42 protein-coding genes and 2 pseudogenes (2 of these 44 running past the window's edge) are annotated in these 57,671 nt (G+C 40.7%); 19 read left to right on the top strand and 25 right to left on the bottom strand.

All coding sequences use genetic code 11. The features are described 5' to 3' along the window. Positions 1-285, top strand: partial view of a type II toxin-antitoxin system VapC family toxin gene (locus V7K60_RS16120; RefSeq protein ID WP_334926851.1) — the 3' portion only. Its footprint begins 165 nt before the window's first position; the window shows 285 of its 450 coding nt (coding positions 166-450); its start codon lies beyond the left edge, outside the window; the stop codon is at positions 283-285. 524 nt (positions 286-809) lie between these two features. Here the strand turns inward: V7K60_RS16120 and V7K60_RS16115 are convergent. From V7K60_RS16115 to pilM, 4 genes are all read right to left on the bottom strand, one after another. Then, the gene (locus tag V7K60_RS16115; protein ID WP_334926850.1) at positions 810-2,969 is read right to left on the bottom strand and encodes an AMIN domain-containing protein; all 2,160 of its coding nucleotides are present in this window, start codon (positions 2,967-2,969) and stop codon (positions 810-812) included. 280 nt (positions 2,970-3,249) lie between these two features. Next, positions 3,250-4,011, bottom strand: a complete 762-nt coding sequence (locus tag V7K60_RS16110; protein WP_334926849.1) for a pilus assembly protein PilO — start codon at positions 4,009-4,011, stop codon at positions 3,250-3,252. Continuing rightward, positions 4,008-4,784 (bottom strand): PilN domain-containing protein, encoded by a 777-nt coding sequence (locus tag V7K60_RS16105; protein ID WP_334926848.1) that lies wholly within the window; start codon positions 4,782-4,784, stop codon positions 4,008-4,010. Before V7K60_RS16105 ends, V7K60_RS16110 begins: the two co-directional genes overlap by 4 nt. Positions 4,785-4,788: 4 nt before the next feature. Continuing rightward, the gene (gene pilM, locus V7K60_RS16100) at positions 4,789-5,895 is read right to left on the bottom strand and encodes a type IV pilus biogenesis protein PilM (RefSeq protein ID WP_334926847.1); all 1,107 of its coding nucleotides are present in this window, start codon (positions 5,893-5,895) and stop codon (positions 4,789-4,791) included. Between the two features lie 152 nt (positions 5,896-6,047). On the opposite strand from pilM, the gene V7K60_RS16095 reads away from it, so the two are divergent. Continuing rightward, positions 6,048-7,352, top strand: a complete 1,305-nt coding sequence (locus tag V7K60_RS16095; RefSeq protein WP_334926846.1) for an ABC transporter substrate-binding protein — start codon at positions 6,048-6,050, stop codon at positions 7,350-7,352. Positions 7,353-7,483: 131 nt separating this feature from the next. On the opposite strand, the gene V7K60_RS16090 is transcribed toward V7K60_RS16095, so the two are convergent. Together V7K60_RS16090 and V7K60_RS16080 are read right to left on the bottom strand one after the other, a co-directional pair. After that, positions 7,484-8,722 (bottom strand): hypothetical protein, encoded by a 1,239-nt coding sequence (locus tag V7K60_RS16090; protein ID WP_334926868.1) that lies wholly within the window; start codon positions 8,720-8,722, stop codon positions 7,484-7,486. A 45-nt stretch (positions 8,723-8,767) separates the two neighbouring features. Then, a pseudogene (locus tag V7K60_RS16080) lies at positions 8,768-9,427 on the bottom strand (integrin alpha); the annotation flags it as partial. On the opposite strand from V7K60_RS16080, the gene V7K60_RS16075 reads away from it, so the two are divergent. After that, positions 9,426-9,602, top strand: coding sequence for a hypothetical protein (locus tag V7K60_RS16075; RefSeq protein ID WP_334926869.1), 177 nt, complete (start codon positions 9,426-9,428; stop codon positions 9,600-9,602). The pseudogene V7K60_RS16080 and the gene V7K60_RS16075 overlap by 2 nt on opposite strands. A 660-nt stretch (positions 9,603-10,262) precedes the next feature. Here the strand turns inward: V7K60_RS16075 and V7K60_RS16070 are convergent. The 3 genes from V7K60_RS16070 to V7K60_RS16060 form a co-directional block, all read right to left on the bottom strand. After that, entirely contained in the window at positions 10,263-11,564 is a 1,302-nt protein-coding gene (locus V7K60_RS16070) for a bifunctional folylpolyglutamate synthase/dihydrofolate synthase (protein WP_334926867.1), read from the bottom strand. A gap of 81 nt (positions 11,565-11,645) precedes the next feature. Next, positions 11,646-11,771, bottom strand: coding sequence for a photosystem II protein Y (locus tag V7K60_RS16065; RefSeq protein ID WP_334815914.1), 126 nt, complete (start codon positions 11,769-11,771; stop codon positions 11,646-11,648). Between the two features lie 201 nt (positions 11,772-11,972). Next, complete coding sequence (locus tag V7K60_RS16060) at positions 11,973-12,500, bottom strand: gamma carbonic anhydrase family protein (RefSeq protein ID WP_334926845.1); 528 nt, start codon at positions 12,498-12,500, stop codon at positions 11,973-11,975. 242 nt (positions 12,501-12,742) lie between these two features. Between V7K60_RS16060 and V7K60_RS16055 the strand changes: the two genes are divergently transcribed. From V7K60_RS16055 to map, 5 genes are all read left to right on the top strand, one after another. After that, positions 12,743-13,252, top strand: a complete 510-nt coding sequence (locus V7K60_RS16055) for a TIGR02652 family protein (protein WP_442939936.1) — start codon at positions 12,743-12,745, stop codon at positions 13,250-13,252. 73 nt (positions 13,253-13,325) lie between these two features. Beyond that, positions 13,326-13,769 (top strand): VOC family protein, encoded by a 444-nt coding sequence (locus tag V7K60_RS16050; protein ID WP_334926866.1) that lies wholly within the window; start codon positions 13,326-13,328, stop codon positions 13,767-13,769. Between the two features lie 142 nt (positions 13,770-13,911). Beyond that, entirely contained in the window at positions 13,912-16,791 is a 2,880-nt protein-coding gene (locus tag V7K60_RS16045) for a M16 family metallopeptidase (RefSeq protein ID WP_334926844.1), read from the top strand. Positions 16,792-16,990: 199 nt separating this feature from the next. After that, positions 16,991-17,395 carry a copper-binding protein gene (locus tag V7K60_RS16040; RefSeq protein ID WP_334926843.1) on the top strand — a complete coding sequence of 135 codons (405 nt, stop codon included), beginning with the start codon at positions 16,991-16,993 and terminating at the stop codon, positions 17,393-17,395. Positions 17,396-17,766: 371 nt separating this feature from the next. Beyond that, positions 17,767-18,594: a type I methionyl aminopeptidase gene (gene map / locus V7K60_RS16035; protein ID WP_334926842.1), complete on the top strand. Its 828-nt coding sequence runs from the start codon at positions 17,767-17,769 to the stop codon at positions 18,592-18,594. Between the two features lie 192 nt (positions 18,595-18,786). Here the strand turns inward: map and V7K60_RS16030 are convergent, their stop codons facing one another. Next, positions 18,787-20,241, bottom strand: a complete 1,455-nt coding sequence (locus V7K60_RS16030; protein WP_334926841.1) for a hypothetical protein — start codon at positions 20,239-20,241, stop codon at positions 18,787-18,789. Between the two features lie 208 nt (positions 20,242-20,449). On the opposite strand from V7K60_RS16030, the gene V7K60_RS16025 reads away from it, so the two are divergent. Next, entirely contained in the window at positions 20,450-21,853 is a 1,404-nt protein-coding gene (locus V7K60_RS16025) for an amidase (protein ID WP_334926840.1), read from the top strand. 2 nt (positions 21,854-21,855) lie between these two features. After that, positions 21,856-22,554, top strand: a complete 699-nt coding sequence (locus tag V7K60_RS16020) for a Crp/Fnr family transcriptional regulator (protein ID WP_334926839.1) — start codon at positions 21,856-21,858, stop codon at positions 22,552-22,554. A gap of 44 nt (positions 22,555-22,598) precedes the next feature. On the opposite strand, the gene V7K60_RS16015 is transcribed toward V7K60_RS16020, so the two are convergent. The 5 genes and pseudogenes from V7K60_RS16015 to V7K60_RS15995 all read right to left on the bottom strand — a co-directional run bounded on the left by V7K60_RS16015 (position 22,599) and on the right by V7K60_RS15995 (position 26,579). After that, positions 22,599-23,090, bottom strand: a complete 492-nt coding sequence (locus V7K60_RS16015) for a hypothetical protein (RefSeq protein ID WP_334926865.1) — start codon at positions 23,088-23,090, stop codon at positions 22,599-22,601. A 537-nt stretch (positions 23,091-23,627) separates the two neighbouring features. Continuing rightward, positions 23,628-23,983: pseudogene (locus V7K60_RS16010) on the bottom strand (GNAT family N-acetyltransferase). A 466-nt stretch (positions 23,984-24,449) separates the two neighbouring features. After that, positions 24,450-25,316 (bottom strand): aldo/keto reductase, encoded by an 867-nt coding sequence (locus V7K60_RS16005; RefSeq protein ID WP_334926838.1) that lies wholly within the window; start codon positions 25,314-25,316, stop codon positions 24,450-24,452. A gap of 423 nt (positions 25,317-25,739) precedes the next feature. Continuing rightward, positions 25,740-25,940 (bottom strand): heavy-metal-associated domain-containing protein, encoded by a 201-nt coding sequence (locus tag V7K60_RS16000; protein WP_104908368.1) that lies wholly within the window; start codon positions 25,938-25,940, stop codon positions 25,740-25,742. 420 nt (positions 25,941-26,360) lie between these two features. After that, complete coding sequence (locus V7K60_RS15995) at positions 26,361-26,579, bottom strand: hypothetical protein (RefSeq protein ID WP_334926837.1); 219 nt, start codon at positions 26,577-26,579, stop codon at positions 26,361-26,363. Positions 26,580-26,856: 277 nt separating this feature from the next. Here V7K60_RS15995 and V7K60_RS15990 point away from each other — a divergent pair, with 277 nt between their 5' ends. After that, a complete protein-coding gene (locus tag V7K60_RS15990; protein WP_069070640.1) occupies positions 26,857-27,120 on the top strand; it encodes a DUF3146 family protein in 264 nt (87 codons plus the stop codon). A gap of 59 nt (positions 27,121-27,179) precedes the next feature. Here the strand turns inward: V7K60_RS15990 and V7K60_RS15985 are convergent, their stop codons facing one another. From V7K60_RS15985 to ntcA, 3 genes are all read right to left on the bottom strand, one after another. After that, positions 27,180-27,632 carry a resolvase gene (locus tag V7K60_RS15985; protein WP_334926836.1) on the bottom strand — a complete coding sequence of 151 codons (453 nt, stop codon included), beginning with the start codon at positions 27,630-27,632 and terminating at the stop codon, positions 27,180-27,182. Between the two features lie 130 nt (positions 27,633-27,762). After that, a complete protein-coding gene (locus tag V7K60_RS15980) occupies positions 27,763-29,253 on the bottom strand; it encodes a DUF3084 domain-containing protein (protein ID WP_334926835.1) in 1,491 nt (496 codons plus the stop codon). A 168-nt stretch (positions 29,254-29,421) separates the two neighbouring features. Continuing rightward, positions 29,422-30,093 carry a global nitrogen regulator NtcA gene (ntcA, locus tag V7K60_RS15975; protein ID WP_094347373.1) on the bottom strand — a complete coding sequence of 224 codons (672 nt, stop codon included), beginning with the start codon at positions 30,091-30,093 and terminating at the stop codon, positions 29,422-29,424. Positions 30,094-30,472: 379 nt separating this feature from the next. Between ntcA and fabI the strand changes: the two genes are divergently transcribed. From fabI to V7K60_RS15950, 5 genes are all read left to right on the top strand, one after another. After that, a complete protein-coding gene (gene fabI / locus V7K60_RS15970) occupies positions 30,473-31,249 on the top strand; it encodes an enoyl-ACP reductase FabI (RefSeq protein ID WP_334926834.1) in 777 nt (258 codons plus the stop codon). A 119-nt stretch (positions 31,250-31,368) separates the two neighbouring features. Beyond that, the gene (gene hisB / locus V7K60_RS15965; RefSeq protein ID WP_334926833.1) at positions 31,369-32,004 is read left to right on the top strand and encodes an imidazoleglycerol-phosphate dehydratase HisB; all 636 of its coding nucleotides are present in this window, start codon (positions 31,369-31,371) and stop codon (positions 32,002-32,004) included. A 208-nt stretch (positions 32,005-32,212) separates the two neighbouring features. Further along, on the top strand, positions 32,213-33,196 hold the full coding sequence (locus tag V7K60_RS15960; protein ID WP_334926832.1) for an ABC transporter ATP-binding protein: 984 nt from the start codon (positions 32,213-32,215) through the stop codon (positions 33,194-33,196). 497 nt (positions 33,197-33,693) lie between these two features. Beyond that, positions 33,694-35,163, top strand: a complete 1,470-nt coding sequence (locus V7K60_RS15955) for an SLBB domain-containing protein (RefSeq protein WP_334926831.1) — start codon at positions 33,694-33,696, stop codon at positions 35,161-35,163. Between the two features lie 830 nt (positions 35,164-35,993). After that, positions 35,994-37,376, top strand: coding sequence for a right-handed parallel beta-helix repeat-containing protein (locus tag V7K60_RS15950; protein WP_334926830.1), 1,383 nt, complete (start codon positions 35,994-35,996; stop codon positions 37,374-37,376). A gap of 503 nt (positions 37,377-37,879) precedes the next feature. Here the strand turns inward: V7K60_RS15950 and V7K60_RS15945 are convergent. The 6 genes from V7K60_RS15945 to V7K60_RS15920 form a co-directional block, all read right to left on the bottom strand. Continuing rightward, entirely contained in the window at positions 37,880-40,108 is a 2,229-nt protein-coding gene (locus tag V7K60_RS15945) for a GumC family protein (RefSeq protein WP_334926829.1), read from the bottom strand. A 647-nt stretch (positions 40,109-40,755) separates the two neighbouring features. Further along, a complete protein-coding gene (locus V7K60_RS15940) occupies positions 40,756-41,952 on the bottom strand; it encodes a glycosyltransferase family 4 protein (RefSeq protein WP_334926828.1) in 1,197 nt (398 codons plus the stop codon). A gap of 288 nt (positions 41,953-42,240) precedes the next feature. Beyond that, positions 42,241-43,269, bottom strand: a complete 1,029-nt coding sequence (locus tag V7K60_RS15935; protein WP_334926827.1) for an O-antigen ligase family protein — start codon at positions 43,267-43,269, stop codon at positions 42,241-42,243. A 196-nt stretch (positions 43,270-43,465) separates the two neighbouring features. Further along, on the bottom strand, positions 43,466-44,569 hold the full coding sequence (locus V7K60_RS15930) for a glycosyltransferase family 4 protein (RefSeq protein ID WP_334926826.1): 1,104 nt from the start codon (positions 44,567-44,569) through the stop codon (positions 43,466-43,468). A gap of 79 nt (positions 44,570-44,648) precedes the next feature. Beyond that, on the bottom strand, positions 44,649-46,082 hold the full coding sequence (locus V7K60_RS15925; protein ID WP_334926825.1) for an oligosaccharide flippase family protein: 1,434 nt from the start codon (positions 46,080-46,082) through the stop codon (positions 44,649-44,651). 241 nt (positions 46,083-46,323) lie between these two features. Then, on the bottom strand, positions 46,324-47,766 hold the full coding sequence (locus V7K60_RS15920) for a sugar transferase (RefSeq protein WP_334926824.1): 1,443 nt from the start codon (positions 47,764-47,766) through the stop codon (positions 46,324-46,326). Positions 47,767-48,783: 1,017 nt separating this feature from the next. On the opposite strand from V7K60_RS15920, the gene V7K60_RS15915 reads away from it, so the two are divergent. From V7K60_RS15915 to V7K60_RS15905, 3 genes are all read left to right on the top strand, one after another. Continuing rightward, positions 48,784-49,686: a methyltransferase domain-containing protein gene (locus V7K60_RS15915; protein ID WP_334926823.1), complete on the top strand. Its 903-nt coding sequence runs from the start codon at positions 48,784-48,786 to the stop codon at positions 49,684-49,686. Between the two features lie 273 nt (positions 49,687-49,959). Beyond that, positions 49,960-55,911, top strand: coding sequence for an amino acid adenylation domain-containing protein (locus tag V7K60_RS15910; RefSeq protein WP_334926822.1), 5,952 nt, complete (start codon positions 49,960-49,962; stop codon positions 55,909-55,911). A 306-nt stretch (positions 55,912-56,217) separates the two neighbouring features. Next, a complete protein-coding gene (locus V7K60_RS15905) occupies positions 56,218-57,399 on the top strand; it encodes an aldo/keto reductase (RefSeq protein WP_334926821.1) in 1,182 nt (393 codons plus the stop codon). 134 nt (positions 57,400-57,533) lie between these two features. Here the strand turns inward: V7K60_RS15905 and V7K60_RS15900 are convergent, their stop codons facing one another. Then, positions 57,534-57,671 carry the 3' end of a hemolysin family protein gene (locus tag V7K60_RS15900; RefSeq protein ID WP_334926820.1) on the bottom strand. It continues 1,191 nt past the right edge of the window, so 138 of the gene's 1,329 nt are visible here — the last part of the coding sequence; the start codon falls outside the window, past its right edge; its stop codon occupies positions 57,534-57,536.

Below are 57,671 nucleotides of genomic sequence, written 5' to 3'. Positions count from 1 at the left end.
GCATTAGTACAAAATTTGATTAGAGGTATTTATATTTACAATATTGATCAGCAAACTGCTAATATTTATGGTCAACTCAAAGCTGCTTTATTCAATCAATTTGCACCAAAAGAAAAAAGTAAACGCAGAAAAACTAAAATAACTGATTTAGGTTTTGGTGAAAATGACTTGTGGATTGCTGCTATTGCTCTGCAACAAAATCTCATTATTGTCTCAGCCAATAGCGACTTTCAGCGTATTAAACAAGTCAGAACATTATCTGTTGAATCTTGGCTGACAATCTGAAAACTCAATAGACAGCAGATTTCAAGTTGGTGAGGTACATAAGCTAAGTCTGTTATCCAGGTATAAAGCGTGTTTTACTCCTGAATTCTGTATTCTGTATTCTGCTATAAGTTATTTTCATTCTTGTCTACCCTGTAGCCCACCTCTGCGACTGGCAAGTTCTTTTTCAATTTCATCTTCATCTAATAAATGTTTACCAGAAGCAACAATGCTTAGTACGAATTTGCTGCAAACGTTCGCCCAAAGGGATTTTATTTGCAGAGTTTTTCAAACCAATAAATTCAACAAAATCTAAAACTTATTTTTGTTTTTCTTGTGGAAGAGAACGCCACTTTGTTAATAACTTTTGTTCTGAACTCATTAGTATTTACCCACTACTGTTACCTTTATTATGATTGAGTATTTTTATTCTAGAATGACATTTAAACTTAATCCTACTTGTGAACAAGAAAATCCCCGACTTTTTTAAGAAGTCAGGGATCTGAGCCTTTAGCAGAAATGACTCACTTATTCGTTATCTTTAATTACCTGCCAGGAACCTTCAACCCCCGACGCTCAAGAATTTGCCGCACTTCGGGGCTGGGGGCGTAGTTATAGCCGTAGGAGGAGTTCTCAGAGTCATCCATAATCTGAGGTGTGAGTAACACAATCACCTCTTGACGCTGGTTCTGTCTATTTGTACTTCTAAATAACGAACCAATCAGTGGAAGATCGCCTAAGATAGGAATTTTGGAGACAGCTGTTCGGTCTTGGTCTTGAATTATACCACTCAGGATTAGTGTCTGACCATCTCGTAAGCGAATTAAGCCAGAAGTAAGAGAGCGCTCAGACACTAAAACAATTTGTCCATTTCCTGTATCTTGTGAGGCGGAAGGAGCGCTGACAGTAGGAGCAACCGATAGAGAAACGAACCCATTATCATCAATCCGCTCAATTTTTAAACTCAAGGTTAAGCCAACTTTTTGTTTCTCAATTGTTCTTTCTGTCCTAGAACCACCAGAAGTATCTGTTGTTTCGAGGGTTATATTTCCCACTACTTCTTGAGTCAGATTGACCAGAGCCTGCTGACCTTCTTGGACAATTAAGGTTGGGTCAGTCAAAATCTTGGCATTGCCATTTGTAATCTGAGCCTGCAAACTAGTAAGAAGACTTTTGGTAAGTCGTATCGGCGCTGCAATAGTGCTAGCGATATTATTGACGATTGGTGTACTAGTCAAGCTAGTTCTCGCTTCATCACCAGTAGCTGGTCTAGCACCACCAAAATTTAGAGTTGCGACACCACCATCATTGCTAAAGTAGTTGTTACCAACCCCAAAAGAAAAGCTAGTGTTGTAGTCCTGAATGTTCGAAAGGTTGACATCAATAATCTTGACGTTGACTACCACTTGACGACGGCGGATATCAAGCTGAGTTAGTTGAGCCATCGCAATCTCAATCAGTCTAGGAGGACCAATTAAGGTCAGCGAATTGGTGCGCTCGTCTCCTAATGCTTGTAAACCTCTTAGTAATGGACTAGAGTCTTGAAAATTAGCGCGTTGGGTTTCTAGTCTGGTTTCCGTAGTCGTCTGAGTTTGGGTGATGGGAGCAGCCGTATTACCCACGGCTACGGCACTAACACTGGTAACTTGTCGTTCGCGGCTGACGGCACTTTCTGCTCCTAAGCCAACCAAAAAATTCAGAGCGGTTCCCACCGTTACCTGATTGAGTCGCATACTACGCATAACCATATCACGGGTCGCATTAGGTAGTTTAGCCCCGACAAAAACTGTACGACCACTGCGATTAGCTTCTAAACCACTCAGGCGCAAAACGTAGTTAAACACATCTTGCACTGGCTCATTTTCTATATCTAGCGAGATTGTTTGAGAAACTGCTGGTGCATTAGCAGCGGCACCTTGCTCACCTCCTACGTAAGCCAAGTTCAAACCAGCAGCACGAGCAAGCAATGATAAAACCTCACGTACTGGGGCATCTCGCAGTACTAAACGAGGTACACGTTCCTGAGTTGCTAAGTCAACGGTGCTAGGAGAAGCATCGGTAGCGGAAATAGCAATATCTCCCACTGGTGGAGCGACGGCTCGAGGTAAGAATGGTGGAGCCTGACTCAGAGGTTGACCTGGACCAGCAGCTTGTGTAGGTTGTCCGTCAATGGTGACTTGCGGGTTAGGAACGAGAACACCTGGATTTTGACCAGGTTGGGCTGGAGTAGTAACAGGTGGTGCTGTGGATATTGGGGCTGTTGGGGTTGTTGGCGTTGGCGCTGATGCTATAGTGCCAGCAGATGGGCTAAAGCTAAGTGTAATTCCATTTGGCGATCGCATCACGGGTTGACTGCTAGGTGCATTGTTGCTCCCAGTTACCGTTACCCGAATACTATTAGCATCAAGCTGACTAACCTCAACAGACGCAATTCCTGGTGCTGGGTTATCTTGACGAAAACGATTACCTTGTGGTAATCGTAATTGAGTGTTGATAACATCTGCAACTAAAGCCTTGCCTCTTTTTGTAGTGAAAACTTGGGGGCGCGACCCGGAAGAAGTTTTCAAGGCGACGTTAATTCCACCATTAACTGGATTTAACTGGACATTAGTAACTTGACTAATTTGTGCCCAAACTGGTTGAGCTGCCAAAAATACAAAAGCGGCAGTACCTAAAATAAAACTATTACCGTGAAGCTGTTTCACAGTTCATTCCTCACCTTATAAAACTTTGTTTACAAACAATTTTGAGTAGGCGGTTAGAAACCACACGCCAATTGCTTATGAGGGAAACCCTATTGGCGTTAGCCTCTCCTTTTTGGAGAAGATTGCACTGGCTTGACTACACGAGACTTTACCCACCAACCTTGTGAGAACGCCAAGGGCAAACGTGAGTTTCAAAACCCTCAATATTTCCTTAGTCTGCAAGAAGGCTTTGTCTACGCTTGTGTAGCCGCTAATTCTATTCGTCCTAGCTCTAATTTGACTACTTTTTCGGGGCAGCTTTAGCTGCTGCTATTTCTTCTGGACTAAGTGGCATCAATACCTGTAACTGGAATGATGTATTAATCGCTGCAGGACCTACTTGCATCGGCGTTTTATCTAATGGGGATCTTGTTTCTGCTGGAGCTAAAGTTGCTTGATAATCTTTAACCATTAACAAAGGCTGTAACCGCTCAATGTTACGAATTATCGATTGTGTTTGTTCATAAGTTGCTGTAATCTCAGCGCTGATAGTACTGCGTTGCAGCTTGCCGTTAACCTGTTCTCCCAGACTTCCATCGGTAATCGGTTCTGGTTTTTGGGAAATCGGCACATATTTCTTCAGTTTGGCTTTTACTGCATTAATAGAAGTTGCAGTATTGCCAGACTCAATTAAGCGGTTCAAATCCAATAGCAATGTATCTAAGGTTTTTTCGTTAGCAAATAAACTTAAAACCTGAACTTTTTGCTGCTTTGCCTGTGCTAGTTCGTCTTTAACTTTATCAATCTGTTTGATATTGGCTTTTTTTTGCTCAATTTGCGCTTGCAGTTCAGAGCTTTTGGCTTGCTGCTGCTGATAGCTTTCCCAAGCTGGCATCAGCAGGTTTAAAAATATATAAGCTGCTCCCGCTAAACCAACTACCCCCACCAAGATCCCAATAATTTTTGGTGTAAAGGCAATACCAAATACCACAGGTGCGGCTGGCGTTGCCGGATCGAATTCCCCACCTTGTTCGGCAAAATTTAAATCATCACTCAGCGTCATTTTGAAATGACTCCTGTTTGTTGCATATTACGAATTCGAGTTACTAACCCCACTGTGCCTTTTTTTTCCAACTCTCGAATTAATTCCGATGCTGGAACGTTGTTCATACTTGATTGAATAGTGTATTTAACTACTTGAGGTGGCTTAATTATTACATCATTAGAAGATTGACTCGCACTTGATGTTAAGGGAGCCTCTACTAACGTTGCTGTCAGAATTCTGGTTTCTGTGGGCTTTAAAAACTGAGACTGTTGTAAACTCAATAAGAAATCATTGACATCATTAAAGGAACGAGCCAATCCGTTAATTTCTAATCCCCCTGCGGGATTATTTGGTGGCTGACCTGCTGCTACCGCTATAGGTGGGATTTGCTTAATGTTCTCGATTTGTACTGCCATTGGGATGCGATCGCGCAAATCTTGCAACATTGCTGACCAAGGACGAATCTGGTCAAATACAGTTACTAAAGCTTGGGTTTCCCCTTTAACTGCGTTCGTCTCGGCTTTGATATTGTTAAGATTTCCTATTTCTGTATCTAATCTCTTGCTTTCTTGGTCTAGTTGTGCGATCTGACCATCTAATTCAACAATCTTCCCTTGCAGGAACCACCAACCAACTCCTAATAAAGCTGGAAGACCTACACCTACTGCAACTCCCACATACAGTAGTGTCAAATCTCCCGTAGGAAACTTTAGGGCTATTCCTCCCTTTCTCTCTGGCTTTTTCTGGTATGCTGGACGGTCTTTAAGAAAGTTAACATCTAGGCTGTACATTTTATTACACCTCCCGCATTCCTAGACCGAGTACAATCGCCAAGCCAGAGCGTTGTACCTGTGGATATTTATCTGTGTCCACTTCCAAAGACAAAGATCCGATTGGATCTATTTGGGTAGTTGGCAAGCTCAATCGTTGGGTAAAAAATTCATCTAGCTGTTGAAGTCCACCTCCTGGCCCAGCTAATAAAATCTGCGCTACCTCCAAATTTTCACTTTGATTCAGGTAAAAATCGATGGAACGGCGCAGTTCATCCGTTAGTTCTCCCAAGACTCTCAATATGGCAGCCATGCCAGGATTGAGTTCGGTAACGCCAGTTTTACCGCCGTCTATGGGAGTTGCAGGAATAACCATTCCGTGTAACAGTTCCATATCTCGTGATGTAGGTAAGCTCATTGCCCTTGCTAAGGCAGTTTGCATTTGATAAGTCCCGATTGGGACTGTGCGCGAAAATTGTGGCACTCCGTTAACGATGATGGCGATTTCTGTACTGTCAAACTCGATATCAACTAGTACTGCTGCTTCTTGCGGGCCAAATTGTCGCAGTTGTTCGCGAATAGTCCGAATCAGAGCAAAACTGTTAATTTCTAAAACATCAATTTGTAATCCGGCCTGCTCGAATGTACTTATATAGGTATCTGTGATCTCCTTGCGGGTGGCAACTAGGAGTACATGTACTTTTTCAATGCCATCTTCATCTACAAAGTACCCAAGTTTCTGATAATCTACATCAGCCTCTTCACGAGGATAGGGTAAATACAAACCTGCTTCATGGTTCAGCACCATTTCTCGCAGTTCTTTATCATCTAACTCTGCTGGCACTGGTATAATCCGAACGATAGAATCTCGTCCTGGTACACCAGTAGCAACGCGAGAGGTTTTGATTTTGCTCTCAGCTAGCGCTTGCTGGATTAATTGCGCCATTGCTGGAGGGTCGCTGATTTGACCATCGATAACTATCCCTTCTGGAACTGCTACCGATGCATAGATTTCTAGTTTCAAGCCTTGACCCTGCTTGCGTAGCTGAACAACATTTACCCGTTCGGGAGCAAGTTCAATGCCTACCCCTTTTTTCGATTTGCCAAACAGACTATTGAAGCTTTTTACCACAGTTGTGCCCGCTGGACTGCTAAATTGAAAATTTAAATTTGTTGCAGTAAAGGCGTTATATATTACGTCTTTACGGGTAATTTATTTAGCCTATAATCTCAACAATTCTGTCTAAGCTTTTCACACCGATCAAGCGTATAAATACTGGGAAAATGATTCAATTGCGAAAATCTAAACAACTTATTGCCTTGGTACTGCTTGGCTTATTAACCAGTTGGATTGTAAGTTGCAGTACAGGTAATGTTAATACAAATACAAAACAAGCTACTTCAGGAGTGGGAACTGTTGAGTTTTGGACAATGCAACTCCAACCTCAATTTACCGACTACTTCAAAAGCTTGATTGCGAATTTTGAATCGCAAAATCCAAGTATAAAGATTAACTGGGTCGATGTACCTTGGGCGGCAATGGAGAACAAAATATTAACAGCTGTCTCCGCAAAAACGCCACCTGATGTAGTTAACTTGAATCCGGGTTTTGCTTCTCAGCTTGCCGGACGAAATGCCTGGTTAGATTTAGATGCGAAAGTCCCAAACGATGTACGTTCCTCCTATCTGCCGAATATCTGGGAATCTTCTACGCTTAATGGCAAGAGTTTTGGGATTCCTTGGTATCTCACCACACGGCTAACCATTTATAACACTGATTTATTAAAACAGGCAGGTATCAATAAATCACCTGCAACCTACGCAGAATTGGCACAAGCAGCGCAACAAATTAAAGATAAGACGGGGAAATATGCCTTTTTTGTGACTTTCGTACCGCAAGATTCTGGTGAAGTGCTGGAATCTTTTGTGCAAATGGGAGTCACTCTAATAGATGCTGAGGGTAAAGCGGCGTTTAATTCAGCACCAGGGAAAGCTGCGTTTCAGTATTGGGTAGACTTGTATAAAAAAGGGTTGCTTCCTAAAGAGGCTTTAACCCAAGGACATCGCCACGCGATCGATTTATATCAATCTGGAGAAACGGCGTTTCTCGCTTCTGGGCCAGAGTTTCTGAAAACGATCGCTAATAATGCCCCGAAAATTGCTGAAGCTACGGCAATAGCCCCTCAACTGACTGGTGACACAGGCAAGAAAAATGTCGCGGTGATGAATATGGTTATTCCCCGTAACACTAAACAACCAGACGCCTCTGTAAAGTTTGCTTTATTTGTCACCAATGACGAAAATCAGTTAGCCTTTGCTAAAGCTGCAAATGTTCTACCTTCTACAATCAAAGCATTGTCTGATAGTTACTTTAAAGATATTCCAGCCAATGCTTCAACAATAGAAAAAGCGCGAGTTATGAGCGCTCAAGAACTGCCAAAGGCAGAAATATTGACCCCTACCTTGAAGGATTTCAACAAACTGCAAAAGGCAGTTTACGAAAACTTGCAAGCAGCAATGTTAGGGCAGAAGACTGTAGATAAAGCTGTAGAAGATGCGGCGCAAGAGTGGAACAGTACTAGGAGTTAGGAAACAAACGAAAAATAAATAGCTAAATATAAGAATTCCGGGGCGGAAAATGGATGTAAGACTTACGCTTACATTGTCAGAACTTAGGCAAGTTGCGTAAGTCCTGTTTGAAAAAGGGTGTCTTGGACAAACTACGCTTGCACCACAAAATCTAATGCCATAAGAGTTGGCGCACCTGTTAGAGTCGCAAATAGACCACCGCTACCAAAACCAGCCGCGCTGCCATTTTGATTGTAGAACAACTGCCCACTCACAGGATCGTAGACAATTTTTGCCGTGCTAGTCCCTGCTGAAGAAGTGATTTCAAAATCAGTGCTGTTACTAAAACTTGCTCCCGCAGTTGAAGCGATCGCACTAAAAGTAGTTTTATCTAGGATAATTTGATCGCCTTGGGACCTCTTAAAGTCAGCGATCGCATCTACACCAATACCACTCAGGGCAAAAGCAGCATCGGTGTTGTAAAGGAATTTGTCAGCACTTGTACCACCTGTGAGTACGTCATTGCCAGCACCGCCAACGAGAGTATCATTGCCGAATCCACCAGTGAGAGTATCATCGCCGAATCCACCCCGCAACAGGTCATTACCACCGAAGCCATTAATAATGTCGTTCCCAGCATTGCCGTCGATGATGTTGTTGCTGTCTGTGCCGACAAGAGTATCTTTACCAGCAGTTCCCGTTAGGTTAATGGTGCTGCTCTTGCCTATATTCTTCCCACCAAATACCACGTAGGCCTGCCCTCCTGAATTGGTGTCGTTGGGGGAGGCTTTTGGTGCCCCGATAATCAGGTCAGCGATGCCATCTGAGTTGACATCTCCGGCACTGCTGACAGAATTGCCTGACCAGTCCAATAAACTGATGCCATTGATAATGAAGCCGTTAGCACCGTTAAGGTCAGAGAGGTTGAGAGTGGCGCTCCATCCTGTGCTCTTGCCAAATACCACGTAGCTTTGCCCAGATAAGTAGCCATTGGGGTCGGCTCCAGATGCCCCGATAATCAGGTCGTCGATGCCGTCGGAGTTGACATCTCCGGCACTGCTGACAGAAAAGCCTGATTCGTCATATTCATTGATGCCGTTGATCGCAAAACCGTTAGCGCCGTTAAGGTCGGAGAGGTTGAAAGTGGCGCTCCATCCTGTGCTCTTGCCAAATACCACGTAGCTCTGCCCTGACCCGAGGCCGTTAGCGCCGGCAAATCTTGCCCCAATAATCAAGTCGTCGATACCGTCGGAGTTAATATCTCCAGCACTGCTGACAGAAATGCCTGATTCGTCATATTCATTGATGCCGTTGATGGCGAAGCCGTTAGCGCCGTTGAGGTCAGAGAGGTTGAGAGTGGCGTTCCATCCTGTGCTCTTGCCAAATACCACGTAGCTCTGCCCTAACGCGATGCCGTTGGGGTCGGCACGCTGTGCCCCGATAATCAGGTCAGCGATGCCGTCGGAGTTGACATCTCCGGCACTGCTGACAGAAAAGCCTGAGGAGTCATCCTGATTGATGCCGTTGATCGCGAAGCCGTTAGTGCCGTTGAGGTCAGAGAGGTTGAGAGTGGCGCTCCATCCTGTCCTCTTACCAAATACCACGTAGCTTTGCCCTGAATTGGAGCCGTTGGGGTCGGCATGGTATGCTCCGATAATCAAGTCAGCGATGCCGTCAGAGTTAACATCTCCGGCACTGCTGACAGAACGACCTAAAATGTCATATTTATTGATGCCGTTGATGGCGAAGCCGTTAGCGCCGTTGAGGTCAGAGAGGTTGAGAGTGGCGCTCCATCCTGTGCTCTTGCCAAATACCACGTAGCTCTGCCCTGACGAGTAGCCATTGGGGTTGGCTCCAAATGCCCCGATAATCAGGTCAGCGATGCCGTCGGAGTTGACATCTCCGGCACTACTGACAGAAATGCCTGAGGCGTCACCTTTATTGATGCCGTTGATCGCGAAGCCATTAGCGCCGTTGAGGTCAGAGAGGTTGAGTTGGGGGCTAAAGCCTGTGCTCTTGCCAAACACCACGTAGCTCTGCCCTGAAAGGGAGCCGTTAGGGTTTGCAAAATATGCCCCGATAATTAGGTCAGCGATGCCGTCGGAGTTGACATCTCCAGCACTACTGACAGAAACGCCTGATTCGTCACCTCTATTGATACCGTTGATCGCGAAGCCGTTAGCACCGTTGAGGTCAGAGAGATTCAATGATGAATTAACCATGATTTTCTCATGTATTGGTAGTGATTTAGGAAGTCGAGAGCCTTGGTAAATGGAATTGGCGGCTACACAAAGTCTTTTTGCCTGTGCGGACTCACAAAAAATTCCAGTTTTGAAACCTGCTTTCGTGCAGCGTCCCCTTTGTAATTCGTAATACTCGTATGCAGGCAACAAGCAAGCTACGTAATTCGTAATTAGGAAGTTTAATCACGAATTACAAGGCTTACAATTACCAGTTGTGTAGATGTGCGTAGGCATCACCCTTACGAGGTGACAAATTCAAGCTAAGAAAAATTGTACCTCAACAGCGATGCCTGCAGCGGGCGTAGATACAGCATTCATCCTCAGCAGCTAGTAGAATTACCCGCAGCTTCATTCCAAGAATGAGCATTTTTCTTCTATGAAACTTAAATTACTTGTGTGAGTGATGATACACCAACACCTGCCTTAAGCCGCTTCTCTACGAGACGCTTTGTGAATGGATCTAGATGAATTGCCGCTACAGCTTGTAGTTTTGCCTAAATTCTATAGGCGTATCTTCAAAAATAAATGCTATTAGTGTCTTAACTTTGAACATTTGCAGCAAATGTTATTACATATATAAGAAAGGCTTAAGTATTTGCAAGAAATGTATAATCATTTGCTGCAATCACTTTAACCTTTGTAACAACTACTCTTACATATATAAGAAAGGCTTAAGTATTTGCAACAATTATTGTAGTGAATTTATAGATATAGCTGTTGCTAAAAAATCGCCTACTAAATAAAGTGAACCACACACAATTATTAAATCGTCTGTGGTAGTGGTTGAGGTTGCGGTTTCGAGTGCTGTGAATAAATCTGGATGGATTTGGCGATCGCTTAATTCGGGACAGAGGCTGTAAGCTAGGTTTGATAAGTAGTCTAGATTAGCGGAAGTTCTACCAGGCCAAGGTTCTACTGGTATTGGCACTAAAAAAAGGCGATCGCTTGGTCGCAGTAAGGCGGTAAAAATATCAGTATGATCCTTATCGGCAAACATTCCCATAACCCAATTGACGGGCTTAGGGTTAACTGCGTCTAAGCTATCGACATACTGGCGAAGAACTTCGGCGGCGGCGGTATTATGAGCGCCATCAAGTAATAATGTATGGTTTTTCCAAGTAGTCCATTGCATCCGCCCTGGCCATTTAGTTTTTGCCATACCGTTAATTATGGCTTCTTCTGAAATCTGCCAACCCTGTTGTTGGAGAATTTCTAAAGCAGCTAAAGCCAAAGCTGAATTAGTTAACTGAATCTGTCCCGCTAACGGCAACGGATATTTAATTAAATTAGAATTTTGAATATTTTGATATTCTGCCCATCCTGTAGCGATTTGACGGGCGGGTTGAGGTGTAAAAATTGGACATTGTAATTCTAAGGCACGCGATCGCACCACTTGGTCTGCCTCTGGTGGTAATGGCCCAACCACAACGGGACATCCAGATTTGAGAATACCTGCTTTTTCTCTAGCAATATCAGCAAGGGTAGGGCCAAGTTGCTGCCAGTGTTCCCGGCTAATGGAAGTAATCAGCGTAACCAGAGGTTCCAAGCAGGCATTGGTAGCATCTAAGCGCCCTCCTAGTCCGACTTCTACCACAGCCACATCAACTTGCTGCTGGGCAAAATATAACCAAGCGGCAGCCGTAATTACTTCAAACTGAGTTGCCGATTCGTCATCAGGGCGAATAGCCGCTTGGACTTTTTCTAATAATTGACTCAATTCCTCAGAGGAAATTTGCTGTTCATTCAGACAAATACGTTCCGTCCAATCAACTAAATGAGGGGAAGTGTAGCGTCCTGTACGATAACCAGCCTCAGTGAGTACGGAGGAAAGATAGGCACAAACTGAACCTTTGCCATTAGTGCCAGCAATATGAATTACTGGGACTTGGTGATGAGGATAGCCAAGATTTGCCAATAGATTGACAATGCGATCAAGTCCCAGATGGACACCAAAGCGTTGCAGCAGTTGTATTACAGAATCGATATCCAAAGAAGGGGAGTGGGGAGTAGGGAGATGGGTGAGTAGAGGAGCAGGGGGAAATGCCCAATGCCCCATGCCCGATTAATCAATTTAGGCTTCCCGATCAAAAAAGCCTTGAATTTGTCTTAAAGCCGCAGCGCCAATATTAAACACTGCCCAGCTAGCGGCAATAACAACTGGTGCTAAAACGATCGCTATACGAAAATCGATATCCATATCTAGAATCCCTCTCTTAAGTAGAAATTAAAGTTTTGTCAACAGCTCTCATTTTTATTTTTAGCTGAAGTGGGCAATTTTTCCAAATACAAATGTAAAGAATATTTAATTTATGGGGCACTTGTACTGAGCGACTTGTGCCGAGCGAAGCCGAGGTAAGCCGAAGTATTGGGCATTGGTTATTCCCCTTGTCCTTACTCCTTAAGACTTCTTAAAACCAATATCAGTACCTTTACCAGCATGAACTAAAGCTAACTTTTGGTAACGTTTAGCGTGTTCAATCAGTTCTGCGGCTTCAACATCTGTTACTTGGCGTAACACTTTACCTGGAATACCGACAACTAAGGACAAAGGCGGTACATTTTTAGTTACCACTGCGCCAGCACCAATAATGCTACCAGCGCCCACTCGTACCCCATCTAAAATCACTGCGCCAATACCAATCAAACTTCCACGCTCAATGTAAGCAGAATGTACTACAGCGCGATGCCCTACGGTAACATGATTTTCTAAAATTGTTGGAAAACCAGCGTCACCATGTAGAATTGCACCATCTTGAATATTGGTGCATTCGCCAATTTCAATTTGTTCTACATCTCCCCTCACCACTGCTCCATACCAAATGCTCACTCCTGTTGCTATATTTACCGAACCCATAACAACAGCATTGTCCGCAATGAAGGCAGCTTGAGAAAAATCAGGAGATGTCCAGTAAGAAGCGGTAGACACGATAGAATATGAATATGGTACCCAGGAACACTGGAGAAACTCCAACCTTTGAGGCTGGTTGCACAACCAGGATATCACAGCGTCAAGCCTCTACGCTGAGGAAAACACTAGTGAACAATGTTCCTGCTGCAACACCGTGTCTATGCAGCAGTGAGCAAGTAACCCAAAGTGGTTGAGCCGAAGTGTATAATCCAACCCACTAGTGCTGGTGAAGACAAAATTATGTTTGTACGCACTTCATGATGAATCCAGGTTTGCAGTACCCGATGTTTGGGCCGGAAATACAGTGTCCCCATTGTCGCCAGACTATTCCGGCGCTGACACTAACAGATACCTATTTGTGTCCGCGTCATGGCGCGTTTGAAGCTAATCCTAAAAATGGAGAGTTAATCCATTTGCAATCAGGGCGTCATTGGCGGAGGTGGAATAATGAATGGTATAGACAACATACTCATCCTGATGGTATCCGCTTTGAAATTCACGAAGCATTAGACAAGCTCTATACCCAAGGCTTTCGAGCAACACGAGTGATTATTGCTCGACGCTATCAGGAATTGATGAGTGGCTACTTAGAACGCAGCACACCTTGGCGTTCTGGACAACCAGAAGCTACTGCTGCGCGTTTGTACGGTTTACCCGTGGAGTTTAGCCCCGATACCTCAGATGATGCCTGTTGGGAAGTGATTAATTTTGACTTGGAAAAAGAGCCTGGTGTCCCTGTACGCTACCCTTATTTCAGGTTATTTGAATAATGGTCATTGGTCATTGGTCATTGGTCATTGGTCATTTGACAAATGACTAATGACAACTGACAAAGGACAAATTATGCACCACGCTTCTATTCGGACTGCGAATATTCATCGAGCGATCGCTTTTTACGAACATTTAGGGTTTACAATCTCAGAACGCTTTACCACAGGCTGCACCCTAGCTTGCTGGATGGAAGGATTGGGCGGCAGAATTGAACTAATCCAAATTCCCGAACCAAAACCAGCCCCAGATGCCTTTGCTGACGAACATTATGTGGGATATTATCATCTCTCGTTTGATTTAACTGAGATTACACCAGATTTACCTAGCTGGTTGACCAGTTTACAAGAACGTGTATCTATAGCTGCTGATAGTCAAACCGAAGGATTAGAACCGGTGAAGGTGCTTTTAGAGCCGACACAACAGCAAATAGGCGATCGCATTTACGAAGTAGCTTTCATCGCCGATACCGATGGCTTACCTCTGGAATTCATTCGGGTTTTAGCAAAACTCCCGTAATTTAGCTTTTTTATTACCTTTGTTGCTAATATATTGTTTTTCTGCATTGTTACTGAAGTCACAGATTTTTTTGCCAGATTAAACTATATTCACTCACCCAAATAACTATGTAACTTAATTTACAGATATATCTACTAAATACATGTATGGATTTTCCAAATTTTATAAATATCCCTTGCCGTTATTACTTTTAAGTTTATGGCTAGTAGCAGTTTTTTTGTTGAGCGAACGACCTGCTCATAGCCAACATCCAGTTATATCTAATAAAGAAAAATATCAGTCAACCTTGCTAGCAAAAAGAATAATGCCCTCAACACTGACAGAAAATGTCCGCAAGACAGTGCTAGAGAATGGTCTAACTGTCCTGACAAAGGAAGTGCATACTGCGCCAGTGGTGACGGTGCAGGTGTGGTACAAGGTTGGCTCACGCAACGAAGAACCGGGTGTGAATGGCATTGCCCACCAGTTGGAACACATGATGTTTAAAGGCACTCGCAATCGTCCAATTCAATTTGGACGTTTGTTTAGTGCTTTAGGTAGTGATTCCAATGCTTTCACCAGCTACGATCAAACTGCATATTACGGTACTGTGGAACGAAACAAGCTGAAAGCGCTTTTGGTGCTGGAAGCAGACAGAATGCGAAATTCCCAGATTGAGCCGGAGCAATTAGCGAGTGAAAAGCGGGTAGTAATTTCGGAGTTACAGGGTTACGAAAATAGTCCAGAATATCGCCTCAACCGCGCCCTCATGCAAGCGGTGTTTCCCAATCATGCTTACGGGTTGCCTGTAGGTGGTACTAAAGCTGATGTCGAGAAATTTGAAGTTGAGCAGGTAGAAAAATATTACCGCAATTTTTACACTCCCGATAATGCCGTCTTAGTGATTGTTGGAGATTTTCAAACTGCAAACACCCTCGAAACAATTAAAGAAGTATTTGGCAAATTACCAAAGAGGCAGGAGGCAGGAGTTATTTCTCCCTCATCTCCATCACTCAGCACTCAGCACGGGCTAAACCTTAGCTATCCGCTAACAGTACGGGCTAAACGCCCCGCTACCGCTAACAGCACTCCCATAGTATTGCGAGAACCGGGAGCAGGGCGGCTGTTACAAGTTGTGTATCCGCTACCGGATGCAAATCAACCGGATGTTCCAGCGCTGGATGTGATGGATTACATCTTGACAGAGGGACGGAATTCTAGACTTTATCAGGTATTGGTGGAATCAGGTTTAGCTAGTGAAGTTACAGCATCCGTCACCAGTTTGCGAGAATCTGGCTGGTATGAGGTGTTGGTAACGGCTGGAGCTAAACAAGATTTGAAAAAAATTGACTCAATGTTGAGTAGTGCGATCGCTAATGTAGCAGAAAAAGGTGTGACATCTGAGGAAGTAGAACGAGCTAAAACTCAACTAACAGCAGATGTAATTTTGAGTAACCGTGATATAACCTCTCAAGCAATGCGATTGGGCACTGATGAGACAACTGTTGGTGATTATCGCTACACAGATCGCTATTTAGCAGCTGTTGCTCTGGTGAAGCCGACAGATGTTGTTGCTGTCATTAACAAATACTTGACAAAAGAAGCGCGGACAGTAGGCTTTTTTGAACCAACCCAGAAGCGGATAACAGAAGTTGCTGATAAACCAGACTCAGCCCAAACTATAGAAAATTTCTCTCCTGGGGCACCTGTGCTTTTTTCTGAGGTGATGAAGTACTTACCGCCTGTGGATTTGGCTACAGATGCGATTCCCCAAGTCTTACCAGATGAATTTAAATTTACCAACGGATTGCGGATATTATTGTTACCCGATCGGAGTACTCCCACAGTTACCTTGAGCGGCTATATTCAAGCTGGGACAGAATTTGATCCAGATAATAAAGCTGGGTTGGCTGCTTTTGTGGCAGATAATTTGCTAAATGGCACGAAGAACAAGGATGTTTTAACTATTGCTAAAGTCTTAGGAGAACGAGGGGCAAGTCTAGACTTTCAAACCTACCGCGAAGGTGTGCATATCGAAGGTGATAGTTTAGCAGATGATTTGCCGATACTCCTAGAGATATTGGCAGATGTTGTTAAAAATAGTACCTTTCCAACCAAAGAGTTGGAACTGCATCGCCAACAAACCTTAACTGATTTGCAACAGGAATTAGATGAGCCATCAGAAGTAGCTAGAAGAGTATTTGTTCAGTCAATTTATCCGAAAAAACATCCCTTACATACTTTTCCCACAGAGGAGAGTTTACAGCAGATTCAGCGCCAGGATGTGATTGATTTCAAAACTAAACATTATCGTCCAGATACAACAGTGCTAGCGCTGGTGGGAGATTTTGATCTAGACAAAGTGCGATCGCTCATTCACAATAAGTTTGGAGACTGGGAAGTTAGCGGTCAAGCACCCACATTAAAATATCCCTCGGTGGCAATGCCGGAGAAAATAGTCAGTGTCAACCCAGTTTTACCAGATAAAGTCCAAGCTGTAACTTATATGGGTTACACAGGCATTAACCGTTATGATCCTCGGTTTCAGGCAGCCTTAGTATTGAACCAGATTTTGGGAGGCGATACCTTATCTAGTAGACTGGGTGCAGAAGTGCGCGATCGCCAAGGTTTGAGCTATGGAATTTATAGCTCCTTTGAAGCTGGAAAAAATGCGGGCACATTTTTGATAGAAATGCAAACTAGTCCTGAAGATAGCAGTAAAGCGATCGCTAGTACCCGCCAGATGCTACAGCAAATCCATCAACAAGGTGTAACTGCACTAGAAGTAGAAACAGCTAAACGCACCCTCATCAGCAACTACAACGTTTCCCTGGCAAATCCAGAGGAATTAACAGATAGAATTCTGATGAATGAGGTATACGGATTAGATAAAGTAGAATTGCACTCCTTCACTGATAAAATCCAGAAAGTCACCCTTACCCAAGTTAACCAGGCGGCTCATGAGTTACTCCATCCAGATCAAATCGTAGTCGTTACTGCTGGACCATCTGTGTTAGCAGAGAAAAGTATTAGGCAGAAATAGGCACTGGGCATGGATAATATAAAGAATAGGTAAAGTGATTTTTCCCGCTACCTATTAATTGTTCTTGCTCATTAGCATTGCCTTTTGAGAATTAATGATGAAAATTTATAACTATTTTTACGAAATTGTAATTAAATCCCTTACTTTCACACTTGCTGATTAGATACAAATATTACAGTGTAACTACGTTATATTAACGATGCTTTTAGCTCTAAATTTCATCGCTGCTACTCCAGCAATGGCGGCGAATTTGTCTGGCGATTTGCTCAAGCAACCAGCTACAGAAATTACAGTTAGCTTGGGTAATTCAGCTAACAAACTCAAGTTTGAGCCAAATCATTTGGAATTTGAGGTTGGCAAACGCTATCAACTACGGCTTACTAATCCCAGCCAACTGAAGCACTATTTTACCGCTAAAGATTTTGCCGATGGCATCTGGACACAAAAAGTTGAAGCAGGCAAAGTAGAAATCAAAGGAGCCATTCACGAACTGGAACTCAAGCCCAGTCCTGAAGCCGAATCGGTATTTGTCCCTCTGAAATCTGGTACTTATGGCTTACGTTGTACAATACCAGAATATACAGAAGCAGGTATGACTGGATAAATTGCCATCAAGAATTAAAAATTAAAGATAATGGAGCTAAATACAACAACATTTTATTAAATTCTCTGCGCACCTTTGCGCTTACCTTTGTGCCGCTCTGCGTTTAAATTTCAACCCTCAATTCATCACAAGTTTAGACAAAACTGTACCAACTTCCATAGTGCGTTGTGAAAAATAACTTAGGGCGTTTTTGATTCAAATCCAACACATTAGGAGTATGCAAATATGTTATTCTATATACATTAGCGCCCAAAATAGAAGAATCCCTATCAAAGATTAAAATAACTTAAATTATAGATATTATTTCTCAATTAACCTAGAGAAAGCATTGATACTTCAGCGTCAGAGCCACTAGTAATTATTAATTTCCCATGAACATTTTCAGTAACTTACTTTCTCAAGCGACTCAACCTGCACCTGCGAAAAAACAGCGCCGAGGAATTGAAATTAAATCGCCGCGTGAAATTGAAATCATGCGGCAATCATCGACAATTGTAGCAACTGTCCTAAAAGAAATTTCCGAGCTAGTAAAGCCAGGAATGACTACGGGTGATTTGGATACTTATGCAGAAAAGCGCATCCGCGAAATGGGTGCAACACCGAGTTTTAAAGGATATCACGGTTTTCCCGGTTCTATTTGCTCCAGCATTAATAATGAAGCAGTACATGGCATTCCTAGCCCCAAGAAAGTGATTCGTGTCGGGGATGTATTAAAAGTAGATACGGGCGCTTATTACCAAGGCTTTCATGGTGATTCTTGCATTTCAATTGCTGTCGGTGAAGTGACGCAAGAAGCTGCTAAATTAATTCGCGTAGCAGAAGAAGCTTTATATAAAGGCATTGAGCAAGTTAAGGCTGGTGTATATCTGCTTGACTTAGCTGGAGCAATTGAAGATCATGTGAAATCTAACGGCTTTAGTATAGTTGAAGAGTTCACTGGACACGGCGTCGGTCGTAACCTGCATGAAGAACCTTCAGTATTTAACTATCGTACTCGTGAGATGCCGAATGTTAAACTCCGGGCAGGGATGACACTGGCAATTGAGCCAATTTTAAATGCAGGTTCTAGACACACGCGGACATTATCTGACCGTTGGACAGCAGTCACGATGGATAATTCTTTGTCGGCTCAATTTGAGCATACAGTTTTGGTAACAGAGACTGGTTATGAGATTTTGACTGACCGTTCTAAGGTATAATTGTTAGTTGTAATTATCTATTGTTGAGAGGTGAAGCGTCAAAAGAAGACGATTTACCTCTTTATTTTTTAACGTATAGGTTATACCAATTTGAAAAAAGAATGCGACAGATGGTAAATGTATGAAAGGTAGTAATTTAGGGTATGTAATGGCAGGGGCAATACCAATCCTATCTAATTTTTCACAAATGATTTAGGACTGCTGACTAGTCGCCGCATAATTAGTTTTATAAATAGAAAGCATCTCTTTAGCTTGTACAGAAACAGACGTACTTTCTGGAATAGCTTCTAATAAATTAATTGCTTGCTGCCATTTATCTTGTGCTTGCTGCCGACTTAGTTGTGAATGAGGTGAATTTTGAATAGATAAATTAGCTTCTATTGCTAGCTTTTGGGCTGATTCTAAGTTTGCTAAGGCTTTCTTTTCAATTAACACTCTTTGACTGATAGATTTATAATTAATTTGATAGTAAGCTAATTTCTTCTTTGCCCGGTAATAAACTGATGTTTTAGCAGGAATTTTATCTAACAAAATTATTGCCTGATACCATTTAGTTTCTGCTTGCTGCCAGACTTTTAGAGGATGTGGTGGCTTTTGAACCAGAGAAGCAGCCTCCATACCAAATTTTTGAACAGATTTAAAGTTGGCGATGGCACTTCCTTCTTGAGTTAAACTTAGATTTTGCTCTCTAATTTTCAAAGCACCAAAAGTTAAGATTAATAAACTTGAGGCGATAATCAAAACTGAACGTACTATTTTTGGTGTCGAAAACTTTGGTAATATTTCTACTTTCTGGCTACTAATTGCTTCTTTACTACTTTCCTCTTCAATCTTTTTCAAGGCTTGTTCTGCCTGTAGATTTAAAGCATCACCCTGAATAATTAAAGCAGCAATTTGTTCTTGGAAAAAATCACAATCATTGAGAATATCGGTCAATTCTTTAAATTTCCCTTGACTCGATATAATTAATTCGTGGTCATCATCTAACCACTCTAAAGCGAAACCAGATTTACCGTAAAAAGCTGATACACCTAATAAAATATTTAATAAACTGCGACTATTTTTAATAGTATCAAAAATATAATTTAATTTTTGTTTTAACTGTAATAATTGGTTTTGATAATCGCTAATTTTTTCAATTTGATATTGCAAAATATTAGCTTTGCCCAAGTCTAAGTCAATTTGTAAGCTCTGATTCAATAATTTAAATTTATTGGATATACTTAAATTAATAATGTCAGAATTTAGTTGATTTACTAATTTAATATCACTAAGAATATCAGTCGCTATTGCTTGTAAAAAATAACCCCATTCAATCCAAGCATCAATTTTTAATTGTAAATCAGTCAAGGAAATTTTAGTTTCTGAATTCCTAAATCTTTCTGCGATAGCTGGATCTACTAATCCCAGACTAGGTATAAATAAAGTAGCTTCTGTGATTATTCGAGGAAGTGTAGCGATCGCAGAATTTTTGACGTTCTCAAATCTCAATTGTTGAGCAATTAATTTGTTAATATTTCGTAGCTGTTCCTGAGCATTATTAATTAGGATAATTTGCTCCATGATTTTATTAGAATCGCCAATAGTCAGTTTTAAACTCTGAATCAGTGTTGGCAATTCACTAACAAGTATTTCTAGGTTAGCCATAAATACCCCTTAGAGATTTGTCGAAAGTTTATACAAAACAATTAAAATGGCTTGAGTAAGAATATAACCACGCCTATTGCATCTGAGCATCCTAAATGAGTCACAAATCCCAGAAGCTATAAAATGTATAGTTCCCGGAAATCCTGCTAAAGTAACAATTTCAGTTTCCAAATCCCAGATAAAGACAAAATTATCCATTCACTAACCTATGAATGAAGTTGATTTAGCATTTACCCCAGCACTAGAGTTGGCGCAGTTAATTCGTCGCCGGGAAATATCACCGCTAGAGTTGGTAGAAATATATTTAGAACGGATTGGGCAATTAAATCCCCAATTAGGAAGTTATTTTACGGTGACGGCAGAATTAGCGATCGCAGATGCCAAAGCCAAAACAGAATTATTGACAACTACCTCAGAACTACCGCCATTTTTTGGTGTACCGATTTCCATTAAAGACCTCAATGCTGTAGCAAGTGTTACCTGTACCTATGGAAATCCAGCATTACTGAACAGTATCCCTAACTATGATGATGGTGTTGTAACGCGGATTAAGCAAGCTGGATTTACTATTCTCGGTAAAACAGCCACTTCAGAATTAGGTTCATTACCATACAGCGAACCTGCGGGTTTTCCCCCAGCGCGAAATCCGTGGAATTTAGAATACACCCCTGGTGGTTCCAGTGGTGGCGCAGCGGCGGCAGTAGCAGCGGGATTGTGCGCGATCGCTCAAGGTTCTGATGGCGGTGGTTCAATTCGGGGGCCTGCGGCTTGTTGTGGTTTGGTAGGAATTAAGCCATCCAGAGGTAGGGTGAGTAAAGCACCCGTAGGCGAACGCCTCGCTGGAATTGCCGTCAACGGCCCGATCGCCCGGACTGTGGCTGATGCTGCTGCCCTTTTGGATACCATATCTGGCTATATGACAGGCGATCCTTACTGGTTGCCCGATCCTGAACCATCATTTCTTGCTGCAACTGGGACAAAACTTGGTGCTTTGCGAATTGCCTTTGACACTAGCATTTCTCCTTTGGGAGAAGCTGACGCGAACTGTCAGCAAGGTGTCTGGCAAACAGTCCAGTTATTAGAACAACTCGGCCATCACATTGAACAAAAATCCCCAGATTTTAGTGGTTTAGTTGAACCATTTCAAATCGTTTGGCAAGCTGGGGTAGCTGCATCAGGACTTCCTGTTGAAGCTTTACAGCCATTAAATCGCTGGCTATTTGCACGCACAGGTTCTGTTGCCCAGTACCTGCAAGCAGTTTCCCAAATGCAGGTAGTAGCACGGCAGATTGTCGCGTTTTTCGATACTGTGGATGTGCTGGTATTGCCAGTTTATCTACATTCACCTATCCGCATAGGGGAATGGGCTTCGCTGAGTCCAGAAGAGACATTCCAAAATATTATTGAGTGGGTTGCCCCTTGTCCGCCTGCAAATGCAACTGGACAACCTGCGATCGCAATTCCTGTAGGCTTTGATAGTAAGGGTTTACCCATGAGTGTGCAGCTAATTGGTAAACCTGCCGCTGAAGCCACACTCATCAGCCTAGCAGCACAATTAGAAGCGGCTAACCCTTGGATTAATCATCGTCCAGCCTTTGCAATATCGGGCTAATCATGCAGGCATCCCTGGAACAACTTTCGCAAATTATCGTGTTTGCAGGTTTAGAAACAGCAGAGAAGATCAGTTTGCAACCTTACACTCAGGTGCAAGGCTATCGGAAAGGAGAGATTATTCTCCATGAAGGCGATGTCTTACCAGCAAAACTCTACGCTGTTGTCAGTGGATTAATTCAAGTTACCAAAACAGCAAAAACGGGGAAAGAAACAATTCTCCGCGCCATAGCTGCTGGAGAAATTTTTGCGGCTCCGGCTTTGTTGGGAAATGGAATTTCTCCGGCAACTGTCACTGCTGAATCTGATTGTGAAATTCTCACTGTAGAGCGAGATGCTTTATTAAAAGCTATTGGTCAAAATCCTGAAATCGCTTTACGAATGCTGATGGTTTTTAACAGTCGGATTCAGCAATTACATGAAACAGTCCACGGATTAGTTTCTGAAAGAGCTATTGTTCGCCTTGCAAGATTAATTCAATATTTTGCTGCCGCATCAGGAACTGAATCTACTTACCAAGGTGAATGTTTAAAAGTCAAATTATCTTATTATCGGATGGCTCGAAGTAGTGGCATTACTTACGAAGAATGCGTGCGGTTAATTAAAAGTCTCAAGTCAGTAATTGCTTATCGCCGGGGTGGGACGATTATGATCCTTGATGTTGAGAAATTAGATGCGATCGCTTCTGGAGATATAGATTAGTAGTGGCGCACATCTGTGCGCCCTTACACGCGGGAGACAGCAATTCAGACTGCTACAGCGACTCTATCCTGTTCGCGTGCAGCAACAACTAAAACTAGACATAGAGCTGCGATCGCTTTTTGCCATTCCTGCCGAACTTGGACATCTTGGACACCTTCAAATATCTTTACCAAGCAGGGAATAGAAGCTTCTAAAGCCAGACGAGGTACTGGACGGTGTAACTCAACTAAATGAGTTAAACTTTCTTGATTATGGACGAAACCAATTACCCATGTTGTTGTGTGATCGGGACTATCAGGAACCCGCTTGACTCCCAACTCATTTTTTAGCCAGTTATAAAAAGGTGGTAATTCCTTAGCTAAAACTCCTCCTGCGGTGGGTAAAGTTTCCTTAAGTAAATTGGTATCTAAGCTGTTTAATTCTTGCTGTAATTCAGATGAATTGAGAACTTTAGTTAGAGGCTGTGATAGTATTTCTTCCAACTGAGTTTCAGATAAATTTAAATTTTGAGCAAAAGTTAAAAGTAGCGATCGCATTTTTTTAGACTCCATGATTAACTAATTTTTATCTGCGACTTTCTCAGATAGGGTGAGTAAAAATGTCAGGTTTTCTTCAGCTTTTAAGGCATGAGGTGCATTAGCAAATATAGAGACAAAAACACCAGGTTCAAGTGCAATATCTTCTCCAAATAAAGTGAGTAGACCTCTGCCTTTAATTACACTGAAATAATTTATCGGTGGCTATTCATCCACCAGAACGGAGATATTTTTTACCAGCTACTACTAATACTTCGTGTCCCGTAGCTGTTTGGAAATTGAGGATAGTGTTGGTCATTTGTGCGACCCTCTGAACTTGTCTTATCCTCAATTTCTCAGTAATTTACGATATTGTCTCTGAGGTAGCTCATAGAAGCAATATTAGTTCGCTTTCCACTCATGCTCAAGGATAGCGTAAAGAAAGTTGTCGTACCATCTGCCTTTGATTAACTCTTTTTCCTGCAGATGACCTTCACGACGCATACGAATTTTTTCTAATACCTTTACAGAAGCAACATTCTCTGAAACACACCAAGACTAGATACGATGCATTCCCAGTTCTTCAAAGCCAAACTTTAAAATTGCCTGTGCAGCTTCTGTTGCATAACCTTGTCCCCAATATTGAGTATTTAGTTCATAGCCGATATTTGCTTCCGCATTTCTGGGTCATTTACACGGATACCACAATTGCCAATCAGCTGATTTTCTTCTTTGAGGACAACAGCTAACTGAAACTTAGTCCGAGGTTGCTCTTTTTGCCAATCGATAAATATCTGGATAAACTCGCAAACATCGCTTTGTGTGCGTTGTGTCCAGTAGTTATAACGCAAATACAAAGAATCGGATTGATATGTCAAAACCGCCTGCCAGTCTGTCTCTACAAAATCACGCATTAGCAAACGGTGTGTTTCTAATATCATGTCTTTTTTATAGGCAAGTTCTACCACATCTACGTTAGCCAGTGGAATAATATCAAGTTCGGTTAAACACTTATAGTATCTGTAGGTTGGGTTGAGGAACGAAACCCAACGTTTGATCCTTGTTCATGTTGGGTTTCACTGCCGTTCAAACGCCACTTGCTTCTCCCTTGGCGTTAGCCTCTCCCTTTGGGAGAAGGGGAGACGCTGCGCGTAGCTTGCTTCCCCGGATGGGTATAAGCCGGGAAACCCGTCCAACGCAGTGGCTCCCCAACCTACATTGATAGATTTTATTACAAGTAATTACCCAAACTTGATATAATTGGCGTTGCTAAATTCAGATATAAAAATGATTTTGCGTGATTTCAAAATTTTTATAAAAACGTTATATTGCAACGTCTTTACACTCAGATTCATACATTGAATTAGCAATGCCGAATAATTAAGTTGCCCGATCAATTTTTTGCACTTCTTCGTCAGATAGTTTCACGTTGATACCACGTGTTGAGTCTTCAATGCTGGAAACCTTGCTAGCACCGGGAATAGGCAAAATAGCAGGCGACTTGGAACGCAACCACGCTAGAACGATATTATACACCGACACGCCTTTTTCTTTAGCTAACTTAGCGATCGCAGAAATATCCTGCAAATCCTGATGGCGACGCCTACCACCAAAGGGACTCCAAGGTAAAAAGGTCAATCCTTGCTGTTCGCAATACTTCAATACGCCGTCATTTTCTGGCTGTCGTTGCCAAGGGCTGTATTGATTCTGCACCGAGACAATATCCACCACATCCCGCGCCCGCTTAATTTGTTCAACAGAAAAGTTAGAAACTCCCACAAACCGAATCAAACCTGCCTCCACTGCTTCTTTAACTGGTGCAAGGGATTCTTCAATGGTGTACTTTGTATCGGGCGAGTGGTATTGCCAAACACCGATAGGTTTAGCACCACCCAACGCCTCAAAACTGACTCGAATTGTTTGGCGCAAATGTTCTGGGTTACCGTTGCTTGTCCAGCTGCCATTAGGACGCATCAACCCGCCCTTAGTTGCTACAATCACTTGGCTAACATCGCCTTTGTAACTACTAAGTGCCTCGTGAATTAACTGCTCATTGTGGTGCTTATCTGACTCATCTTTGCAGTAAGCATCGGCAGTGTCAATAAATGTAATACCCAGATCCAAAGCCCGATGAATAACTTGGATTGATTGCGATTCAGGAGGGCGATTAGAAATTGACATGGGCATACCACCCAAACCGATCGAACTCACAAAGATACCACTTTTTCCTAGCTGTTTGGTTTCCATGCTTCTAGCTATAGCTTTCTGCCCCAATTATCTATCAGTTAGTTATTCATCATAAATCCTCCCTAGTACTTAGAATTGAGGATAAGTGAATGTAATTCTTCTTTCTGCTAGGTATGAGAATACCACGTTATTTGACAGACAACCCTCGTTGCCTCTAACTTCTACCTAATAATGATTACTAATATGAGATTTAACATTTAATTTTTTGAAAGTCATGTTTGATTATGGTCTTGGTGAATTTAATTATTATTGATGTTTACCAATATTTATATCCGTTTGCCATGCTGCCAGAGGAGGAATAGTTGCGATTAATTAGAGTAATTTATTAACATTTACGCCCGTGAAACGGACGTAAATACCATTAAACAATTGTGCTGGCTAAATTATTTCCTCTAAATTCATTAAAAAATTTAGAGGAAATAATTAATAGCCCTCTATAGTATAACCAGCAGATTGAACCATCTGTTTAATTGACTCTTCAGAAGCTGCAGCATCTACAGTTACAGTTTTAGTATCAACGTTCACGTCTACTTTGGCATCAGATTCCATAGTCAGAATAGATTTAGTTATCTTTTTGGCGCACTCATCACCTTTAATATCCGGAACTTTCAATTTAATTGCCATTACTTACCTCGTTACGTAAACTGAAATTTACTTACATTTTATAAATATAATATCGATTTGAATAGTAAGCGCACATCTTACTTGAGTTAGGGAATTGAGCATTACACAAATAGTAATAAATAATAGTTATACCTAAATCATTATTGACAAATTATTTAGGCAGTAAAAACGAAAAAAATACCAAAATCTATAAAGTTGTTTCGGAAAATGCACTTAGTACTACTAACTTATAAAAAGCAGCTTATTTAGTTTCTTCTGAAGACTCCACTAGACATTGCCGCTGTTTTTCTAAGCGTTGCTGTTCAACATAGTTGTTCTTGCAGCACTGCCCGATCGTACAAGCGTCTATACGTAAGTCACGAAACCTTTTTATCTGTAGTTTTTAATTTATTGTATACTTCAGATACTTTTGCCCAACTTTTAGAGTACATATAGATTCAAAAAACAGCTATCTTGCGGTATAGATATACTGTGGGCTTCGCAACAAAGACCTTCAGTGACGCAATTGTGACAGGAGGGTTGGACGCTGCTAATTTGGGTATTTACCCTAGAGACTGCTTCACATTGCCAATGGGAACGATTGCTCAAATGTACCAGTAGTTGAAATGCGATCGCTAAAAGCAACGGAAAAATTAGCATTTTTCATTTGATTTATTTTCTAATCTGTACGATGAACTGTGATGCTCTAAGACTGAAGAATGCTTCTGTACAAGACGCTATGCGTAGTTTGCTTTCCCATAGGGGTAAGCTATAGGTGACGTGCAACTTCAGGATACTGAAGTCATCTTGCTTATAAACACAACTTAGTCAACTACAAAATACCCACTTTGTCAGTTTGTCTAATTAAGATATGTTTGATAAATAAAATAAGTAGCCTACATTATCGGCTGTTATTCCACACTTGACATAAAGCATTGTGAGTGCAAAACGTCTGCCAGAAACCATTGCCCATGTCAGAATTACCCGCCAATCCTGGCAACACGGCTTTCTTGAGGGTGAAGTGAGTGCGGGTGAGTTTGAGTGGCATTTCCAGTGGCATTTTCGCCGGGGAGAACTTGCCGTCAAGCCTTCCCAAGGTCGCGCCTTAATCAAAGAACCCCTCGGTCGATTCTTGGAGCAACAAGATTACCAGCTAGAGCCTGGAGGAGACTATGCTTTTACAATTCGGGCGGAACTTTAAAACTTAGGAGTTATTTAATTTTGGATTTTGGATTTTAGATTTTGGATTGAAGAAAAAATCTAAAATTGGTTGGTTGCTGATTCAGTGAGGCGACTTAGGTATCTTTCGATTAAGAGGATGGCAACAATGTCATCTATGGGTCTTGGTGGCTGTCGTAGACCCTGTGGTAATAGCTTGATTAGCCCTTTGGGCGGGAACATTTGCCAATAGCGATCGCGTGCTTCTAAGGTTGTGTAGCGTTCATCCACTAAAATAATACTCAACGGTTCTGTCAATTCTTGATATAATTTCTGTCTCCACTGTTTGGCTGTAGTTTGGTCGCCCATGACCATCAAAGAAATCGGAAACCTTTGACGCAGTGTCCCAATGGTAGCGATTGCCTCTTTTGCTAGCACGACTTGATGATAATACAGTTGCCGATCCAGTCCCATCACCGCTAAACCACACTTATCTCGACCTGGATCAAACCCCAAGATGACTGGTTGCCTTGGTGAAAATTCACGGAAATTCATAATAAATTAAAAATTAAAAATTAGAAATATTGACGTAGCATCTCGTAGAGAATAAATGTAATTACAGCAACTATTTTGACTGCTGTTCAATATGTTTAAATTTTACTAATAACAGTGTGCAAATAATTTTTTAAGTACTAAAAATAATTTTTCCGTTAACTATTGCCACTAATTTTACTCTCAATGGCCCGGCTGTATAAGTATCCTCTGCTGCGATCGCTTTGATCTCCAAGGGTTGATTATACTGTCTTAATTGGCTGACAAAGCGCAGAAAAGTCCCCTCTACTTGCACATTTTCAACAATTCCGGCATTACGAGCCCGAAATTGGGAAGCAGAAATCAATATTTCTAGCCGCTGCTGTAACTGATAAGATGTCATGGTTTTGGAATCAGCAGTGGTCGTGGCTAGCACCGCGCCTCCCGAAAAAACCAGTTGATTCTGGGCTGTATCCGCGAAAAATTCTATTTGCTTTTCTCCCCTGACGTAATTACCAGCAGAGAAGATTCGCATGACGTATTCTTTACCATCCTCAATCTGCTTGCTTAATTGATCGACCCTATCCTGGGTCACGCGCAGCAGTTCTACATTTGCCGGATTTGCACCAGGCTCGCTTAATTCAAGGTTGGCGTTGCGATTGGCTTCTTGTAAAAGTTGTACCACTGCCTGACGAGCAGCAGCAGGTTGAGTAACACGAACTACAGCAGCAGACAGAACTTGACCACGAACTAAGGCCAGCTTACCCAAACGCAAGTCCCGGTAGGACTGATAATATTTTTCTAGCCTAGCAACTTCCTGTTCTAGTTCCTCCTGTTGTGCTTCCAATTCCTTGAGGCGCGATTCCCGTTTGGCAATCACTTGCTCTCGCGCTGTAATTTCTAGATTACGCTTTTGAATTAGTTGATCCAGTTGGGAAATTTTTTGATCGCGTTGTTCTATAGCTTCTTGACGGTTAGCAAGTTCGCGATCGCGTTTTTCAATTGCTGTTTTGGCTTCATCAATGGCTTTTTTCGCTTCCGCATAAAGCCGTTGACGTTCTGTCTTCAGTAGTTCAACTGCCGCCTGGAGTTCCTTTCTCTGGTTGTAAACACTTTGCAATTCAGCTATGGCTTTTTGATATTGAGTTACAACCCGATCTAGCTGACCTTGAGTGCGTTGGAGTTGAGTTTGGGTTTGGGCTTGTTGACTAATGGTGCGGTTTAACTGGGCTTGCGTTTGCCTCTGTTTGGCATTTGCCGCCTGCAAGGATTGATTAATTGCCTGCAAGTCTTGTTGTGCCTTTGCTTGGGCAATTCTTGCTTGGTTTAGCTCACCCTCTACCTGACTTTTCTGAGTTTCTGCGGTTTTTAGCTGTTCCCGCTTCTGTCTGAGGTCTGTTTGAATATCTTCTAACTCAAAGACTCCTTTTCGCAAGCCTTCGTCAGCAGCGAATAAAATCCCTAATGTTGATGCTGAAATTAAACCACCAGTAAAAATTGTTACTAGTACGGCGGTGTTTTTCGGACGAAGGTTAAAAAGTGAGAGGCGGGCTTTGCCAACTCGTGTGCCGATGCGATCGCCCACGGTTGCAATTACGCCTCCCAGAATTAAAATTGCTGCGATGAGGATGTATCCGGTGGTCATCTTTAGCTACCGAAATCCTTCCAGATACAGCCTACTACTTTTAACCATTGTCTGTGGATAAGTGGAGATTGGCAATAGCTGAAATTGCTCAATTTTAGATTTCCCTCTAGCCATTAGTGTCATTTTTCAAAACACAACACGTGCCAACTCCCCTTTCTCCAATTGCTTTTATGTGAACTGCCTACTTAAGGTAACAGGTTTATGCACAGTAATCTTTTTTTTGTGGATAGAAATCATCTTTTTTTCACGCAAATCCCCCAGTAGCCTAGTAACGGTAACACGAGTTGAACCAATTGCCTCTGCGATCGCTTGATGAGATAACTTCAGATCAATAGTGATCCCATCCGCACAAGGAACGCCAAAATCTCGACAAAGAATTAACAAAAAACTCACTAACCTAGAACCCATATCTCGGTGAGCAAGAGTTTCAATCATCATCTCTGTTTGTAAAATTCGCGAAGACAGACCTCGCAGCATTAACATTGATAATTCTGGATTTTCCTTGAGTGCTAGCTCCACCTGTTCAATTGGTGCTGACAGTAATTCCACAGGAGTAAATGCAACCGCATGGTAAAACCGATCTGACTTATTTCCTGTCAGCAATGACAATACACCAAAAACACTATTTTCCCGCAGTAACGCTACCGTTATTTCCTCTCCTGCCTCGTACACCCTGGAAAGTTTAACAGCACCTTTCAAAAGAAAATAAACTCGTTCGGCAGGATCGCCAGGAAAAAAGATCGTTTTATTGCGTTCAAACGTTTCCACAACTGGCGGAAACGCCCCGGTCGCCATCTGACGAAAAACATTTGCTAGGGCTTTATCTTGTGTCACAATCATCTCCCTTCCCCTACCCAATGCCGGAAAAACAAAAACTGATTACCTAAGAATACACCTGAAAAATGAATAAAGCACCGTCAACCTTTCTGTACTTTCCTATACTCAAACTAATCTCTTCATAACTCTTTGTTTATAATGATACATAATTGTTGATCCTTTCAGCTACTAATTGTTGATAAGTAGTTCCAATAGCTGTATTCAAAAGGTTTTTTGAAGAACAAATAAAGATATCTTGAGAATATCTTTATAAAAAATCAAGATTTTTCTCACAGCAAACACCCTTAGCAATATTCATTTTTGTCAATCCTGTATAAAACAAAGACTAAACGTGCCTTAGATTCTAGTATGCTCCTAATGATCGATCGCATTAACAATTTCTATGCTAAATCTGACTGGAAAAAATGCCCTTGTTACAGGTATTGCAAATAACCGCTCGATCGCCTGGGGCATTGCCCAACAGTTGCACAAAGCCGGAGCAAACCTGGGTATAACCTACCTGCCGGATGAACGCGGCAAGATGGAGAAAAAAGTCGCGGAATTGGTAGAACCTCTTAACCCCAGCTTATTTCTTCCCTGTAATGTCCAAGATGACGAACAAATTAAATCTACCTTTGAGACAATCCGCGAACAGTGGGGAAAGCTAGATATTCTGATCCATTGTCTGGCCTTTGCTAGCAAAGACGATTTGAGTGGAGATTTTAGCCAAACCTCTCGTTCTGGCTTCAACACCGCCTTAGAAATCAGCACCTACTCACTAGTGCAGTTAAGTGGTGCAGCTAAATCTTTGATGACAGAGGGAGGTAGCATCGTCACCCTGACATATTTAGGTGGTGTTAGGGCAATCCCCAACTACAACGTTATGGGAATTGCCAAGGCGGGGTTAGAAATGAGTGTGCGTTACCTGGCTGCTGAACTAGGACCACAAAATATCCGCGTGAATGCCATCTCCGCAGGCCCCATCCGTACTTTGGCATCTTCAGCGGTGGGTGGGATTTTGGATATGATTCATCATGTAGAAAAAGTAGCTCCTCTACGACGCACCGTCACTCAGATAGAAGTGGGCAACGCTGCGACTTTCTTGTCTAGTGATTTGTCCAGTGGGATTACCGGACAAATTCTATATGTAGATGCAGGATATGAAATTATGGGAATGTAAGATAATTTGGGCATGGGGCATTGGGGATTGGGCATTGGGAATTAAGTATTAGTAAATAAAATTCTTGTCCATTTTTCATTCCCCATGCCCCATGCCCTATTCCCCATACCCAATTTCCTATGCAAATCAGCAAAATTAATTCAAACTACGATCGCTTAACTCAAACCCCTCGGATTGCCACTGTTCACCGCACCACTGGCGAAACTAATGTGCAAGTTACCATCAACCTGGATGGTAGAGGAACTTGCACCGCAGCAACAGGTATTCCGTTTTTGGATCACATGTTGCATCAAATTGCCTCTCACGGTCTGATTGATATCAATGTCCAAGCCAAGGGAGACTGGGAAATTGATGACCATCACACCAACGAAGATGTAGGCATTACTTTAGGGCAAGCTTTTAACCAAGCACTAGGCGACAGAAAAGGCATTGTCCGCTTTGGTAATTTTCTTGCACCACTGGATGAAGCCTTAGTTCAGGTAGCGCTAGACTTTTCTGGACGGCCTCACCTCAGCTATGGCTTGCAAATTCCTACTCAGCGGGTAGGAACCTATGACACCCAACTGGTGCGAGAGTTTTTTGTGGCTTTGGTAAACCATAGCCAGATGACACTGCATATTCGGCAACTGGATGGCATTAATTCCCATCACATCATTGAAGCGACATTTAAAGCTTTTGCAAGAGCAACACGGCTGGCAGTGGAAACTGATCCCCGACGTGCTGGCTTAATTCCCAGTTCTAAGGGAGTTCTATGAAAGGAGTCAAATTGGATATTGGGCATTGGGCATCGGGAAAACTCTACCCTTGTCTTCCTAGTCCCCATTACCCCTTATCCCCAGAGGGGGCCCCATCTTCCCCAGTCCTCAGTTGACGATAATTGACACACAGCTTGGTGATGGTTATTATCAGCCTACCGGGTAATTTTTAATTAATACCAAGCTGATAAATAGTAATTTAACCGAGATGAAGTCTGTTGCAGATGACCCTAATTCTCAACTTAATACGACAGACACTCCGCCAGTAGTCCTAACTTCTGAGTTGCGAAAAGTCTATCGCACTGGTTTTTGGCTAAATCAAAAAGTCGTATCTCTCAAAAACTGTTCTTTAACGGTTTACAAAGGCGAAACCTTTGGGTTGCTGGGGCCTAACGGTGCTGGTAAAACTACCCTTTTAAAATTGTTGCTGGGAATTATTCATCCCACCTCTGGACGAGGATTATTGTTGGGTAAACCCATAGGCGATCGCAATGTTAAGCAACATATCGGCTATCTACCAGAAAATCCCTATTTGTATGACTATCTTACTGGCTGGGAATTTTTGCAGCTAGCTGCTGGGCTATTCCAAATTCCCCAAAGCGTCCAACGCCAACGTATTCCCCAACTGCTGGAATTAGTGGGTTTATCGCAAGCCGATGCTCGTAAAAAGCAGCTGCGTCGCTATTCCAAAGGAATGCTACAGCGTGTTGGTATGGCACAGGCACTAATTAACGAGCCAGATTTAGTTTTTCTGGATGAACCGATGTCTGGTCTTGATCCGGTGGGGCGTTACCAAATGCGGGAAATTATCTTGGCATTAAAAGCAGCTGGTAAGACGATTTTTTTCAATAGCCACGTTCTTAGTGAAGTAGAACAGATTTGCGATCGCATTGCCATCCTCGCTCAAGGTAAACTAATTTGCTCTGGTTCCCTCAATGAACTCTTAGGTGGAAATAACACATATCACATCAAAGGTCAAGGTGGTGACTGGGAAATTCTCAAAAAATGGATACCCACTCTCATATTTGAGACTGATGGTTCCTGGCACGGTACACTACAAGATGATTACTATGATTTTCTTGCCAGTCTTCGTCTCATGGAAGGTAAAATTATCGCCATGAACTTGTCACGTCACTCCTTAGAAGAATTTTTTATTCAACAGATCCAAAGAAAAAGCAACTCATTGAATTAATCTTGTTGCCAAATAGTAAATTTTTGACTGGCTTAAAGAACAAAACCCAAAATTCTATCTTTTTGACTTTTCTTTGCCCAACACAATCACAAAAAATAAAATTCTGACATTTTTTGAGGTTATTTGTATTTATTTAAAGAACTTGTTCCTAACTTTAGTAATCCCTTACTACTCATCGAAGATTTTAAATGTCATCAAATTAACTTTGACAAGAAAACTTTATTCGTAACTACTTGATTGTTGGCTAACAGACAATTTCTTGTAGAAACTGGGTTTAGTTGCGTAAATCCTATATTTTTTGATATTGCTCTATTCAAGCAACATTAACTTTAAGCTAACTTCACTAAAAATTTAAGTTCTATAAACAAATTTCCTCCGGAAAATCACACTTTTCTAGGAAAATAAGAGTGTCGGGGAACTTGAATATTTAGGTATAGTCAAAATAAAAATGTTTAGACAGTACTTTATTGATTGTAGTTTCAGAGTCTCAGGTAAATATGCTTAACAAAAGTTTGTCTAAATTCCTAATTCAGCCAGCTGTAGGTATGGCTTTGTTAACTGCTGTCAATGCTGCTGTGTCATCTGCCAGTCTAGCTCAGGGACAACCATTACCACCAACTACACAACCACCAATCATACAAACACAATTAGATACTAATTATTCATTAGGAGGCGGCGATCTCATCCGTGTAAATGTATTTGAAGTACCTGAATATACAGGTGAATACCAAATTCCTCCAGGTGGAGCAATCAACCTACCTTTAATTGGCAGTGTGTCAGTACTAGGGCTAACAACTGAACAAGCTTCTGACGAAATAGCTAGAAGATATGCTCGCTTCCTCAAACGTCCCTTGATCTCAGTTAATCTGTTATCGCCTCGTCCCATCAATATTTTTGTTGCTGGAGAGGTGACACGTCCTGGAGCTTACACTCTAAGCTTGAGCGGTGGCGCCGGGAACAATCCAGGCGTACAATACCCCACTGTATTAGCCGCATTAACAACAGCGCAGGGGGTGACTTTAGCTGCGGATGTAACTCAAGTTCAATTACGGCGTAAGATAGGACGTTCTTCAGAGCAAGCTGTCACTCTCAATTTGAAGGAACTCATTCAAACAGGCAACTTATCGCAGGATATTACCTTGCGGGATGGAGACACTATAGTTGTGCCAACAGCAACCAACTTTAACGTAGCAGAATCCCGCAATATATTTGCAGCTAACTTTGCCGCCAGTCAAACCACACCCCGCACAGTAACAATTATTGGTGAAGTAAACCGTCCTGGTTCGTATCTTGTCACCCCAGGTAATACAGATAGCCAAGTGGGCGTAACCCCTAACAGTGGCACTGCCAGCCCCACTGGTTTACCAAATGTGACACGGGTAATTCAATTAGCTGGCGGAATTACAGCACAAGCTGATGTTCGTAATCTCAAGCTACGCCGACCTACAAGAACTGGCTCAGAACAATCTATAGATATTAATCTTTGGCAACTGTTACAGAGTGGTGATGCCAATCAAGACATCATTGTGCAAGACGGAGATACGATTGTTATTCCGACGGCAACTGAAATTAACCCCGCAGAAGCTACTCAATTAGCTACCACTACTTTGTCTCCTACACGGATTCAGGTTGGTGTGGTCGGCGAAGTTAAAAGACCAGGGTTAACAGACGTTCAGCCGAATAGCTCTTTAAATCAAGCTATACTGGCTGCTGGCGGATTTAATGATGCCAGAGCTAGTAGTAAGGCTGTTGATTTAATTCGCCTCAACCCTAATGGTTCTGTCACTAAGCGGATAGTAAAAGTGGATTTCTCCGCTGGGATTAATGAGCAAACTAATCCTATACTCCGTAATAATGATGTTGTGCTAGTCAACCGATCTGGTTCAGCTAAGACTGGCGATACCATAAACACTATAACTGGACCTCTAGGTATTATCCTTAATCTTCTGAACATTTTCGGACTCTAGTTTAAGAGATAGATGCAAATTGGGGGCGTTGGCCAACCCTCTTCGTCCCTAAAATTGCACTATCCTTTAATCAAAAGCAAGTTATACATAACAAACCCTCCACAAGGCATTGCTTCTTCCAAATTGCGTTTTATAGGGGCTGTCATACTGGTTAGGACAAGTCTGCTATAAATACTCCGACAGCTGCTCTCTTTTGATTTGCCAATGTTCTAAGCTATCTGACCACTTCTATATATCTGTCATTATAATAATTTTAAGTAATATTACCCATACAGAAATACTGTAAACTTTATAACTCTCACTGTAAATTCTTAATGTGCATTGATCGGCTTTTGCAATCTTTATTGTAGGTACTCGAATTTCTTATGATAATGAGAATATTTTAGAAAGCAGATTCCGTAAGTACTAGTCTATAACTTATTTTTAGTCATTTAGTGATTCTTATTATCATAAGAATTATTTAAGTAAATTAACTAATTGATGACAGATATACTATTTTAACCACAGATACCGCGTATACACAGTAGAATGATGTCGAATTGGAAATGACGCCATTTGTACGGTTGCTTGGTGTTCATGAATAGGGTAACTCTGGATACTGATATTTTTTATTCAGTGATTTTATCAGATGTTTGCAATTTTTTGGAACACAAGCTCAAAAGGTGGTTCAGCCATATTTACGCGAAAATGCGCAGGTTTAAACCTATAAAACCGTGTATAAACTTACAAGTGGCAGTGATACGACCGTGTCCAATTTTGGGTTATTAACTAAGGCTAGAGTTACTGACCGTTAACGATTGAGTTTTTGCAACATACCCTATTTTTTCCCTATGATGATTCATGGTTTCGGTTTTCTCAGTTTGAGCGCATCTTTTGTACTTCCCTGGGCATTAACAGGTCTGGTTCAAGGACAGAGAATAACAGAGTCTTTATTTAAAGATGTTCCGCAGTCATCCACTGTTCAAAAAATACCACTACCTAACCGCAAGCTGATCAGTCGTATTTCAACTGCGACAACATACTATGTTAGTAGTAACGGAAACGACAGAAATAGCGGGCTTTCTACCTCATCTGCTTTTAGGACACTTCAAAGGGCAGCAAACCTTACCAATCCTGGCGACACGGTACTTATTATGAACGGGGAATACAAGAATAGACCCAAAGATGGGGCTGTACTAAATATTAAACGTTCTGGAACTGCAAATGCATGGATTAAATATAAAGCATATCCTGGGCATTTTCCAAAAATTAAGCACAATACATGGAATGGTATTTCGATTTCAAATAGAGCTTCATATATCGAGATTAACGGGCTGGAGGTCATAGGGAACAATGCTAATATCACCCTTGATTATGCGTCAAGTCAGAAGAAGAAAAAATCAAATCCGCTTACTAACGGAAATTGCATAAGCATAGGAGAAGACAAAAGTCATCCTCATCACATAAATATTCTGAACAACAAAGTGCATGATTGTGGAGGAGCAGGTATCTCAGCAATCCAAACTGATTATGTGAAAGTGGATAATAACACTGTTTTCAATAACGCTTGGTACACAGTTAATGGTTCCAGTGGCATTTCCATGCTTGATAATTGGAGTTCTGACAACAACCAGGGATACAAGATATTTGTGACTAATAACAAGAGCTATAACAATCGAATGTACATTCCTTGGATTGTAGTCGGAAAGATATCAGACGGTAATGGTATTATTGTTGATGTTTCAAAAGGATATAGAGGACGGATTTTAATTGCCAACAATATTACCTACAAGAATGGCGGTTCAGGTATTCATGCCCATGATAGTCAGCATATCGATATTATCAACAACACGGCATATTTGAATCAGCAAAGTCCAGAAGTTAAAAAAAAGGCAAAGGGCGAAATTTATGCGGGTTATTCCTCTGATGTCAAAATTTTCAATAACATTATGTATGCTTCTCCAGGTAACGCTGTGAATAGCAATATGAAAAATGTCAACGTCATTTATAACTACAATGTTTATTCCAATAATTCGACGATCAAAATTACAGGATCTCACGATATGATTGCAGATCCCAAGTTTGTAAATGCCTCGGCTCGTGACTTTAGATTGAAATCAACAAGTCCGGCAATTAATAGTGGTTTAAAGTGGAGTAGTTTGAAAACTGATTTTCTAGGCAATCCTCGTGTGTCCGGTTATGCAACTGATAGAGGAGCAATTGAAAATAGGTAGTAGTTAAAAGGATAGCATTGGGTTGTATGATAAAGTTCTTATTTATACAGAGCTTTCGTCTACAACCCAATTGGAGAAGGATCAGGAAGAGCCACAAGGCAAAACAAAACCCAATAGCATCACCGCACAAACAAGAAGAATAGAGATGCTGAAATCATGTACGGCTACCAGAGATATTTAGATGAAAAAGGTTTTGTGCATGGAGCGAATTGAGTTACACATATTACTTCCAAGGCTAGCGCAAACCCTAATGAACCCAATTAAACTGGAGTGGCAACACCTAAACAAATCAGACTACCATCCTAAAAATTATCTATAGCTCTTAATATAGCGTTTCCTATACTGATGAAGATATAACTTATCAGATATAGGAGCGCTATATAATTCTAAGTACGGTTAATTACTTATTATTTAAAACTTTTTGCGTCTTTGCGTCAGTATTTATTAATAAATATTTATCCGAACTTGATCTAGCTCCTAAAATAATTAATTTTTTTGAAGCTTTATTTCTTCGCCAGTCCCTTAAACTCTTTTGTCAACTCTCTTGGTTTAAAATATTCGTGAGAATGATATCGATAACTACTAGATTCATTTTTATCAATGACTCCATTGACTACTAAACCTAGAACGTTGTAATTGGATCTCTCTAATATCTCTTGAGCAGCATTAGCACTGTTGGAATCAATTACTCCAGGTCGTGCTACTAACAAAATACCATCAGTCATTTGGCTTAAAGTCAAAGCATCGGCTGCCAAAAGTAGTGGAGGGGCATCAATAATTACAAAGTCATATTTATACTGAGATGAGAAATTCTCAATGAGTGATGCCATCCGTTTTGAGTCAAGCAAAGCAAGTGGGTTGGGAGGTCTAACTCCAGCAGTTAAAACATCAAGGTTGTCCATTACCCTAGATACGACAATGTCAAATTCAGCTTGACCTACAAGAACCTCACTCAAACCAACTTCATTGGTTAGTTGCCAGAGATGATGCTGAGAAGGAACTCGCATATCTGCATCGATTAGTAAAACTTGACGTCCTAGTTGAGCGATCGCTGCTGCCAAATTAGCTGAAACTGTAGACTTACCTTCTTTAGGAACTGCGCTAGTAATCACAATGGTTTTGAGCAAATTATCTGAACTTAAGAATTTCAGATTTGCTTGAATCATCCGGTATATTTCGCTCGTTAAAGAGTGGGGAGTATCCCTGACAGCAATTGTTTGAGATATTGATTCTGCATTTGAATAACGGGAACGAAGCTTTTTAACAGACAAAGGAACAATTCCTAGCAAAGTATATCTAAATACATCTCTAATTTCTTTAAGTGTTTTTAGAGATCTATCTCTCATCGCCAGAAAAAGTACAGTTGTGGTAGCAAAAAACAAACCGAACATGACTCCTAAGACCAAAACAATTATTGTTTTGGTTAATGTAGGATCTTCGGGCACTAAAGCCTGAGCAATAATCCGGGAACTAGGTGTATTTGTATTTTCAACTAACTGTAGCTCTTGAACCTTTTTCAATAGAGTTTGATAGGTTGATTCTGCAACTTCAACTTTCCGTTCCAACTCTCGTTGGTTTTGTGCCAGCTGGGGTATGAGTTTCACCCGCTGTTCGTACTTGACACGAGAATTATATAGAGAGGAGAGTCTTTGAGTTAAACCAAAACGTTGTATTTCTGATTGCAAAAAGTTTTGTATCAGGCTTTGTCTGAGTTCTCCAATCTGCAATAGGCTCTGAGGAACTTGTGTTTGATTGCCAATAGTCTGCCCAACTTGCTGTTGCAGGAGAGATTTTAAATTAGCTTTTTTTGCTTCTAGGTTAATAATTATTGGATTGTCATCTAGAAAACGGCTGCGTTCAACCGCTAACTGCCGATCAGTCTCTTGGAGTTGTGTAAGAATTCCCTGTACTGCTGGTGACTGACTAAGGGCACTCACAGCGATCGCTTCCTGAGAATTTAGCTCTACTTTCTGCCGCAGTTCTTTGGTTTGGGCATTTACCTCATCCAGTTGAGCTTTGACAGTATTCATCTCATTGTCTAGATTTCCAATAGTCGCAACAGCTGACTTTGTCTCCTCTGATAAATCTGCAATCTGATGCTTTTGTTTAAATATACGTAGCGCTACTTCTGCATTGTCAACAGCAGCTTGAGTTGTAGGAAGTTGCTTGGCCATAAACTGACGAGTTGCTCCTGCTTCAGAGCGATTTGTCAGAATATCATTTTCTAAATAAAACCTCATAATTGTGTTGACTACTGCCGCTGCTTCTTCAGGATTGTGACTTCTATAAGCAATACGTAATACATCTGTCCCACCAACAATTTTTAGGTTCAGGACTTTTAGTAGTTCTTTCACCTCCAGAGGTTCACCATCGTTGTCTTTAAGTTGTAACTTGTCTATTGTCCGTTGCAATAAAGCTGGGGAAGAAATAACTTCTATCTGACTGCTTATGGGATTTTGAGTTGCTACCAATGGTTTCAAATCTCCTGAGTCTCCTCCTTCAGAGGTACCAGGGGAAAGATTATTGCCTGCTACTTTAAAACTGGGAACTCTGAATAACAGTTTTCCTTCTGCTTCATAGTCTGGCTTCAGAAATTTTGTAGATATGGCACTTAGAATAACTGTCGCCACAAATATACTGATAGCCGGTAGCCACCACCGTTTCAATATCAATAAGTAACGATTAAGGTCTAAATCAATAGATTCTCTAGATTCCATAGATTTTTCTGACATAAATCTTCCAAAGTACAGGTCTTAAGCAAGAAACTAAAAATTGACTTAGAACAGCCATAAACCAGTGCAATTGACAATACTGATTATGTATAATTTTACAATATAAAATATAGTATAGACCAATACGGTTCAGTTAAGGCTTAACTCTTTATCAAAATCATTTTTTTAACGAACTGCCAAAGACGCAAAGACAAATGAGCAAGAAATACTTAACTGAACTGTCTTGTCGTATCGAGTATTTAAGTTAAAAATTTAGTCCCCATTTTGTGCAAATGTGTAACAGTGGTCTGTGTACTTTTATTGAGCAAAAAATTTGTTAATTTTGGGATTTGAGATGAGTTAACTACGTCCTAACTATAACTGCTGTCCCATAAATCAACCCTTTAGTAACAGGACGTTCAATTAAAATTTTTTGCATTAGCTATCAACCATTATTCAAATTTATCTCTGGATTATCAAAGGCTTGATTTTTTACTTCGATATTATACGGCTATATTCCTTGTCAGATCAATTATCTTAGCCAAGGCCAAAATTTCAAAATCAAGTAAAAAACTCGACCTTTAGTTCAATTTATAATTTTTGACTATAAGCATCTACTCATTACTCAATCCAGTTAGTTAGTATAGTAATTCTGAAAGTTAAAGTAGCTACCTACTTTGCCAAACTTTATCGTAAGCATCTAACAGTTTTGGAGCTTGATATTGCCATTCAAGAATTTCCTCCATTCTGCGTCGCCCCTCAGATCCAAGCTTTTCTCTACGTTCAGGAAAATCTAGAAGTTCCAGAATTTTCTCGGCAAATTCCACCTCATCGTTAGGCTTGGCATAAAGAGACGCTTCTTGTGCAGAACGTCTTCCCTCTCGCAAATCAAACTGGACAATTGCTTTTCCCATTGCCATATATTCAAGGATTTTATTCATGGTGCAGTTTTCGTTATAAGCAGATGTTGGAGAAGGCTCTACACACACGTCGCAGCTGGAAAGCCGCTCTAAGAGTTCTTCACCTTGCTTAAACCCTGTAAATTCTACAAACTCATTCACTTCTAACTCTTTAGATAAGTCCTTGAGCTTTTCTGCCATAGGTCCACTGCCAATTAGCATAAAGTGAATATCAGAGCGATTTTTTTTGTGGACAATGTAATATACCATTCTTAGAAGATAATCAATACCCTCTGGTTCTCCCATGACACCCATGTAACCTATCAAGTGGTTTCTACCTCTACGGTAATTGGGGTTTGGAGGCATTCGGCGAAAGCGCGAAAGATCCGGCGCACTACGAACTACAAATACTTTCTCTGGTTTCTTGTGCCCACGGTTAAGAGCTACCTCTCGGTGTGACTCGTTCGTTGAAATTACCATGTCTGCTGTGGCATAGGTCAAGCGTTCAGCCCAGCGTAATCCATGATAAAAAATATCGCGCCGCCGATACTTAGCTTCATACATTTCCGGACTGAGGTCATGATGATCGAAGATAATAGATATACCATGAAATAATTTAAACCATGCTGCTACCAAGAAAAGTAAATCGGGCGGATTACAAATATGTACGACATCAAAACCACGTTCTCGCCATACCCTTTGAGCTAGACGGAATTGCCAGTTAATCGCCCAACTGTACTCTCGGAGATAGCCAATGACAGAACTTTCTTCCGGTGGTAGAGGATGGCGGTAAATGTGAATCTGCTCAATAATTTCGTAATCTTTTTCAAAGCCATTACCTGTAGGTGAAATTACACTAACTTCATACCCAGCTTTTTGCAAAGTAGTTGCTTCCATCCATACCCGTCTATCAAAGGGAACTGGGAGATTTTCAACGATAATTAGTACTTTTTTCGGTGATACCATAATAATTTCAATTTTTAATTAGTTTAGTAAGTAATTATTCACTCACTCAGAACAATGGTCGAAACCCTGAATTTATGGGTCATAAGGCAGGGCAAATGTGAAACGTTACTTTAGTAAAACACTCACTTGTCAAGTTTAAAATATACCTTATTTATGGAACCTATATTCATACTTGGCAAAACTGGGTTGAACAATAAATATGCATGTCTACATCATAATAGCTATCAGTTTTACTGTTACTAGCTGGTTACAATTATATTGATTAATTATCTGATTTTTGCTTCATCTTTACATTCTGACTGAGAAAGATGCCGCCACATAGAGTATCCAAGTCAAACTATTTGATTCCACTAAGTTAGACTCAGTGAGGCTAGATAAGAGTATAAATGTCATGTGTATAAGTGGCCAAATATCAAATGCTGTTTTACTACTACGCACCCAAGCAAATCCTTGCAGATAACTGCGCCAAAATCCTAAAAAGAATACTCCTAACCCTAAAAGACCCAAATCTAGGCAAAGAGCCATATAGCCATTGTGGGGGTGGGTTGGCGTCCATCCAGCTGCGAGCCAAATATAGGCAGATTCGCCATTCCATCCTTGCCAGAATCCACCATAACCGTAACCAAGCCAAGGATGTTTCCAAATCCTATCAATTACTAATGGCCACAACTCTGTTCGACCAGTCAGTGTCGCATCTTTCCCAATTGCACTGAATAGGATATCAGCATCGTTAGACAACCAAAAATATAAACCTTGGCTAATAGTAGCTATCATTATTAAAGTTGGTACCATGAACTGGTATGGCCAGCGCCAAATTTGAAAAGCAAAAAATGCCAATATTAGAATTAATAGATTAATTAGAGATGAACCTGAAGATGCAAGCAGTAAAAGTAGTACTGACAAGCAAAACCCACCCCAAAAAAGCCAATTACGTCTTTGATGTTGATAACCAAGGATCAAAAAAGTCATACTACTCGTTACCATTCTTGCTCCCAGACCGTTTTTGTGCGTGAATACTCCACGCCACTTTGGGCTGCCCAAATCATGCTGTATCCCGTATTGAGGCAAGGCTATAGCAAAAACGCAACTAAGTATTATAATAATTGCAAAGTTCCAAGCAAGTAAATGTAACTGCTGTTTTAAGCTATATCGCGAAGCAAAATATAATCCAAATAAACTGGAATTAATGAGGGCAAAACTATTTTTTAATGTTGTTGATGGTTCAAAAGACCAAATAATAGAAACAGCCGATAATAAAATTAAAGAATAAAGCCAAAAGCCTTTACTAAGGAAATAAAGAGTTTTCTTCCAACGCAAAACTAGTAGTACTAAGGTAACTGCGTAGATTAAAGAATAAATAATCCGAATCAAAGAGCTATCATATTCTACTAAATCCTGTTGTCCTGCTCCTCCTGACAGTACAACAACAAAAATTGCCCCTGAATACATCAGTAAGCTCACAATTGTGAATACCTGTTCAGCAAAAATTAGGATTTTCCTCATAATAAATTAACTAATATTTATCTTGCATATTCATTTCTTTATAATAGATTTGAGCTGTTTGAGCGGCAATATTTGACCAATTTAAATCTTCCTGACAACGAACTAAAGCCGCAGTTTGCATACGTTGTTGCAAGTCGCGATCGCTTAACAAATAAATAATGGCATCAGCTAAAGATTGGACATCACAACGTGGAACTAATAACCCATCTTTTTTATGCTGAATTATCTCACTTAATCCCCCTACTTCAGAGGCTACAACGAGTGTTCCCATCCCATAAGATAAGGCAGCCACACCACTTTGAGAGGCTTCTATATATGGTAGAACTGTTACTGTACTGCGTTGAAATAAATTACTTACTTCTTCAAGGGGGATAAAGTCATTGATAATTTCGTAGCGTTTCTCATCATAACCATTAGGGAAATATTGTTTTATGTTTTCTCCCCGTCCAGCGATAATCAGCTTGACTTCAGGTATACGTTCAGCAATTAAAGGCATAGCCTGAAGTAAATATTTCAATCCTTTATAAGGCCAGATGCGTCCAAAAAATAGCAATGTATTTGGCTCACGAGTCTGACTACTGTGATTACTTCGACGCTGATACAAACTACCAAGTTCCCCATGTGGTAAAACATTGACTTGCTCTTGAGGTATACGAAATTGTTCAGTTAGAATCTTTTTTAATTGATGAGTATGGACAATCAATTGTTGGGAACGATAGAAGGCAATACGCCTGGTATACTCTGAACCGAATACAGCCATGCTATCTCCTGGATGACGGAATATGTCGTGGATGGTTGTCACCAGTGGCGGCATTTTGTTGAGTAACAAAGTCCAATCATACCAAGGATCGTTAGTTTCTTGGACATGCAACACATCCGGCTTTATGTCTTTAATAATACGCATCATTGCGTACATAGATAATAGGTTGCGCGGGTCGCGAATCCGTGGTTTTCTAAAGCTAATCACACGGATACTAGGATCAAGAACATTGCTACAAACATCTGAGATTTTTTCCGGGTGAATTAACGTTAAATCAACATGTTTCACCAGACTGTTTGCTAATTCAATAGTGTAATCTTCAAAGCAAAAATGTAATAAAGCAACTTTAATCATAATTAAAAATATACCCTCACTTAAGTTATTTATTTCACAAGTTTTTATGAGTTAATAGTAAAAATTTATCGAAAGCAAATTATTTGCTATTTAACAATTTGAACCATAAAAAACGAAACCCTCCCAAGGCGCGAATACCTAAATAAATCACAAATAAAGCATAGGCACAAGTTGCAATAATTAGAGTTAATATAAAGTCTAAGCTAAGTTTTTGTAATAATATTAATATAGGTAGCATCCAAATAGTTATTATTAATGGTCGGCGCATAACTCGCCATAAATTTAGTGAAAATAGGTGAGTATAGGTGAAATAAATGTACTGAATAAAACCAGAAATAGTCATTAATAATGCCATTAAAGCTGCACCTACTAACTGATAATGTGAAACTAATAGCACGCCTCCCAAGCTCCCTAATGTAGTGGTAATAACTACTTCACGTAGGTTCACTATCTCAAAACCATTGGCTACAAGTAAATAAGTCAGAGAGCGTGTAAACGGCAAAGAAATGAGTGATGCAGCGCTTATAACAAGGGCTAGATTTGCTTCAGCAAAGCTAGCATTATAGAGAAAAATTAGTAAATCTTTGCCAAACAATAAGATTCCAAGATATAAAGGTAATGCTATGATTAGTAGGATTTCGATAATATTTTCAGCTATCTGCCTCTGCTTGTCCCTTCCTTGCTCTACTGCCTTTGAAAGTCTTGGAAATATTGCTAAACCTATACTATTAGCAATAATCATGAATGGTTGCAATAATTGTGTTATTCCGCCAAATAAACCTACTAAAAACTCATTGCCTAACAATGAAAGTATTAATATTTGAATTCTGCCACTAACTACAGCTATTGCTTCAATAGCAAAAAATGTACGCGCACTTTTGATTGTATTAAAGACAAAAATTCTATCAATCTGCCATTCTATTTTTACTAACCGAACGATAAAAATCCATTCAATTACCAAAATTAGTGTTTCTGAAAAAACTAGGATTGCCCCCAAATATTCAATTCCATATTTTAGTTGCATTGCCCAAATCATTATTATTATGCGTAAAATATAGACTGGGACTGTAGCGATCGCAATCAGATGCATCTTTTCTTTAGCTTGAAAAATTGCCTCTGTGATATTAGAAAGCGCAAAGGGAATGATTGTTAAGCCCATTATGTAACAAACAATCGAGGTTTTGGAACTATAGGGAAGTAAAAATACTACAATAACCAATGCCGCATAACTGAAAAAACTAAATATTAACTGTAGGTAAGTACCACTCATTAAATAGACTGGTGTTTTTTGTGGCTCACGAGCTAGTTCTCTAGTAAACAATGTTTTTAGCCCTTGTGAAGCAATGCCCACAAAGATAAAATAGTAGCTATATGCTAGTAAATACTGCCCTAAAGCTTCAGCTCCTAGAGTACGAGCAATAGAAGCGGTTAATACAAAGGCTGTAATACTTTGTGTTAACCGATTGAGTATCATTGAGAAGGAATTACTTATGAACTTGTACTTTTCTACCATTCTTATAATTCTTAATTCAGCTTAATTTTTTCATTTTTAGTCACCATAATTTTTTTCGGATATATCCTTATAGATATAGATTTTTCTAGAGCGCCCTCAGACAAAACAAGTAACTAATTACTCAGTCAGGTAGAAAAATCTAAATTTAATCCGCTATAAATTAAACTGAACACTGCAATAAATTGATTGATGCAAAAAGTAAATTTTCTAATCATAGCTGTATTGCTATGGATTGTTTCTGTTAGTAAGCACCGTCTTTTTTCAAAACTACCATAACTGTTTTAAGGAGGATCTCAAAGTCTAACCCGAGCGACCAATTTTCGATGTAACTAATATCGAGATGAATCACTTGTTCAAAATCTAAAATATCTGAGCGACCTGAGACTTGCCAAAGACCTGTGATACCAGGTAAAATTTCATGTCGAATAAAATGATGTTCAGAAAACTTTTCAACATCTCTGGTAGGTAAAGGGCGAGGTCCTACTATACTCATTTCTCCAAGGATAACGTTAAAAAGCTGAGGTAATTCGTCTAAACTGTAACGACGGAGAAATTTTCCAACACGGGTAATGCGAGGATCATCTTTAATTTTAAAGATAATTCCATCTTTAGTTTCATTTAAAGCTTCTAATTCTTTCTGTAATTTTTCCGCATCAGACCTCATCGTTCTGAATTTCCATACTTTAAACTGTTTACCATGTAAACCTATACGCGTTTGTTTATAGAATACTGTGCCTGGAGAGTCAAGTTTTATGGCTATAGCTATAGCTATATAAATGGGAAATGATAACATTACAAATAAAGTCGCAAAGCAAAAATCACAACTACGCTTTATCCAAAAATCTTTACCTGTAATTATCGGACAATCCAAACTCAGACAAGGCATTCCCCCTATTTTATTGAATTGTACGTTTTTATAAATTGGTTTTAATTCCATCGGTAAAATATGTACTTGTATCCCAGAGGCTTGAAATAACCAGCACAAAAACATTCTATTTTTTAGCGCATCCCAAGATATAAAAACTTCTGTCACTCCTAGTTGATTAAGCTGAGTTAAAGTTTGCTGACGCTTATATCTATCTAGTGAATTAGCATTCGCCGTTCCAGATACAATGTAATGCTTTTCTTTTTTTAGAAAACTCGCAATCTGATCGTGATCTTGAGGATCACAAATAATGAAAACAGAAGAACGAACTATTTTTTTCTGCTTGCGTAGATATTCAAGAGTAATATTTACAGCGTATCTACCAGTACAAATAAAAAATATACTTAGTAACCAAGGTAATAATATTAATCTTGGACGTGTAATATCAACAACTGGTTTATACAAAAAACTAACTAAAAGGATTAATCCATGAGCAAAAGTTAGCGATTTGATAATATTGAAATAATCATAGCGTTTTTGACCTTCTCGATAAATACCTTCGACAGCCAGCGATCCTATTTGAATCCCAATAGCTGTTAAAATCGGTAAATAATGACTCGGTATATACCAAGTAAAATTTCCAGAAGTAGATTGATATGCTGCTAAAACCCAAGCTAGAAATAAAAGAGTACAGTCTACTAAGAATAATGTTGTTAATCTTAACCACCACGAACCCTTACGTACCGTGACAAATGTCGATGCACGTAAATCCAAAGGCACTTCACTGAATTTATTTGTTGTAATGCTTTGATTACTCATATTTAGGAACTAGTTAGGAACACTTTGTGTAAGTAAAATTCGATTGATAAGAGTTTAATATACAAGACAATTTGGATCTTTCATATTTTTATTTACAAAGAAACCTGGACTTTCTAGTCTAGTCTCAACCATTTTATTTGAAGTAACTTTAAGTTTTTTATCGAAAGCATCCTCCAACGTCGGTTTGAGTGCCGTTACTACCGAAATGCCTAGTTTTCATTGCAGCCTATAATCAATCACATTTTAGTCTGGAAAACTTAATCGCAAAAAAAGGATTTGTTGATGAATATAGATTAGTAGTTAAATAAAACTCCTGATATTTATAAGCAAGCAAAATAAAAATAATATTATAATTTTTGAGGTGACTAATACATGATCTGAATTAATTATCATGGATATCGCAGATATCTTGGAGAGTTTCGCTTCTTAAAGGTATAGAATAATTGATATGTCCTCAGAAATTACTCTAGCATATTCAGGTAGACTAATTCAGCTTTGCTTATAAACTTACATCTTAAGTGTATATGTTTTTTTACAGCATAATTACTGACTTAACAAAATCTACACATAAACTATAACAAAATGCATTAAAAATTTGATATTTGTAACAAAAATTTACACAATGGCATATTTGTGGTTAAAGTTGAGTCAGTTTCATGGACATTTCTAAATAAAGTCTCAAAAGGGCAGTAACCTTAACAACGAGACTGTAGTTTGGAATAGAGGCTGATGTTACACAAATGAAACCTGAAATCTACCTAGTTAAGTTTCATGAAGTTCACCTAAATTCTTAAAAAAAATAATATTACGACTTTACATTATTTTTATATAATTAGATACAAAATAAAGATTTTGTAAAAAATATTTTTTGTTCAGGAGATTTTACTGAGATAGGATAATGTACCTTTATAATTACGTGTAAGTGTTTGTGTTTATTGGCTAAAACAGAAATTTGATCTTTTGGATTCAATTGTAATTAAGAGTTTCATTTCAATCAATAAAACTTAGGGTGAAAGTATGGTAACTAGCAAATTAGATATAATAAATCGATTGGGCAGGTTTTTAAACAATAAAAAGTGGCGTCTGCTGACAAATTTGCGTCTCAACAATTTAAAAGTTAATAAAATTTTACGCTCCACAAATGATTTGGAAATAGGAAAAGCACAGACAGAAATAAACAATTTATCTTTTTCTGAAAAAGATTATAAGGATTTTGTAAATTCAGATGTACTGAGTAAATATAATCAGCTTGATTACATCCATTCCAAGCCACTTGAATACCTGACGACAATGGCTCTATTAGATTTGAAAGAAGGTGATGAAATATTAGATGCTGCTGGTGGTGAAAAAGCTGAATATATAAAGGCTTTAATGGCAGTCTCAGACTTCAAATTGACTGCTTACTGTCAAGACTCATTATTGGACGGAAAAGTCACAGATGGAATTAAGTACATTGGTGGCTCTATTGATGCGATCCCTCTTCCAGACGAATCTTTAGATGGAATTAGCTGCCATCACTCTTTTGAGCATTTTCGAGATGATTTGGATATTAAGTTTATTAAAGAGGCAGTACGTTTATTGAAAGTGGGCAGGAAACTTGTCATTGCACCCCTATTTTTAACTAACGAATATGCAGAAATTTGGAATAATAAACGGATTCAGAAGTCTAATCTTGACAAAGCGATCACAATTTTTGACAATACTGCAAGCTTTGCTGGATGGGGTGCATATGAAGGCTTTGCTAGAACTTATAGTCCCGCTGCATTTAAAACAAGAATTATTGATAATTTACCAAGTAACTGCCATGCAAAAATCTACAAAGTTATTGTAGATGGAAAACCTGTGCCAGATCTCCAAAAAAATTATCATCAACCTCTGCTCAATGCTGAAATGAAGGCACTGGTAATAGTCAAAAACTAAAGAGCAAGCAATTTTTGAGTTTGGTAAGTGTTCTATTTGCAATTGCTTGGAGTCCAAACAATTAGTAGGGGCGCACAACATATCTGTGTGCTCCTAGTGTGCGTATCATTGAAAATTGCTAGATGTTAATTATGTGAGAATTAATAGTATTATGGTCATTTTCCATAGATTGGGGGCTGTATTTGCTCACATCTGTTTTAGTCATAAACCTTTAATTATTTACGTCCTCATAAAACTTTAATTATTTTATCCCCACTGAACTTAATATAGAAAATGCAGATAAATAGTCAAACATCAGAATATAAACAAAATATTACTTTAAATACCTTAACTAACATCATCGGCACTCAAGTTTTACAGGAATTAAATGACATCCAAGTAGTTCATCATCAGGATCTGTGCATTCATCAAATATTTGAGATGCAAGTAGAGCGATCGCCCCAAGCAATTGCGGTAGTATATGAAAATACAGAACTTACTTATCAGCAGTTAAACCAACGGGCGAATCTACTAGCACATCACCTACGTACTTTAGGCATTGGGCCAGAAGTTCTCGTGGGCATTTGCCTGGAGCGCTCTTTAGAGATGATTGTAGGATTGTTAGGAATTCTAAAAGCTGGAGGCGCTTATGTACCTTTAGATCCAGCATATCCCTCAGAACGTTTAGCCTTCATTTTGGAAGACACCCAGACACCAGTATTGTTAACCCAAGAAAAATTGGTCAAAAACCTACCACTGCATCAGGCGCAAGTGGTTTGTCTGGACTCAAATTGGCAAGGGAATATTCAAAACAGTCAAGAAAATCCTGTAAATGAGACGACGGCTGATAACCTCATTTACGTAATCTATACATCTGGCTCTACAGGACAACCCAAGGGTGTAACGATCCCTCACCGTGGCATCTGCAATCAACTCCACTGGAAGCAAACTACTTTTGGATTAACTTACGCAGACAAAGTTTTACTAACTATTTCTTTTAGCTTCGATCCCTCAGTATGGCAGATATTCTGGCCATTGTGCTTTGGGGGGCAATTGTTCATAGCTCGTCCTGGTGGACATCAAGACACAGCCTACCTTGTGAAGGTGATTACTGAGCAGCAAATCACCGTTCTGGCTTTAGTACCTTCCATACTGCGTGTCTTATTGGAAGAGAGGGGAATTGAGAATTGCCGATTCATCAGACACATTACCTGCGGTGGTGAAGCTTTACCTGGCGAACTTATAGAACGCTTCTTTGCCCGACTGAATTTGGACAATGTTTTACATAATTGTTATGGACCGACAGAAGCTTCAATTGATACCACTTTCTGGACTTGCCAGCGCGGTACTAATTATGCGATAGCTCCCATTGGTCGTCCGATTACCAATGCAGAGATTCACATCCTTGATGAAAATTTGCAGCCAGTGCCTATTAATGAATCAGGTGAACTGCACATTGGCGGTATTGGTTTAGCGCGAGGCTATCTTAACCGTCCAGAATTGACCACAGAGAAGTTCATTTTCAACCCTTTTAGCTCTGAACCTGGGTCACGCCTTTATAAAACTGGGGATTTGGCACGTTATTTGAGCGATGGTAATATCGAGTTCCTTGGTCGCATTGACCACCAAGTTAAAATACGTGGCTTCCGAATTGAATTAGGAGAAATTGAAGCCATACTAGCTCAACATCCGGCACTGACACAGACTTTAGTTCTAGCCAGAGAGGATATTCCTGGGGACAAGCGACTTGTGGCATATATTGTTACCAGTTCAGAACAAATTCCTAGTCAGGTTGAATTGCGTCGCTTTTTGGAAACTCGGTTGCCTGAATACATGGTGCCTGATTTCTTTGTATTTTTGGACACTCTACCATTAAATCCCAACGGGAAAATAGAGCGCCGCGCCTTGCCTGCACCAGATACATCTGATATTAGGCTGTCAACTAACTTTGTTCTACCTCAGAATTCGACAGAAGAAGTCTTAGCTAGCATTTGGGCGAAAGTTTTGTGTCTGGAACAAGTAGGCATCCACGACAATTTTTTTGAATTGGGAGGTCATTCACTGCTAGCCACTCAAGTGATGTCTAGGGTTCGCCAAGCTTTTCAAATAGAAATACCATTGCAACTCTTATTTGAGAATCCGACGATCGCTACTTTAGCTCAAGCAATCGCCCAAAACCAAACTCCAGAAAACGATCCCCAAAATCAGACTATTCCCCAAATAGCCAACCGGGGATCAGCACCTCTATCCTTTGCCCAGCAGCGAGTTTGGTTTTTGGAGCAGTTGGAACCCAACAGTCGAGCGTATATTGTCTCCAATGCACAGCGCTTAACGGGTAAGTTAAACCTAGGTATATTGCAACAGTCACTAGATGCGATCGTTATCCATCATGAGGCATTACGAACTAACTTTATGACATCACTTGATGGTAGCCCCATACAAGTAATTGGCACGCCTCGGCCAGTGGAACTTAAAATCATTAAGGTGACAAAAGATCAAGTAGAATTTTTCCTCAATCAAGAGGTGCAACGCCCTTTCAACTTAGAATCTGACTTGATGCTGCGTGCTACTTTGTTCCAAATAGACGAACACGAGCATATACTTTTGTTAATGATGCACCACATCGCTTCAGATGGTTGGTCAATCGGTATTCTTTGGCAGCAGTTAATAGCGCTTTATGAAGCTTTTTTGAACAGTAAGCCTTCCCCCTTGGCAAAATTGCCCATTCAGTATGCGGATTTTGCTGTGTGGCAGCACCAATGGCTATCAGGTGATGTACTTTCCAGCCAAATTAACTATTGGAAAACCCAATTAGCAGGTGCTAATACTGTACTGGAATTGCCTACCGACCGACCACGGCCACCAGTGCAAACTTACCAAGGAGCAGCCCAATCTCTGATGCTACCACAGACTTTGAGTGCATCACTCACAGAACTCTCGCATCAGGAGGGTGTGACTCTATTCATGACATTGCTGGCAGCCTTTGGGACAATACTGCACCGCTACACTGGACAAGAAGACATTCTCATCGGTTCTCCCATTGCCGGACGTAACCGTTCTGAGATTGAAGAATTAATTGGATTTTTTATTAATACTGTTGTTTTACGGACTGATTTTGCCGAGAACCCCAGTTTTCGTTCAGTGCTAAATCGAGTCCGCCAGATGGCATTAGCTGCTTATGCCCATCAAGATATGCCCTTCGAGAAATTAGTAGAAGAACTGCAACCAGAGCGAGATACCAGTCGCAACCCACTGTTTCAAGTGTGGTTTAATATGCTCAACTTAAGGGACATCCAACTGGAACTACCCGGAGTGGCTATCGAACCAGTCTCGATCCTAGAAACAGCTTCTAAGTTCGACTTAACCCTTTACGTTACAGAACAAAATCAAGGAATCCAACTTGATTTAGTTTACAACACCGATCTGTTTACTTCAGAGCGGATGATGGAAATGCTTCATCAATTCCATCACTTACTAAATCAAATTGTTGCTGCTCCAGAGAGCCAGATTAGTTTATATTCCCTGGTGACACCAGAAGCACGACCTTTGCTGCCAGAGCCAAGGGCGGTTTTGCCAGAACCACGGTATGAGTTGACGACAACAATGTTTACCTCTTGGGTAAATCGTACCCCAGAACATTCATCACTTCGTCAAGGATTTCGCACCTGGAATTATGGGGAATTGGGCAAAATCGCTCAAACTTTAGCACAGGTTTTGTTATCTCACGGAGTAGAGCGGGGAGATGTCGTAGCCGTGTTTGGGACACGCAGCTTTGGGCTAGTTGCCAGTATGCTTGGCGTACTCTTGAGTGGTGGTGTGCTACTCACCCTCGATCCAAAACTTCCCAGCCAACGCCAGCGGCTGATGTTACACGAAGCTAAAGCTAAATACATATTATATATTGATGGTCAGCGTCCAGAAGACAAAAATATAGGGGAGTCTTTAACTAGCATCTGTGTCAACCCAGACACAGGAGAAGCTATAAATTCGCAAAAGAGCATTGAAGCAGTAAATCTACCTGAAATTACTGCCGACGATGCAGCTTATATTTTCTTCACTTCTGGCACTACTGGTGTGCCCAAAGGGGTGCTAGGGTGTCATAAAGGGTTGGCGCATTTTCTGAACTGGCAGCGACAGACCTTTGAAATTAATCAGCAAGATCGTGTTGCCCAATTAACTGGTCTTTCTTTTGATGTCGTTCTTAGAGATATTTTCTTACCTTTAACTAGTGGTGCAACCCTATGCTTGCCAGAAGAAGAGGATAACTTAGAACCGACTAGAATTCTGCGTTATTTAGAAAATGAGCAAATTTCTGTACTTCATACAGTTCCTTCGCTGGCGCAATTATGGTTAGCGAATGTGCCGTCAGGAGTCTATTTAGGTAACTTACGCTGGTTATTCTTGGCTGGAGAACCTCTGAAAGAAACCCTTGTACTTCGCTGGCGGGATGCTTTTCCCGAATCAGGTGAAATTATTAATCTCTACGGCCCGACAGAGACAACCTTGGCGAAATGTTATTACCGAGTACCTGTTGAGTGTAGCCCTGGTGTACAGCCAGTTGGATTGCCGCTGCCTCAAACCCAAGCACTGGTTTTCACACCAAATCACCAACCGTGCGGTATTGGTGAACCGGGCGAGATTGTAATCCGAACTCCATTCCGTAGTTTGGGCTACATCAATGCCCAGCAAGAAAACCGTTCTCGGTTTGTCAAGAACCCTTTTCGGAACGATCGCCAGGATTGGCTTTATTATACAGGCGATCGCGGATGCTATCGTCCAGATGGCTCTCTAGAAATTCTCGGTCGCCGAGATCATCAAGTCAAAATTCGGGGGATACGCATTGAACCAGGGGAAATTGAAACGGTGTTAGCCCAACATCCAGATATACTTCAGACTGTAGTAATTGCCCGTGAAGATGTTCCCGGCGATCAACGTTTGGTGGCTTACATTATACCGAATAAAGACTCAGCAATTGCGATTACTAATATCCGGGGCTTCCTCTCGACAAAATTGCCACAATACATGCTACCTTCGGCTTTTGTCGTGCTGGACACCATGCCTTTAACTGCCAACGGCAAGGTAGACCGTCGCGCTTTACCAGCACCAGACTTATCGAGGCAAGAACCAGAAGCCAGCTTTGTTGCTCCCCGCAATCAAGTGGAACACCAGTTAACCCAGATTTGGGAACAAATTTTAGGTGTCCAGCCGATTGGTGTTAGGGATAACTTCTTCGAGCTAGGAGGACATTCTATCCTAGCAGTAAAACTGTTTTGGCAAATTGAAAAGACATTTAGTAAAAACCTGCCACTTGCCATTCTTTTCCAGTCAGGGACTGTAGAGGCTCTAGCCAAAATAATCTGCCAAGAAGAAGATTTAACAAAAAACTCGGCTTTAGTAAATACCTTAGACCAATCAAAATCTAGCTGGTCATCCCTAGTAGAAATTCAACCCAACGGCTCCAAGCCACGTTTTTTCTGTATTCATGGACTGGGTGGAGAAGTCTTATGTTTCCGTGAATTGGCATTGCATCTGGGGATAGAACAACCATTTTACGGATTACAACTACGGGGACTAGATGGAAAATACCCTCTCCATACCCGCATTGAAGATATGGCAGCGCATTACATTCAAGAAATTCAGATCCTTCAACCTCATGGCCCTTATTTTCTCGGAGGTTATTCCTTTGGGGGTACAGTTGCCTTCGAGATGGCTCGGCAACTCCACGAGCAAGGCGAACAAGTTGGTATTTTAGTTATGCTTGATAGTTGTCGTATAGGTTATAGCTGGCAGGCACCATTTCTCAAGCGAGTTTTTTTGCATTTAAATAATATTGTTAAACAAGGGCCTAACTACCTTTGGCAAAAAGTTATGAGATGGAGTTATTGGCGTAAGCAAGAACTGCAAAATACATATAACCGTTACTTGGAAGACGTACTTAATGTACCTGAAACTGACAAGCATTTAAAGGTTATAGATACTAACACTCAAGCCCTTAATGACTATATTTTTTCACCTTACCTTGGTCGAGCTATTCTTTTGCGGACAGAGGACAAAAATCGGGACGAAGCTATAGGCATAGAATACGATCCTCAATTTGGCTGGGGCGACCTAGTGGTTGGAGGATTAGATATCCATTACCTTCCCGGATCTCACCTGAACATACTTAATGAACCCCATGTACAAGTGTTAGCTGAAAAATTGAGAAATTGCTTAACTCAGGCACAGTCTCAGTCTGCAAAGAATTAATTTGAACTTTTCCGTTAGTTCACCTTCGCACAACTCAGCACTGCTGGGTCGTTTTGCCATTTCTTGGTCTAAACTTGAGAGAATAATAGAAAAATTCTTGTTAGTGGTAACTAGGATGAGATAATTATTCTATGGAACTGGAATATTGGTAGGTAAAAATCCAATAACCAAAAGACCTGACCGATTTAAGAATGCGATGAATATTGCTAGTATCACAGATTGAACAGAGGGAATGATTGTGGCACTGAAAGCTGGAATGAGTATCGTTTTTAGATTTTAAGTTGGTAAGCAATCCACAATCCACTGATGCTATATAGAAGATTTGGACGCACAGAATTACAGATGCCAGTGTTTTCCTGCGGTGGCATGAGATATCAGTTCAAATGGCAGGATGTTCCCAATCATGAAATTCCTGCTGATAACCAGGCAAATTTGGAAGCGACTATTAGAAGGGCAGTCGAGGTTGGGATTAATCATATTGAAACTGCCCGTGGTTATGGCACTTCTGAAATGCAATTGGGGAGAATATTGCCCAAGTTTCCCCGCGAAAAGTTGATTGTTCAGACCAAAGTCAATCCAAAGGCAGATGCGAAAGAATTCCGGGAGATATTTGAACAATCTTTGAAAAATCTCCAGTTAGATTATGTTGACCTTTTAGGGTTGCACGGCATTAATCATCCTGAGTCGTTAAATGACAGCATCCGTCCTGGTGGCTGTTTGGAAGTAGCACAGCAGTTGCGAGCAGAGGGAAAAGTTAGATTTATTGGCTTTTCTACACATGGCTCAACAGATGTGATTGTGCAGACAATTAATACCAATCAATTTGATTACGTGAACCTGCACTGGTACTACATTAATCAATGGAATTGGGCAGCAATTGAAGCAGCTAAACGCCACGATATGGGGGTGTTTATTATTAGCCCTTCTGATAAAGGAGGTTTGTTGTATAAACCTCCACAAAAATTAGTCAATCTTTGCGCCCCATTGAGTCCAATGGTGTTTAATGATTTGTTTTGTTTGAGTCGTCGAGAGGTGCATACACTAAGCTTAGGAGCAGCAAAACCAGAAGATTTTGATGAACACCTGAAGACTTTAGAATTAATAGATCGGGCATCAGAAATTTTGCCACCAATTTTAGCAAGGTTGAAATCAGAAGCGATCGCTACTTTGGGAGAACATTGGGTAAAATCCTGGGAAACAAATCTACCAAACTTTGACGAAACCCCTGGTGAGGTAAATATTCGGGTGATTTTATGGCTGCGAAATTTAGCGATCGCCTACGATTTAGTAGACTACGCTAAAATGCGCTACAACCTGCTTGGCAATGGTGGGCACTGGTTTCCCGGCAACCAAGCCAATCGGCTAGATGAATTAGACTTGCGGCAATGTCTCGCCCGTAATCCCTACGCCGATAAAATCCCCCAACTTTTAGAACAAGCTCATCATTTGTTGGCAGGTGAAGCGGTCAAACGTCTATCTCGCACTTGATAAATTACATAAATAGGGCATTGGCTATTATAGCGTATGGGAAATAGTAAACAATAATTATCAATGCCCAATGACGCCAGTTGCTTTAAGTCCGGCATTTCCCGCCCAACGCACTGGCTCCCCAATGCCCAATCCTAATCAGATTTTTTCGTATCTGCTGATTTAGATGCCTTCGGTACGACTAGCACCTTATCAACGCGATTACCATCCATATCCATCACTTCAATTCGCATACTTTGCCATTCAAAATGATCTGCTGCGGCAGGAATACG

Source organism: Nostoc sp. (assembly GCF_036917555.1).
GTDB lineage: Bacteria > Cyanobacteriota > Cyanobacteriia > Cyanobacteriales > Nostocaceae > Nostoc.
Note: the sequence above shows the minus strand (reverse complement) of the source record. Positions and strands in the feature narration are given on the sequence as shown.

Coding starts and splice junctions, on each gene's coding strand:
- V7K60_RS16105 (WP_334926848.1), bottom strand. CDS start 4,784: ATGTACAGCCTAGATGTTAACTTTCTTAAAGACCGTCCAGCATACCAG.
- V7K60_RS16040 (WP_334926843.1), top strand. CDS start 16,991: ATGCTTTTAGCTCTAAATTTCATCGCTGCTACTCCAGCAATGGCGGCG.
- fabI (WP_334926834.1), top strand. CDS start 30,473: ATGCTAAATCTGACTGGAAAAAATGCCCTTGTTACAGGTATTGCAAAT.
- V7K60_RS15950 (WP_334926830.1), top strand. CDS start 35,994: ATGATGATTCATGGTTTCGGTTTTCTCAGTTTGAGCGCATCTTTTGTA.
- V7K60_RS16025 (WP_334926840.1), top strand. CDS start 20,450: ATGAATGAAGTTGATTTAGCATTTACCCCAGCACTAGAGTTGGCGCAG.
- V7K60_RS15995 (WP_334926837.1), bottom strand. CDS start 26,579: ATGCTAATTTTTCCGTTGCTTTTAGCGATCGCATTTCAACTACTGGTA.
- V7K60_RS16075 (WP_334926869.1), top strand. CDS start 9,426: ATGCCGTCGGAGTTGACATCTCCAGCACTACTGACAGAAACGCCTGAT.
- V7K60_RS15955 (WP_334926831.1), top strand. CDS start 33,694: ATGCTTAACAAAAGTTTGTCTAAATTCCTAATTCAGCCAGCTGTAGGT.
- V7K60_RS15940 (WP_334926828.1), bottom strand. CDS start 41,952: ATGGTATCACCGAAAAAAGTACTAATTATCGTTGAAAATCTCCCAGTT.
- V7K60_RS15915 (WP_334926823.1), top strand. CDS start 48,784: ATGGTAACTAGCAAATTAGATATAATAAATCGATTGGGCAGGTTTTTA.
- ntcA (WP_094347373.1), bottom strand. CDS start 30,093: ATGATTGTGACACAAGATAAAGCCCTAGCAAATGTTTTTCGTCAGATG.
- V7K60_RS15980 (WP_334926835.1), bottom strand. CDS start 29,253: ATGACCACCGGATACATCCTCATCGCAGCAATTTTAATTCTGGGAGGC.
- V7K60_RS16045 (WP_334926844.1), top strand. CDS start 13,912: ATGTATGGATTTTCCAAATTTTATAAATATCCCTTGCCGTTATTACTT.
- V7K60_RS16050 (WP_334926866.1), top strand. CDS start 13,326: ATGCACCACGCTTCTATTCGGACTGCGAATATTCATCGAGCGATCGCT.
- V7K60_RS15930 (WP_334926826.1), bottom strand. CDS start 44,569: ATGATTAAAGTTGCTTTATTACATTTTTGCTTTGAAGATTACACTATT.
- V7K60_RS16005 (WP_334926838.1), bottom strand. CDS start 25,316: ATGGAAACCAAACAGCTAGGAAAAAGTGGTATCTTTGTGAGTTCGATC.
- V7K60_RS15920 (WP_334926824.1), bottom strand. CDS start 47,766: ATGAGTAATCAAAGCATTACAACAAATAAATTCAGTGAAGTGCCTTTG.
- V7K60_RS16000 (WP_104908368.1), bottom strand. CDS start 25,940: ATGGCAATTAAATTGAAAGTTCCGGATATTAAAGGTGATGAGTGCGCC.
- V7K60_RS16095 (WP_334926846.1), top strand. CDS start 6,048: ATGATTCAATTGCGAAAATCTAAACAACTTATTGCCTTGGTACTGCTT.
- V7K60_RS15925 (WP_334926825.1), bottom strand. CDS start 46,082: ATGGTAGAAAAGTACAAGTTCATAAGTAATTCCTTCTCAATGATACTC.
- hisB (WP_334926833.1), top strand. CDS start 31,369: ATGCAAATCAGCAAAATTAATTCAAACTACGATCGCTTAACTCAAACC.
- V7K60_RS15910 (WP_334926822.1), top strand. CDS start 49,960: ATGCAGATAAATAGTCAAACATCAGAATATAAACAAAATATTACTTTA.
- V7K60_RS16030 (WP_334926841.1), bottom strand. CDS start 20,241: ATGGCTAACCTAGAAATACTTGTTAGTGAATTGCCAACACTGATTCAG.
- V7K60_RS16065 (WP_334815914.1), bottom strand. CDS start 11,771: ATGGATATCGATTTTCGTATAGCGATCGTTTTAGCACCAGTTGTTATT.
- V7K60_RS15905 (WP_334926821.1), top strand. CDS start 56,218: ATGCTATATAGAAGATTTGGACGCACAGAATTACAGATGCCAGTGTTT.
- V7K60_RS16015 (WP_334926865.1), bottom strand. CDS start 23,090: ATGCGATCGCTACTTTTAACTTTTGCTCAAAATTTAAATTTATCTGAA.
- V7K60_RS16020 (WP_334926839.1), top strand. CDS start 21,856: ATGCAGGCATCCCTGGAACAACTTTCGCAAATTATCGTGTTTGCAGGT.
- V7K60_RS15945 (WP_334926829.1), bottom strand. CDS start 40,108: ATGTCAGAAAAATCTATGGAATCTAGAGAATCTATTGATTTAGACCTT.
- map (WP_334926842.1), top strand. CDS start 17,767: ATGAACATTTTCAGTAACTTACTTTCTCAAGCGACTCAACCTGCACCT.
- V7K60_RS15960 (WP_334926832.1), top strand. CDS start 32,213: ATGAAGTCTGTTGCAGATGACCCTAATTCTCAACTTAATACGACAGAC.
- V7K60_RS16055 (WP_442939936.1), top strand. CDS start 12,743: ATGAATCCAGGTTTGCAGTACCCGATGTTTGGGCCGGAAATACAGTGT.
- V7K60_RS16110 (WP_334926849.1), bottom strand. CDS start 4,011: ATGACGCTGAGTGATGATTTAAATTTTGCCGAACAAGGTGGGGAATTC.
- V7K60_RS15985 (WP_334926836.1), bottom strand. CDS start 27,632: ATGAATTTCCGTGAATTTTCACCAAGGCAACCAGTCATCTTGGGGTTT.